The sequence below is a fragment of the Mycobacterium sp. UNC410CL29Cvi84 genome (assembly GCF_000686745.1).
GTDB lineage: Bacteria > Actinomycetota > Actinomycetes > Mycobacteriales > Mycobacteriaceae > Mycobacterium > Mycobacterium mucogenicum_B.
The window spans coordinates 111,666-169,336 of record NZ_JMLM01000009.1 but is presented as its reverse complement, the minus strand read 5'-3'; the positions used below and the strand labels follow the sequence as shown (position 1 = coordinate 169,336).

Genomic DNA, 57,671 nt, shown 5'->3' with positions numbered 1-57,671 from the left:
CACCAGTAGCGCCTGGTCACCATGTCGAAGACGCGTTTGGTCTCGGACTTCGGCAGGTTGCGGGCGATGGCCTCGACCGGTTCGCCTTTGACCTTCCCCAGCGCGCCGCACTTCTGGATGGTCACGCGCGGCGTGTTCTTGATCCGCTTGGTCTTCCACGAGCCGTCGTCGGTGCTGATCAGCAGCTTGCCCTCGTGCGGCACGCCCCAGACCGGTGTCGGCTTGGGCCGGCCGTCCTTCGTGAAGGTGGTCAGCAGCAAATACTTCTCGCGGTACACGTCTTCGAACTTCGGAGCCATGTCTCTAGAAGACCACGGTTTCGTTGCCGTGGCGCAGGATGCGGTCCTGGCAGTGCCACAGGACGGCGCGAGACAGCACCGCCCGCTCCACATCGGCGCCGAGCCGCACCAATTCCTCGACGCTGTGGGTGTGGTCGACACGCACGACGTCCTGCTCGATGATCGGGCCCTCGTCGAGGTCCTCGGTCACGTAGTGCGCGGTGGCGCCGACGAGCTTCACGCCACGCTCCTTGGCTCGCCGGTACGGCGTGGCGCCGACGAAGGCCGGCAGGAACGAGTGGTGGATGTTGATCAGCGGACACCCGATGGCCTCGAGGAACCCGGGAGTGATGATCTGCATGTACCGGGCCAGCACCACCAGGTCGACGTTGCCCTTGAGCAGCTCCAGCTGACGCTGTTCAGCCTGCTCCCGGATGTCGCGGCTGGCCGGGATGTGCACGAACGGCACCCCGAACGCCCGGACCTGCTCGGCTAGGTCGGCGTGATTGGAGATCACCATCACGACGGTCATGTCGAGTTCGCCACGGCGGTTGCGCCACAGCAGATCGAGCAGGCAGTGGTCGGCGGTCGACGCCATGATCGCCACGCGCTTGGGTTTGGACGCGTCGGTGAACCGGTAGTCCATGTCGAATTCGTCTGCCACTGCCTGGAATTCGCGCTCCAGATCGGGCTGGGCGGCGGCCAGCCCGGGCAGGTGGAAGACGGTGCGCTGCAGGAAGACGCCGTCCTCCGGAGCCGTCGAGTGCTGGTCCAGCGAGATGATGTTGGCGCCCGATTTGGTGAGGAACGTCGACACCGCGGCGATGACGCCGCGACGGTCCGGGCAGTTCAGCAGCAGCCGTCCGATGTCCTTGTGGCGCGGCAGCTTTGGCGCGCCGGCAGGGAATTGACTCACGCGGCCCGCAGCTCCAGCGCGACGTTGTTCTCCATGCCGCCGCGCAGCTTGGAGAACAAATTGAAGGCCTTGCCGATCAAGCCGTAGCGCTTGCCGATGCCGTCGTAGACGTTGCCCAGCTGCGACTTGTCCAGGATGGCTGCCGTGGCCTCGACGGCCTCGCTCTTCGGGTTGCCGCGCATGTCGCACTTGGCGACCGTCACGCGCGGGGTGTTCCGGATGCGCTTGACCTTCCAGGCCTTGGCCTCGGAGATGACCAGCAGCCGGTCACCGTCGGGGACGGCCCAGACCGCAGTGGGCTTGGGCCGGCCGTCCTTGGTGAAGGTGGTCAGCAGGATGTAGTTCGCGGTGGCGACATCGGCGAAGGTGAGGGCCATGGCCATCAGGTTAGTGCGTGGGCGACGAGCGTGAACGCTGTGCACGCCCACCGGAGCAGGTGCGCGCACAACGCCCACGAGCGCTACGTCTTGTCGTGCGGCAGGTGCGGCGCGGTGGGGATCGGCGGCTGTGGGATCACCGGGTACTCGCCGGTGTATCCGACACGCTTGGCCGCGATCGCCAGGACGTTGCCCCGCACCGCGTACCAGCCGCCGATCAGTAACGGGACCAGCAGGATGATGGCGATCAGGTTCCAGTAGTTCTCGTAACACATCAGCGCGGTGACCGCGACGAGGAACAGCAGCGTCGCGTAGCTGGTGTACGGCGTACCGGGCAACCGGAAGCTGGGCCGCTGCAGAATGCCCTTGGCCTCCCAGCGGTACAGCTGAATCTGGCAGGCGACGATCATGCCCCAGGTGAAGATGATGCCCAGCGCCGACAGGTCGAGGGCGATGTTGAACGCATCCTCGGGTACGAACAGGTTGAGGATGACGCCCAGCAGGGTGAGCGCGGCAGTCAGCGCGATCCCGCCGAACGGCACGCCGTTGCGGTTCATCTTCGCGGTGAACCCGGGGCCGCTGCCATTCATCGCCATCGAGCGCAGCACGCGGCCGGTCGAGTACAGGCCTGCGTTGAGGCTGGACATCGCGGCGGTGAGCACCACCATGTTCATGATGCCACCGGCCGCGGGAACGCCGATCTTGGAAAAGAATGTCACGAAAGGACTTTCGCCCTTGTGGTACGCCGTGTAGGGCAACAGCAGCGCCAACACCACCAACGAGCCGACATAGAAGATTCCGATACGGGCGACCACCGAGTTGATCGCCCGCGGCATCACCTTGGCGGGCTCTGCGGTCTCCCCGGCGGCGATGCCGACGAGTTCGACTGCGGCGTAAGCGAAGATGACGCCGGACGTGACGATCACCAACGAGAACAGGCCGGTCGGGAAGAGTCCGCCACTATCGGCAATCACGCCGAATCCGGTTGTCTGGCCGGATATTTCGAAGCGACCGCCGAGGAAAACGATACCGACCACCAGGAACGTGACCAGCGCGGCGACCTTGATGATCGAGGCCCAGAATTCCATTTCACCGAACAGCTTCACCGAGATCATGTTCAGGGTCACCACGATCCCCAGCGCGATGAGTGCGATCAACCACTGCGGTATCGCCTTGAACATGCCCCAGTAGTGCATATAGAGCGCGACCGCGGTGACATCGACAATCGCGGTGGCTGCCCAGTTGAAGAAGTAGAGCCAACCGGTGACGAAAGCTGTTTTCTCACCGAAGAATTCGCGCGCGTATGACACGAATGAACCAGAGGAGGGCCGGTGCAGCACCAGCTCGCCGAGGGCCCGCAGGATGAAGAAGACGAAAACACCGCAAAAGGCATACACCAGGAACAGGCCCGGGCCGGCCGAGTGCAGGCGGCTGCCCGCGCCCATGAACAAGCCGGTGCCGATGGCGCCGCCGATGGCGATCATCTGGATCTGACGCGGCTTGAGGGCCTTGTGGTATCCCTCGTCTTCGTGCGCAAGCGCCGAATTGTCGTAAGTCGTTGATTCAGTGGTCATTCGGTTCCCGTCGGCGTCGGATGGGCCCAGTTGTCATGGGGTCACATCGATGTCGTCCACACGGGAGATCGGTCCGATACCGCCTCAGACTCCTGTGTTCGGCCCCACACCAAAACACTAAGTCGGATGTCGCGCACGCGTCGGCTCAGACGGTAAACACTGCGTGAACCATAAATTTCAGCGGCGCGACCATGCCGGCCATCGTCGGCGGCGGCTCTGCGGCGCCGGGACATCCCGCATGATCTTCGCGACGATGGTGACGAACTCGGTGCATGAGTCATAGCGCGCAGACGGATCTTTCGCGAGCGCCTTCGCGAACACCGAATTCAGCGCAGTGGGCAGCCAGGAGCGGCGTGAGGTGAGCGTCGGCACCTCGTCGTGTAGATGGGCATAAGTGATGGCGAACGTGGTGGGGCGCGGATACGGCGGCAGGCCGGTCAGCCACTCGAACATGGTGCAGGCCAACGCGTAGCCATCCGTTTGCGGCAACAGCTGTTGCGCGGTAAGGAGTTCCGGCGCCGCGTAGGCAATCGACCCGCGGACCCGGCCATTGCGGGCCAGGGGTTTCGCATCGTCCAACAACTGCGCGATGCCGAAATCGGTCAGGAACGCCGAGCGCTGATCGGAGCTCAGTAAGATGTTGGCGGGCTTGACATCCCGATGTATCACGTCCATCTGATGCGCATAGTCCAGGGCCGAGCCGATCTGCGTCGACACCCGAACGACCGCATCGACATCGGGCTCCTGGTCCGGTCCGGGTATCAACACCGTCGACTCGGGGCCGTCGACGTACTGCATGGACAGCCACAGCCTGGTGGGTTGCGCACCAGCTTCGCCTGCCCCGCCGCCGTCGGCCCGCAGCTCTCCGTGCTCGTACATCGCCACAATGTGCGGGTGCCTCAGTCGGGAGGCGATGCTGAACTCCCGCTCCAGCCGCCAGGCCACCCGATCATCGGCATCCCGGTTGTGAAATACCTTCAGCGCGACCGGAATCGATTCCGCGGGCCGGCGAGCCCTGTACACGTCAGCGCTGCTGCCGCGGCCGAGGCGGCTTTCGATGACGTAACCGGCGACCACCGCACCGATCTCGAACACCGAGCCAGGATAACTGCGGCCTTCGGATTTCTCCCGGCCAAGGAGCGTGCCGCTACCCCTCCAACTCCCCCTCGGTCTCCAGCAGCACCTGCTTGAGCCCGTCGAGGGTCTGGGAATCCGGTTCGGCCCACATGCCGCGGCCCGCCGCCTCCAACAGCCGCTCGGCCATGCCGTGCAACGCCCACGGGTTGGACTCACTCATGAACTTACGGTTCTCGGGGTCCAGGACGTAGCTCTGCGTCAGCTGCTCGTACATCCAGTCGGCCATGACGCCCGCGGTGGCGTCGTACCCGAAGAGGTAGTCGACGGTGGCCGCCATCTCGAAGGCGCCCTTGTAGCCGTGCCGGCGCATGGCGGTCATCCAGCGCGGGTTGACCACGCGGGCCCGGAACACGCGCGTGGTCTCTTCCGAGAGCGTGCGGGTACGGACGGCGTCGGGCCGGGTGTTGTCGCCGATGTAGGCGGCGGGGTCCTTGCCGGTCAGCGCGCGCACGGTCGCGACCATGCCGCCGTGGTACTGGAAGTAGTCGTCGGAGTCGGCGATGTCGTGCTCACGGGTGTCGGTGTTCTTGGCCGCCACCGAGATTCGCCGGTAGGCCCGGTTCATGTCGTCGGTCGCCGGGGCGCCGTCGAGGCCACGGCCGTACGCGAAGCCGCCCCATGCGGTGTACACCTGGGCCAGGTCGGCGTCGTCGCGCCAGTTGCGGCTGTCGATGAGCTGCAGCAGGCCGGCACCGTAGGTACCCGGCTTCGAACCGAAAATCCTTGTGGTGGCGCGTCTCTGGTCGCCGTGGTCGGCGACGTCGACCTGTGAGTGGGCGCGGACGTAGTTGTCCTCGACCGGCTCGTCGAGCCCGGCGACCAGTTGGACGGCGTCGTCGAGCATGGTCACCACGTGCGGGAAGGCATCGCGGAAGAAGCCGGAGATGCGGACTGTGACGTCGATGCGCGGGCGGCCCAGCTCGGCCAGTGCGATCGGCTCCAGCCCGACCACGCGGCGGGACGCGTCGTCCCAGAGGGGCCGAACACCCAGCAGCGCAAGCACTTCGGCGATATCGTCGCCCGCGGTGCGCATGGCCGAGGTGCCCCACACCGAGAGCCCGACGGATTCGGGCCAGCGGCCGTAGTCCGTGCGGTAGCGCTCCAGCAGCGAATCCGCCATCGCCACACCGGTTTCCCACGCCAGCTTCGACGGGACCGCCTTGGGGTCGACGGAATAGAAGTTGCGTCCCGTGGGCAGCACGTTGACCAGCCCGCGCAACGGCGATCCCGACGGCCCGGCCGCGATGAAGCCGCCGCCGAGGGCGTGCAGGATCTGGTCGATCTCGCGGTTCGTCGCGCGCAGCCGCGGCACCACCTCGGTCGCCGCGAACCGCAGCACCTTGGCGACCTCCGCGTTGTCGGTGATGCCGTCGACGGCGGCGGCGTCCCAGCCCGACTTCTGCAGTGCTGCAACCAGTTCCCGGGCCTGGCCTTCGGCCGCGTCGACGGCCTCGCGCTCGGCAGAGCCGTCCTCGGCCAGCCCCAGCGCCTCACGCAGCCCCGGCACCGACTGCTCGCCGCCGAACAGCTGCCGTGCCCGCAGGATGGCCAGCACCAGGTCCAGTTCGGCCTCGCCGTCGGGCGCCTGGCCCAGGATGTGCAGGCCGTCGCGGATCTGGACGTCCTTGATCTCGCACAGCCAGCCGTCGACGTGCAGCAGCATGTCGTCGAACACGTCCTCGTCGGGCCGGTCCTCCAGCCCGAGGTCGTGGTCCATCTTGGCGGCGCGCATCAGCGTCCAGATCTGCTGGCGGATGGCCGGCAGCTTGCCGGGGTCCAGCGCCGAGATGGTCGAGTGCTCGTCAAGTAGTTGTTCCAGACGGGCGATGTCGCCGTAGGTCTCGGCGCGGGCCATCGGCGGGATCAGATGGTCGACCAACACGGCATGCGCGCGGCGCTTGGCCTGCGTGCCCTCGCCGGGATCGTTGACCAGGAACGGGTACACCAGCGGCAGGTCGCCGAGCGCGGCGTCGGTGCCGCACGCGGCGGACATGCCGAGGGTCTTGCCGGGCAGCCATTCCAGGTTGCCGTGCTTGCCCAGGTGGATCATCACGTCGGCGCCGAAGTGCTTGTTGATCCAGTGGTAGGCGGCCAGGTAGTGGTGGCTCGGCGGCAGGTCGGGGTCGTGGTAGATCGCGACGGGGTTCTCACCGAAGCCGCGGGGCGGCTGGACGATGAGCACGATGTTGCCGGAAACCATTGCCGCGATGACGATCTCGCCATCGGGATCCTGCGAGCGATCGACGAACAAGTCCCCTGGCGCCTCGCCCCAGTGTTCGGTGACGGCATCGGTGAGTTCGGCGGGCAGCGTCGCGAACCAGGCGCGGTAGTCCTTGGCGGAGACGCGCACCGGGTTGGCTTCCAGCGCTTCGGTGCTGAGCCAGTCGGGGTCCTGGCCGCCCTTCTCGATCATCGCGTGGATCAGGGCGTCACCGTCGCCGGAGGCGACGATCGTGGGGAGGTCTTCGGGCGCTTCGCCGTCGCCGATGCGGTAGCCGGCGTCGCGCATGGCGCGCAGCAGTGCGACGGCGCTGGCCGGGGTGTCGAGGCCGACGGCGTTGCCGATGCGGGCGTGCTTGGTCGGGTACGCCGAGAACACCAGCGCGACACGCTTGTCGGCGGGCTCGATGTGCTTGAGGCGGGCATGCCGGACGGCCAACCGCGCGACGCGCTCGCAGCGCTCCGGGTCGGCGACGTACGAGATCAGGCCTTCGCTGTCGATCTCCTTGAACGAGAACGGCACGGTGATGATGCGGCCGTCGAACTCCGGCACCGCGACCTGCGACGCGACGTCCAGCGGCGTCAGGCCGTCGTCGTTCTCGTCCCACTGGGCGCGCGAGCTGGTCAGGCACAGGCCCTGCAGGATCGGGATGTCGAGGGCCGCCAGATGCGCGACGTTCCAGTTGTCGTCGTCGCCGCCGGCGCTCGCGAGGGCGGGCGTCGCGCCGCCGGCCGCCAGCACCGTCGTGATCAGGGCGTCGGCCGTCCCCAGCAGCTCGATGAGCTCGGGCTCGGCGGTGCGCAGCGAGGCGCAGAAGATCGGCAGCGGCCGGCCCCCGGCCTGCTCGATGGCGCCGCACAGCGCGTCGATGTAGGCGGTGTTGCCGGCCAGCTGCTGGGCGCGGTAGTAGAGCACCGCGACGGTCGGTCCTTCGGCGTCGGACGAGCGGTCCAGCAGCCCCCAACTCGGAGCGGATTCGGGCTCGCCGAAGCCGAACCCGGTCATCAGCACCGTGTCCGACAGGAAAGAATGCAGATTCACCAGGTTGCTGACGCCACCCTGCGCCAGATAGATGTGCGCCTGGAGCGCGACACCGGCCGGGACGGTCGAGTGACTCATCAGGTCGGCGTCGGGCGTCTGCTCCCCTGACAGCACCACGGTCGGGATACCGGTGGCGACGACGGCATCGATGTCGTCCTGCCAGGTGCGATAGCCGCCCAGCACCCGCACGATCGCCAGGTCCGAACCCGCCAGGAGGTCCGCCAGTTCCCCGTCGATCAACCGGGACGGATTGGCCCACCGGTACTCGGCGCCGCTGGCGCGGGCGGTGATCAGATCGGTGTCGGACGTCGAGAGCAGCAGTACGGTCGGCACCGACTATTCGTACCGCACCGGCGATGCCGGCTGCTCCGCGGTGTCGGACGGCGCCTCGACCAGCTGGTTTCGGCCCCCGGCTTTGGCCTCGTAGACCGCGCGGTCCGCGCGGGCCAGAAGTTCACGGGCAAAACTGCCCGCCGCGGCCCAGTCCGATCGGGACATCTCGGCGAATCCGGCCGAGGCGGTCAGCGTCGTGGGCGTACCCGCGACCGGGCCCAGCCCGGCGATGCCGCTGCGCAGTTCTTCGGCCCGCCGCCTGCCGGTGCCGTCGCTGTTGTCGGGACCGCGCCACAGCGCCGCGAATTCCTCGCCCCCGACGCGGGCCACGACGACGTCCGCGTCCACGGTCGCCAGCCGCAGGTACGTGCCGATCGCGCGCAGCGCATCGTCGCCCGCCGGATGGCCGTACCGGTCGTTGAAGCCCTTGAAGTCGTCGACGTCGAGCACCATCAGCGCCGCATACCGGGTCTCCATCGCCGCGTCGAGTTCGTCGAGCGCCTCGTCGAAGGACCGCCGGTTGGCCAATCCGGTCAGCGGGTCGGTTCTGGTGAGCTCGTCGAGCTTGCGCTCGTCGAGCCACGCCAGCCGCACCGATCGCTCGAGCTTGTAGGAGAACCGCATGGTCACGGCAACCATGAAGATGGCGGTGCCCACGGTGAGCAATCTGTTGCTGGTCCACGGGAACACCCACAGCTCCAGCGCCGACACCCACAGCAGGATCGCCAGTACCGAAGGGGCCAGCAGGCGGAACCGGATCTTCACCACGCACAGGCTCAGCAGCACCGCGGTGGGCATGAGGTACGGGACGACGTCGTAGCCCTGCGGCAGCTGCACCACCCGCTCGTACATCTGGGCACTGGTGATGACGCCGACGGCCGCGATATACGTGGGAGCGGAGAACCGGTAGAGCCGCGGCACCAATGCGGTCAGCGCGGCCAGCGTCGCCATCGGCATGATCCCGTAGACCAGCGTGTACACGCCGAGTGCCTGCGATTCGGGCGGCATCTTCAGCACGGTCTTGTACGACGACAGCATCGCGAGGCAGACGGCGTCCAGGCCGAGCATGATCGCGGCCCGCGAGATGCGCCCCTGCCGGTCGTACACCTTCCGGAACTCTGCTTCCTGATCGCGCGTCGGCGCGGGCTGCGGCTCGCCGGCAGGGACCGTCGAGCGCCGGGGGCCGCGGGTCCTGTCGCGGCTCGCCATGGCGGGCAGCTGCGGGTCGGCGATGGCGAGCCGGTCGCGGCCGTCGCGCTTGGCCCGGTAGAGGGCCGAGTCCGCGCGGCGGAGCAGTTCGACGGCGTTGATGGTGGCCGCGTCGGGTTCCGGGTCGTGCGCCAGGCCGGCCGACGCGGTGACGACGCGCCCGTCGGCGTCGTGAGCGATCGCGAGTGCGGCGATTCCGGACCGGATCTCCTCGGCGCGGGTGGCCATCGTGGCCGGGTCGGCCGCACACCACACCGCGACGAACTCCTCACCACCTAGGCGGGCGCAGAACTCGTCCACACCGGTCAACGAGTCGCCCAGATGGGCGCCGACGCGGCGCAGGCAGTCATCGCCGGCCAGGTGACCGTTGCGGTCGTTGAAGCCCTTGAAGTCGTCGACGTCGAGCACCAGCACGGCCAGGCCCTGTCCGGTGCGCCGTGCGGCCCGCGCCACCTCCGTGAGCTGTTCGTCGAAGTAGCGCCGGTTCGGCACTCCGGTCAGCGCGTCGGTGCGGGTGAGGCGGGCCAACGTGCGGGCCCGCAACCACCCGGTTCGGGTCGACCGTTCGAGTTCGTAGGCAGCGCTGAGCGCCACGGTCACCATCCCGATCAAGGCGACGATGTCGAAGAGTTCGTTGCTCGTGGGCTCGAACGCCGAGAGCTCGGTCGCGACGATGCCGGCAAGCCCGGCCAGAATCGCCGGGGCCAGGAGCACGAAGCGGATCTGCACGACGATGAGGCTCATCAGGATCGCCACGGGCATGGCCAGCGGTACGACGTCCAGACCATGCCGGATGCACGCGATGCGCAGCACCATGAAGCAGGCGACGTCGATGTACACCGAGGCGATGTAGAGGAGCGACGACCACCGCTGCAGTGGGCTGTGGTCACCGCTGAGCCAGCGCAGCACCATGGGCACGATGACGGCCAGCAGCAGGGAGCGGCCCAGCGGCATCACCTCGGGCGGCACCCGCAGCAGGGTGTGGTGAAAGGCGATACCGGCCGTGATCACGATCAGCAGGACGGCCCACATCTCATGGCGGGCCTTGCGGCCCGACTGACCGAAGCTCAGCTGGAACTCGGACTCGAGGGGCTCGCTGAACCGAATCCCGTTGACCATCGCCGACCACACGGACTGCGCCTCCCCTGTCGCGACGGGCCACTTGGCCAGCAGCCTAACGTCGCGGCCTGCGCGATCAGACCGAACCGGGGAGCGGAAAAAGCAACGGCGGGCGGGTTGCTGTGCAACCCGCCCGCCGGCGGTCTCATCTACGTCGCTGTGGTCAGCGCTGGTTGGTCTCCCACCGCTGGTACCACGTCTTGCCCTGGTAGGGCAGGCCCGCGGCCACGATGAGAGCGAAGACGCCACCAACGTACAGAGCGAAATCGGACATTGCGTCCCTCCTTAGGTCATCCGAATGCGATGTAGCAAGCGGAAGTTCGCGTTCCACGGTACGGGTCGATGCCTTGAATACAAGGGACTTGTAAGGCACGGAACAGCCCGGAAACGGCAGTGACCTGTTTCACTATTTGCGGCACAACGTAACGTGGACAAGGTGATTCGCAGCCGTGACGACGACGCCTGCCCGGGCGCCCTGCAGGTGCACCAGGCGGCCGACGGTGGCCTGGCCCGCATCCGCCTGGCCGGCGGGATGATCACCGCTGCGCAACTGGAGGCACTGGCCCTCGCGGCCCCCGAATTCGGTTCGCCGGCAATGGAACTGACCTCGCGCGGCAACATTCAGGTGCGTGGAATCCGCGACGCCGCAGGGCTGGCCGCGGCGGTCCAGACGGCGGGCCTGCTGCCCTCGGCCACCCACGAGCGCGTCCGCAACATCGTGGCATCCCCGCTGTCGGGCCGCAGCGGCGGGCTGGGCGACGTCCGGGCCGTCGTGCACGACCTCGATTCCGGCCTGCAAAACCGTCCTGACCTGGCCGAACTTCCCGGCAGGTTCTGGTTCGGGGTCGACGACGGCCGCGGTGACATCTCGGGCCTGGCGCCCGATGTGAGCACCCACCTGATCTCTTCCGACAGCGCCGCCGTGCTGGTCGCGGGCCGCGACACCGGCGTGCGGATCGCCGCTGCACAGGCCTCGGAGACCCTGCTGAACCTGGCCCACGGCTTCCAGCATATTCGCAGAAACCGTTGGCGGACAAGCGAACTGGATGACACCGACGCCCTCCTGGATGCGGCCGGGCTGAAGCCGACCGAACCGTCCGGTGCGACCTGGGCGCCCGTCGACGTCCCGCCGGTCGGCTGGATCACCCAGGACGACGGCCGGATCACGTTGGGCGCCGCTGTCCCGCTGGGTGTGCTGCAGGCCCGTACCGCCGAGTTTGTGGCAGCCATCACCGCTCCCGTGGTGGTCACACCATGGCGCTCGTTACTCATCTGTGACCTCGAAGAGGGCATCGCCGACACCTCGCTGCGGGTGCTGGCGCCCATGGGGCTGATATTCGACGAGCACTCCCCCTGGCTGTCGATCAGCTCCTGCACCGGCAGGCCGGGGTGCGCCAAGTCACTGACCGACGTGCGCAGTGACGCGGCCGCGGCGGCGGAGTCGGGCGAGCCCGGCGGCCGCAGGCATTTCGTCGGCTGCGAGCGCGCGTGCGGCAGTCCGTCGGTCGGTGAGGTGCTGGTGGCGACCAACTCGGGGTACGAACCGCGCCACCCGTAGGGTTATCGCGTGCTCGACTACGTCCGCGACGCTGCGGAGATCTACCGGCAGTCGTTCGCGACGATCCGTGACGAAGCGGATCTGGCGCGATTTCCCGACGACGTCTCACGCGTCGTCGTCCGTCTGATCCACACCTGCGGCCAGGTCGACGTCACCGAGCACGTCGCCTACACCGACGACGTGGTGACCCGCACGCATGCCGCGCTGGCTGCCGGGGCTCCGATCCTGTGCGACTCGTCGATGGTGGCGGCGGGCATCACGCGCTCGCGCCTGCCCGCGAACAACGACGTGGTGTCGCTGGTCGCCGACCCGGGTGCGCCCGCCATGGCCGAGAAGCTCGGCAGCACCCGGTCCGCGGCGGCCGTCGATCTGTGGGCCGACCGGCTCGGCGGTGCCGTGCTGGCCATCGGCAACGCACCGACCGCGCTGTTCCGGCTGCTGGAGCTGCTGGACGAGGGCGCCCCGGTGCCCGCCGCGGTGCTGGGCGGCCCGGTGGGCTTCGTCGGCTCGGCGCAGTCGAAGGACGAATTGATCGCGCGGCCGCGCGGCATGGACTATCTGGTGGTGACGGGGCGGCGTGGCGGCAGTGCCATGGCCGCCGCCGCGGTGAACGCGATTGCGAGTGAACGAGAATGAGCGCCCTGGGCACCTTGTACGGCGTCGGCCTGGGTCCCGGTGACCCGGAATTGGTGACGGTCAAGGCCGCGCGCGTGATCGGCGAGGCCGACGTGGTGGCGTACCACAGTGCGCGCCACGGCCACAGCATCGCGCGCCGCATCGCCGAACCGTATCTGCGCGCCGGCCAGATCGAGGAGCACCTCGTCTACCCGGTGACGACCGAGACCACATCGCATCCGGGCGGTTACGACGGCGCCATCGAGGACTTCTACACCGAGGCCGCCGAGCGCATCGCCACCCACCTCGCCGCGGGCCGCAACGTCGCGCTGCTGGCCGAGGGCGACCCGCTGTTCTACAGCTCCTACATGCACATGCACACGCGGCTCACCGAGCGGTTCCACGCCGTCATCGTGCCGGGCGTGACATCCGTCAGCGCCGCCTCGGCCGCGATCTCGACACCGCTCGTGCAGGGCGAACAGGTGCTCACCATCCTGCCCGGCACACTGCCTGCCGGCGAGCTGCAGCGCCGCCTCGCCGACACCGACGCCGCCGTCGTGATGAAGTTGGGCCGCTCGTACCCGGCTGTGCGGCAGGCGCTTTCGTCGGCCGGACGGCTGGACGAGGCGTTCTACGTGGAGCGCGCGAGCACCGAGGCGCAGCGGGTGCTGCCGGCCGCCGACGTCGACGAGACGACGGTGCCGTACTTCTCCATCGCGATCCTGCCGGGCGGACGGCGTGAGGCCCGCACCGGCGGCAGTGTTGTCGTGGTCGGGCTGGGCCCCGGCGACCCGGAGTGGACGACGACGCAGACCCGCCGCGAGCTGGCGGCTGCCACCGACCTGATCGGCTACGGGCCGTACCTGGACCGCGTGCCGGATCGCCCCGGCCAGCAGCGGCACCCGAGCGACAACACCGATGAACGCGCCCGCGCCGAGTTGGCCTGCAGGCTGGCCCAGCAGGGCCGGACGGTAGCCGTGGTGTCGTCCGGTGACCCCGGCGTTTTCGCGATGGCGACCGCGGTGCTCGAGGAGGCCCAGCAGTGGCCGGGCGTCGAGGTCCGGGTGGTCCCGGCGATGACCGCCGCGCAGGCCGTGGCCAGCCGGGTCGGTGCGCCGCTCGGCCATGACTATGTGGTGATCTCACTGTCCGACCGGCTCAAGCCGTGGGACATCATCGCCCAGCGCATCACCGCGGCCGCCCGCGCCGACTTCGTGCTCGCGATCTACAACCCGGCGTCGAAGACCCGTACCTGGCAGGTGGCCGCGATGCAGGACCTGCTGCTGGAGTACCGGGACCCGAACACCCCCGTCATCATCGGTCGTGACGTGGCCGGGCCGAACGAAACGGTGCGCGTGGTGCGGCTGGCCGACCTCAAGCCGGCCGAGATCGACATGCGCTGCCTGCTGATCATCGGGTCGTCGCAGACGGTGTGGCACAGCACCCCCGAGGGCGACCGGGTGTTCACCCCACGGTATTACCCCCACTGATTCGATTGGGCCACTAGGGTTTCCGGACATGAGCGAAAGCCCTCGAGTCACGCGCCTGGTCATGTACAAGCACGGCATGGCGCTGGTCGAACGCAGTGGCCCGGTCGACGGTGATTTCGCCCTGACGTTCCGCCACGCCCAGATGAAGGACGTGCTGAAGTCGCTGTCGGTGACTGGGACGGGCACCGACCTGGCCGTCGGGGCGGTCTCGTTCGACACCCCGACCGACCCGCACACCCAACTGGGCGGCCGCGGGGTGCAGATCGAGTCCGGCAACGCGCTGCGCGGGCTGTTCGACGGCCTGCGGGGCCGCACCGTCGAAGTCGACTGCGGCGCCGCGCGCCATCGGGGCGAGGTGATCGGCGTCGACGAATCCGCAAAGTATCGACAGGTGCTGGTCCTGCGCACCGACGCCGGGTCGGTCAGCCTGATCGAACTGGCCGACGTCGCTGCCGTGACGCTGGCGGAGGGACCGTCACGCGACAACCTCGAGTACCTGCTGGACCGGTCCCGCGCGCTGACCGCGGGCCAGAATTGCCAACTGGGCGTACAGGTTCGGGGCAGCGGGACCGTCCAGGTGTCCTATGTGGTGCCGGCCCCGCTGTGGCGGCTGTCGTACCGCCTGGTCCGCGACGGTGACGCACTGGTCTTGACCGCGATGGGCATCGTGCACAACCCGGTCGACGAAGACCTCACGGACGTCGCGCTGACCCTGACCACCGGCGAACCGGTCTCCTTCGACATCGACCTGTACGAGAGCAAGCACGCGTATCGGGAGGTCGTCGAGGAAAGCCGCCGTGGCGCGGTGCCCGTGTCCGCCGCGGCGAAGAAGACCCGGTCGCCGGCCGAGGTCCCGGTGGCGATGGCGATGCCCGCTCCTGCCGGCGCCGGGTTTTTCGATGCGTATGCCGATGCCGTCGACGATGTCGAAACCGCCGACCGCGGTGAGTATTTCGAGTACCGGCTCAGTACCCCGGTGTCGCTCAAGCGCGGCGGCGCGTCGATGATTCCGCTGGCGGTACAGGCGGTGGACGGGGTCCGGCGCGAGCTGGTGTGGAACGGCCGCGACCGCTCCCCCGAGATCGTCCTCGTCTTCACCAACACCGCGGGCATCGTGCTCGAGGAAGGCCCAGCCGTCATCTACGAGCAGGACGCCTATGCCGGTGAAGCGATGGTGCCCTTCACCGCCCGTGACGCGAAAGTGCGGCTGCCGTTCGCGAAAGATCTTGCAGTGCGCTGCCGGCACACCTCGACCGTCAGCGACGTCACCGCCCGCGTCCGTCTGGCCCGCGCCGCGCTGGTACACGAGCAGCGCCGCGAGATGGTGCACACCCTGCGGGTCGAGAACGACCATGCCGAGCCGGTCGACGTGATCTTCGAGATCACCCGTTTTCAGGGGCGCCGCGTCGAACCGCGGGACAACGTGACCGCGATCGCCGACGACGGGACCAACCACCGGATCACGGTCACCGCGGCCGGTCACGGGGCCGTCGAGGCCACGGTGCTGGAAAGCTGGCCGCTGTCCAGTGAGATCGACTACGAGCACCTCGCGCCGGGTCAGCTCGAGGAGTGGCTGGCCGACCGGTCCCTCGACGCGGCCACCATCACCACGCTCGGCGATGTCCTGGACAAGTGGGCGGCCGCCGAGCGGCTGGAATCGGACGCCGAGCAGGTCGAGGCTGCGCGCTCGGGTGACTACGAGGCGCAGAGCCGAATCTCGGAGCAGCTCAACGTCCTCGGCACCGACGGACCCGAAGGCGAGCTACGGCGCCGGCTCATCGTGGACCTGGAGGCGCTGCGGGACCGCAGCACCGAGCAGGGCGAGAAGGTCCGTCAGCTCCGCGACGATGCGGAAGCGCACCGGCGGGCCGCGTGGGACGAACTCCAGCGGCTCATCGACGCGCCCTGACCCAGGCTTCGGCTTCGTCGACGGTGGCGGCTGTCGCCACGCCGTCGGGCAGCACCGGCCGGTCCACCATGATCACCGGAACATTCAGCGCGGCAGCGGCATCCAACTTCGCGCGCGTCATGCCGCCACCGCTGTTCTTCGTGACCAGGGCGTCGATCCGGTGGTCTCGCAGCAGCGCCAGCTCGTTGTCGTAGTCGTACGGACCGCGCGACAGCAGGATGTGGTGCTGCGGCGGCAACGTCCCGGCGTCCGGCGGCGTGACGGCACGGATGAGGAACCAGGCGTCCGACGCGCGGAAGGCCGTCGTGCCCGAACGTCCCGTGGTGAGGAAGACCCGTTGGTAGCCAAGGTCTTTGACGGTCTGCGCGGCCTGCCGGTCATCGGCGACGACGATGGCGTCACCGTACGGCCACGCCGGCCGCGCCAGGACCAGGTGCGGCAGCCGCAGGCTTGCGCAGGCCTGGGCGGCGTTGGCGGTGATGGTGGCGGCGAACGGGTGCGTGGCGTCGACGACGGCGGTGATCTCGTTGTCCTGCAAGTAGGTCCGCAGGCCGTCGACGCCACCGAAGCCGCCGATCCGCACCGGGCCCACGGGTAGCGCCGGGTCGGGGACGCGGCCGGCCAGGGAACTGATCAGCTCGACATCGAGGTGCAGCCGTTTGGCCAGTGCCCGCGCCTCGGACGTCCCACCCAGGAGCAAGACTTTCACCGGTTACCTCTCGTCTCTCTCGCGAGCAGACGTAAACCTGTCGATTTCGGCCCCGAAATGACAGTTTTGCGACTGCTCGCGGCAATACATCAGTGGGTGGCCCCGCGGCGCCGGCCGCTGGAATACAGGTAACTCTCGTCAAATCCCCGGGCGCCCAGCGCATCTCCCACGAAGATGACCGCGGTCTTGGTGATGCCCGCCGCTTTGGTCTGCTCGGCCAGTTCGGACAGGGTACAGGTGATGACCTGCTCGGTCGGCCAGCTGACGAAAGCCACCACCGCGCAGGGGGTTTCCGGGCGGTATCCGCCCTCGAGCAGCTGCGGGACGATGTTGTCGATCTGCGCGGCCGCCAGGTGCAGCACCAGGGTGGCGCCGGGCTTGGACAGCGATACCAAATCCTCGCCGTGGGGCATCGCGGTCGACAGTGTCGCCACCCGGGACAGGGTGACGGTCTGGGCCACGCCGGGCACCGTCAGCTCCCGCCCGAGCGCCGCGGCGGCAGCAGCGAAAGCCGGTACGCCGGGCACGATTTCGTAGTCGATACCGAGCTCGTCGAGCCGGCGGCACTGCTCGGCCACCGCGCTGTAGATCGACGGGTCCCCCGAATGCAGGCGCGCCACGTCGAGCCCTGCTTCGTGCGCGGCGACCGACTCGCCGATGATCTGCTCGAGGTTGAGCGGACCGGTGTCGACGATCCGCGCGCCGGGCGGGCATTCCGCCAGCAGGTCGTCGGGCATGATCGAGCCGGCGTACAGACAGACCTGGCATGACCGCAACAGCCGCTGCCCCCGCACGGTGATGAGATCGGCGGCACCGGGTCCCGCGCCGATGAAGTACACCGTCATTCTTTGACCACCGTCCACTGGGTTATCGGCAATGCCGGGCGCCAACCGGTGAAGCCACCGATCGGTTCGCCGTGATAATGCTGGAACCGGCGCAGTTCGCCACCCAGCTTCGAAAAGAGCTGCACCACAAAGGCTTCCGACTCTGCCGTCACCGCATTGGCGACCAGCCGGCCACCGGATTCGAGCGCGTCGAAGCAGGCGTCGAACAGCCCCGGTTGGGTCAGGCCACCGCCGATGAAGATGGTGTCCGGGCCGGCCAGATCCTGGAATCCCTCCGGCGCTGCGCCGCGGACATCGACACGGACGCCGAATGTGTTGATGTTGCGGGTGATCCGCTCGCGGCGCCCGTCATCGCTTTCGAACGCGACGGCCCGGCCAGCTGACGCCCGGCACCATTCGATCGCCACACTGCCCGAACCCGAGCCGACGTCCCACAGGATTTGATTCGGGCGCGGCTGCAGCGTGGCAAGGGTCACCGCGCGGATGTGCTGTTTGGTGATCTGCCCGTCGTGGTCAAAGGCCGTGTCCGCCAGTGCCGCCCCGATGCGCAGGTCAGGGACATATTGCACGGCAATGACATTGAGCGCGTCGACGTGCGGATCCTGGGTCTGCCACTCCTGGGCCGTCATCGTCGTGATGCGTTCGGCCGGCCCGCCGAGTTGTTCCAGGACGGTGAAGTCGGACTGGCCGCGCCCGGCTTCAGTGAGCAGCCGGGCCAGCGCCCGCGGGGTGTCGGCGCCCTTGGACAACACGACTGCCTGCCCGCCCAGTCGCATCGCGGTGTGCGGTGCGGCGTTGACGAGGCTGATCACCTCGGTGTCCTGCACGCTCCAGCCCAGTCGCGCGCACGCCAGGGTCACCGAGGACACGTGTGGCAGCACCGTCACGCGATCCCGGCCGAACAACCGGATCAGGGTGGCGCCGATGCCGTGCAGCATCGGGTCGCCGGAGGCCACCACGTGCACGTCCCCCAGCCCGTCGAACAACGTGGGCAGGGCCGCCAGCATCGGCGACGGCCAGGCCTTCCGCTCGGCGGTGACGTCCGCGTCCAGCAGATCCAGCTGCCGCGGACCGCCGAAAATCACGGTGGCGCTTTGCAGTTCAGTGCGCGCCGCGCCACCGAGCCCGGCCATGCCGTCGGCGCCGATGCCGACGACGGTGATCTTGCCTTCGTTACCGGTCACCTCGGCATCTTCCGCCAGATGGCCTTCGGCACAAAACGAGTCGCAAAGATCAGCGGGCGAATGCCCCACGGCACCCAGACCGCCGACTTGCCCTTCCGCAGCGCCGTCGCGGCAGCCTCGGCGACCTGCGCGGGCGTGCTCGACATCGGTGCCGGGTCCATGCCCTCGGTCATCCGGCCGATCACAAAGCCGGGCCGCACGATGAGCAATTGGATGCCCGTGCCGTGCAGCGCGTCGGCCAACCCGCACGCGAAGCCGTCCAGGCCCGCCTTGGCCGATCCGTAGACGTAGTTGGCCCGGCGGACCCGCGCCCCGGCGATCGACGAGAACACCACCAACCGTCCCCGACCCGCGGCGCGCATGCGCTGCGTCAACAGGGTCAGCAGGTTCACCTGCGCCACGTAGTCGGTGTGGACGACGGCCACCGCGTGCGCGGCGTCGTCTTCGGCCCGGGCCTGTTCGCCGAGGACGCCGAAGGCCAGCACCGCGGTGCCGATGGGCCCGTGCTCGGCTTCGATCGTGCTGAGCAACGCGGCATGCGAGGCCAGATCGTCGGCGTCGAACTCGCAGGTCTGTACCTCGGCGGCGCCGGCCGCTCGGACCGCCTGCACCTCGTCGATCAGCTGGTCGGCCCGGCGGGCAGCGAGCACCACCGTGTTGCCCGGCGCCAGCCGGATGGCCAGTTCCAGGCCGATCTCACTGCGGCCGCCGAAGATGACGACCACCTCGCCGCCGGTATCCGCCGTGTCGTTCACGGCTGCGATTATCACCTGCGCTACTTTTGATCACGATGGCGAAGGCAACGACACGGCTCACCAGTGACGCGCTGGCATTCCTCACCGAGCGTCATCTGGCGATGCTGACCACCCTGCGGTCGGACAATTCCCCGCACGTCGTGGCTGTCGGTTTCACCTTCGACCCCAAGACCCACATCGCGCGCGTCATCACTACGGGCGGCTCCCAGAAGGCCCTCAACGCAGCCCAACGCGGCGTTGCCGTGCTGAGTCAGGTCGACGGTGCCCGGTGGCTGTCGCTCGAAGGCAAGTCGACCGTCAGCAACGACGCCGACGACGTCCGCGACGCCGAACTGCGCTACGCCCAGCGCTACCGCACCCCGCGGGTGAACCCACGGCGCGTGGTGATCGAGGTCCGCATCGAACGCGTCCTCGGCTCCAGCGAGCTGTTGGACCGCGGCGAGGCCTAGTCAGTCCGGCAATGTCGTCGAAAAGGACCAAATGGTCGCTGTGACGACCTCGAGAACAACCACTTGGTCCTTCTCGACGCCAAGACGTTCACCACTACACACCACCGACAACTATTCGTCATAAGATGCTCAGCGTCCCCAGACCGGCAGGAGCATCGATGGCACGCGGCACTCCGCTGGAAGACAGCGCACGGGCAGGCTCACCGCCCACCGACCGCGTCGTCAGCATCATCGAACTCCTGGCGCAGCAGTCCGAACCGAGTTCGGTGGCCTCCATCGCATCCCGACTGGACCTCAACCGCGCGACCGTCACCTCGATCCTGCTGGCCCTGGAGCGCGCGGGTTGGGTTGTGCGCCTTGCTGATCGGAGTTACACCCTCGGTCCGGGCATGCTCGGCGTCGCCGAGGCCGTGCGCAATGCCCTGCCCCTGCCGGAAAACCACACCGAGGTCCTGCACGACCTGGCACATGCCACCAAATGCGGTGTTTCGCTGGCCATGGTCGGCACCACCGAGATGACGTTCGTCAGCGTGGTGCGCGGCGTCGGCCACATCCCGGGCGGCGTCGGTGTCGGCGTGCGCCTGCCGTTGACGCCGCCGGCCGGCGCGACGGTGATCGCCCGCCGCGACGCGGCAAGCCAACAACAGTGGCTGGCCGGGGCGCCGCAGGAGCTGCGCCCCGACTTCAGCAACCTGCTCGACCAGCTGCGCAAGGACGGCGTCGCCATATTCGATTTCGGCGACGCCAACCCCGAAGTGCTGGGCGTACTGGGCGACGTCGCCGAACTGCTCTCCGAGCACCCCCGGCGCAGTGCGCTACGGCAGCGGGTTTTCGAGACGCTGGTCAGCCTCGGCGGAAAGCCTTACAGCACGGCACAGCTCGAATCCCCCGAGCCGCTCGCCGTGAGCTATCTGAGCACCGCCGTGGACAACGCCGCCGGCCACCCCGCCTACGAGCTTCAGCTCGGGCCGCTGGATCCGTCGGTCAGCGCCGCCGACCGCGCGCGGTACATCCACGAATTGCGCTCGGCCGCAGCAAAGCTCGGCCAGCACTAGCCACCGTCACAACCCAACCCGCCGACCGTCCGGCGGGCACTTTCGCGACCCACTCAGCGGAAAACAATGCTTGCGCGTCCGTCGCGGGGATGCTTACCATCTGCCCGTCGCCAATTATTTGGCAATTGAACGACAATTATTCGTCACTATTTCGGGAGCGTGGATGGACACAGCGACGACGCTGCATCGCATTGGTAGCTCGGCGGGATCGGGCCACGCCCGGTTCATCGGCCGCGTAGGCGCACTGGCCGTTGCCCTTGGCATCGGCATCGCCGTCGCGAACGGTCCCGCCATCTGCCTGGCCGACACCGGCACCGGCGCCACCTCCGGCGCGTCCACGTCCGCGTCGTCCGCCGACACCCCGTCGCCGGCCACCAAACCGAAGCCCGAGAAGCCCGCGAAGAAGGCGAAAAAGCCCAAGCGACAGAACGACTCGTCGGCCACGACACCCGACAAGCCCGGGGACACCGACAGCCCGAAGTCCGACACCCCCGACCAGACGCCGGCGACGACGAATCCCGGATCGGGCAACCCGGCCGAGACCACGAATTCGACGCCCAAGAAGTCCCGGCAGAAGCAGCAACGCAACCGGACGACCAAACCCATCGCGTCAGTCGCCCAACCTGCCGCCGCGACGACTCAGACCGCCCCGAAGGCCGCCACCCCGACCGCGGCCGCCACCGCACCGAAACCGGCTGCAGCCCAGGCACCTTCAGTGGAGTCCGCTGCCACCACGGTCTCGTCGGCCCTGTCCGCCGCCGCGACCAAGATCAACACCCTCACGGCGACAACGCATCCCGTCTCCACGGCCGCCACCGGCGGCAACTTCGTCACGCATGTGGTGTCGAGCCTGCTCGGCGCCATCGGGCTCGTCCCGCACGCCGGAACCAGTCCCACCGCTCCGCCGCAGGCGCCGGTGCTGTGGACCCTCTTCAGCTGGATTCGCCGCGAGATCGGCCACACGTTCTTCAACTCCGCGCCGATCGTCAACTACAAGCAGACCGAGACCAGCCAGACCTTCGGCGGCGTCATCAAGGGTGACTTGAAGGCCACCGACGCCAACGGCGACAAGCTCACCTACACCGTCGACAAGGGCCCGACGAAGGGCGCCGTGGCGGTCCGCCCGGACGGCACGTTCACGTACACCCCAAGCGACGCACTGGCATTCACCGGTGGCACCGACTCGTTCACGGTCACCGTCGACGACCGGCCGGGCAATCCGTTCCACATCAACCTGCTGAAACTGTTCCAGCCGAACGCCGGTGCCACCACCACCGAGACGGTCACTGTCACGGTGAAGCCGACCAGTCCGCTCGGCACGGCCGACCAGATCGCGCTGGAACAGAAGGCCCAGGAGATCGTCAACACGCCGCAGGTGCAGGCTGCCATCGAGGCGCTCAAGCAGGCCTGGCTGGCGCATGCGCAGCAGCGGTTCGGCCTCGTCGGCGGCGTCGACGCCAAGAACCTGGCCCTGCTCGACGCAGCCGCCCGGGAGCAGGCACTCAATGCCGCGATGACAGTGGTCAACAACGATCCGGACAACCCGCTGGTGATGGCCGTCGATATGCGCGCGCACAGCTGGTACGGCATCGACACCCCCGGCGGGAGGTTCATCTACGACAACCCCGACACCATCTACCGCACCATCCCGGTGCGCAGCGACTCGACGTACGTCATCAGCGGCAAGTACCTGGGCGGCGTCCCCGCCGACGGGAACTTCGGCGTCTACGCCGACATCAGCGATGCCAAACCGATCGGCAATCTGTTGGCGAAGGACCTCGTGGTCAACGCCGACGGTACGTTCACCATCACGGTGGACGGCAATCCCACCCAGCCGGGGCAGACCAACCACATCTATCTGCCGCCGGAGGCCCAGCAGATCTTCGTCCGGTACACGATGGCGGATTGGAACACCGAATCGGCGCCCGGCCTCACCGTGACGCGCACGAGCGGTCCGGCGGGCTCGCGTGCGGAGAGCTTCGACGAGATGGTCGCCCACACCGCCGACATCCTCGCGAATTTCGGCACCAGCGCACACAATACGGCGCTCGACATCGTCACCCTCAACCTGCAGACCGGGCAGCTCAAGCCGCCCAACACGCTGACGCAGCCGTTCAACTTCCCCGGCACCCTGGTGTCGCAGAAGCAGAGCCTCGGCTACTTCCAGCTGGCCGACAACCAGGCTCTGGTCATCACGATCAACCCCGGCAACGCCGGATACTTCGTGGTGCCGGTGACCAACGACTGGGAACTGTCGCCCGGTGACGGCACCGCGCAGACGAGCCTCAACAACGCACAGTCCATCGCCAATGCGGATGGCACCTACACGCTCGTCATCTCCCCCGACGACCCCGGCGTGGCCAACTGGGTCTCCACCGGCGGCCTCAACCAGGGCACCCTGTACATCCGGTTCCAGGCGCTTGATGCCACCTCGTCGGCGGTGCCGATGATCGTCTCGCAGCAGGTCGTCACCCTCGATCAACTCGGCGCAGTGCTGCCGGCCGGCACCAAGTACGTGACCGACGCCGAACGACAGGCCCAGCTCGCCGCCCGCCAGGACGGCTACAACGACCGCTTCGGCCCCTTCCCGCAGATCACCACAGGAGCACAGTCCGTATGACCGCCACCGCCGTCACCTTCACTCCCGGGTCCGCCGCCACCTGGCGCAGCCCGTGGGCCATGTATGCCGCACTGCGCGAACACGATCCGGTTCACCGCGTGGTTCCCGGGCACGCGCCGGACAAGGACTATTGGGTGCTGTCGCGCTACGCCAACATCTCCGCAGCGGCCAAGGACCACGAGACCTTCTCGTCTGCCGAGGGCCTCACCTTCAACTACGACGACATGGAAGCCGTTGGCATCAAAGATAATCCGCCGATGGTGATGCAGGACCCGCCGGTCCACACCACCTTCCGGCGGCTGGTGGCCAAGGGATTCACCCCGCGGCAGGTCAGCGCGATCGAACCCAAGGTGCGCGAATTCGTGGTGGACCGCATCGAGAAGTTGCGCGCCAAGGGCACCGGCGACATCATCACCGAGTTCCTCAAACCCATGCCCACCATGGTGGTCGCGCATTATCTCGGTGTCCCGGAAAAGGATTGGGATCGCTTCGATGCGTGGACCGATGCCATCGTCGCCGCCAACTCCACCGGGCACCAGCCCGCGGCCGCCCCCGCCATCGCCGAATTGTTCACCTACTTCAACGAATTGATCGCCTACCGCCAGAAACGTCCCGAGGACGACACCGTCTCGCACCTGGTGGAAGCCGGCTTCGGCGCCGACGGCGACATGTCCGGAATCCTGTCCATCCTGGGCTTCGCCTTCACGATGATCACCGGCGGCAATGACACCACGACCGGAATGCTCGGTGGCGCAGTGCAATTGCTCACCGCCCGCCGCGACCAGCGACAGCTCCTGATCGACGACCCGGCGCTGATCCCGGATGCCGTGGAGGAACTGCTGCGGCTCACCTCGCCGGTGCAGGGCCTGGCGCGTATGACGACCCGCGACGTCGAGATCGAGGGCACCACGATTCCGGCCGGCCGCAAGACCTTCCTGCTGTACGGCTCGGGCAACCGCGACCACCGGCAGTTCGGCTCGGACGCCGAGGAGTTGAACGTGTTGCGGCGCCCCGCGCAGATCCTCACGTTCAGCCACGGCAACCACCACTGTCTCGGCGCCGCGGCGGCCCGCATGCAGGCCCGCGTCGCGCTCGAGGAACTCCTGACCCGGTGTCCGGATTTCGACGTCGACGCCGACGCGGTCGAGTACGCCGAAGGCAGCTATGTGCGCCGCCCCACGCACCTGCCGTTCACGGCGCAGCCATGAGCCGGGTGGAGGTCGACCCCGAGATCTGCATCGGCATGGGTATGTGCGAGGGAATCAGCGCGGCATTCCGGGTCGGGGACAACGGCACGGTCGACATCGGTGACACCACCGACGTCGACCCGCTGGTGTTGCGCCGGGCCGTGGCGGCCTGTCCGACGGGTGCGTTGCGCATGGCCGACGACCTGTAACGCGGCGCCACAACCGGCCCGCCGACGGCAACCAACCGGCATGACGCACGTCACCCGGGCATGGTTCGATCTAAGACGCCATGACTATCGCGAGCCCCTTCCCCGAGGTCCAGATCCCGACGACGGCCGTCTCCGAGTACATCTTCGGTGATCTGGCCGAGTCGGACGCCGATCGCATCGCCATCACCGAGGTCGCGACCGGTGCCGAGTACACCTACCGCGAACTGACGACCCGGATCGAGGCGTTCGCCGGAGCGCTGGCCGCCCGCGGTCTGGGCGTCGGCGACGTGGTCGGCCTACTGGCGCCCAACAGTGCCGCGTTCGCCGTCGCCTTCCACGGCATTCTGCGGTCCGGCGCCACCGCCACGACCATCAACGCGCTGTTCACGGCCAAGGACATCGCGAAGCAACTGACCGACTCCGGTGCCGCCATGCTGATCACCGTCACGCCGCTGGCGCCGCAGGCGTTGCACGCCGCCGCCGAGGTCGGGCTGACAGCCGATCGCGTGGTCGTGCTCGACGGCCCCGGAACCGCGGCCGACGGCCATCCCAACGCGGCCGAACTGCTCGACGGCGCGCTACCCGCACCCGAGGTCAGCTTCGACCCCGCCACTCATCTGGCAGCCCTGCCCTACAGCTCGGGCACCACGGGAAACCCCAAGGGCGTCATGCTCACCCATACGAACCTCGCGGCGAATGTGGCTCAGATTCGACCCATCCAGGGCCTGGTCCCCGAGGACCGCGTGCTCGCGGTGCTGCCGTTCTTCCACATCTACGGCATGACGGTGCTGCTGAACTCCGTCCTGCACGCCCGGGCCCGACTGGTGATCATGCCCAGCTTCGATCTCGCGCTCTTCCTCAAGACCATCCAGGACCACAAGTGCACGTTCGCGTTCATCGCGCCGCCGGTCGCGGTGGCGCTGGCGAAGCACCCGATGGTCGACTCGTACCGGCTCGACTCCCTGAAAGGCCTGATGTCGGGCGCCGCGCCGCTCGACGACGACCTCGGCATGGCGGTCGCCGACCGGCTCGGCTGCCCCATCGTGCAGGGCTACGGCATGAGTGAGCTGAGCCCGGTGAGCCACTGCATGCCGTTCGACGGCGGCCGCGAACTCGTCGGCGCCGTCGCACCGTTGAGCTCGTGCGGCTGGACGGTGCCGAACGCCGTCAGCAAGATCGTCGACCCCGATACGGGAGCCGAGATCGGCCGGCCCGAGCACGGCCTCAGCGAGGTCGGCGAACTGTGTTTCCGCGGTCCCAACGTCATGGCCGGCTACCTCAACAACGACGCCGCCACCCGCGAGACCATCGACGACGACGGCTTCCTGCACACCGGCGACCTGGCCCGGGTCGATGCCAGCGGCTGCATCTACATCGTCGACCGGCTCAAGGAACTCATCAAATACAAGGGCTACCAGGTGCCCCCGGCCGAACTCGAGGCCGTGCTGCTGACGCACCCCGGTATCGCCGATACGGCAGTGGTCGGGGTCCGCGATCCGGAATCGGGCGAGGAAGTACCCAAGGCGTTCGTCGTGCTGCAACCGGAGTCGGGTTTGACTGGCGACGAGATCATGGATTTCGTCGCAGGCCAGGTCGCGCCGTACAAAAAGGTCCGGCAGGTCGCGTTCATCGACGCGATCCCGAAGTCTGCCGCCGGCAAGATTCTGCGCCGCGAACTGCGCGACATCCGCGAGGTCTAGCGCGGGATCGTCTCGCCGATATCGCGCGCGGCCTTGGCCTGGCGGTACCCGACCACGAGCCCGACGAGCGGCATCAACACCAGGCCGGCCAGTCCGAACAGGTCGCCGCGCACCCCGAGCGGCTCGGCGGCGGCCCACACCGGAATGCCGCTGTGATCGGCGGACAGCAGATCGGCGTCGCCTTCCTCGCTCGGCGCCGACGGTTCGTGTACTTCGATGGTCGGCTGCGGCGCACCTGGCGCCCGCCACCAGGTCCCGCCTGGCGACGTACCGGTGTGCTGTTCGGCGACGACGACGGGCACCAGCGGGTTCGGGGGCGTGAACACCGGCATCGCAGCGGGGTTGTCGGAACCACTGCCCGGCCGCGCGCCGGGCGCGGTGTTGTTGCTCTTGCCGTTCGCCTTCGATGATTTCCCGGTGTTGGTCTGGCCCGAGACCGACGAATTGGCACCCGAGTTGCCGCGCGAGCCACCGTTGCCGGAGTTGCCGTTGCCGGCGTTGCCACGTGGGGAGCTGCTCTTGCCGGAACCCGCCTTGCCGGAGCTGCTGTTGCCACCGTTGCCATTGGACCCGCCGGGATCAGCGGCGGCGATCGCCATCGAGGGCCCGGCCATCGTCAGAAATACCGATACCGAGAGACCGGCAACCGTCAGCAGCGCATCGTCACGGCGCATGTCTGCCCCCGATCGGTTCCGCTGAGTGGCAACCCCCTGCGCACTCCGGTCCCCCATCATGGCATGCCACCGCGCCCGGGTTGACGATTTCCGCAGTCGTCGCGGGTCAGGGCTCAGGCCGCGTCCGGGTCCTGTGCGATGCCGTCCGCGGCCTTGCGCAGCAACGTCAACGCGGTGCGCGCCCACGTCTGCGTCGCGCCGGCAAGCCCGCACGAGGGCGTGAGGCCGACGCGCTCGCGCAGCACCGTCCGCGGGAACCCGAGCCGGTCGGTGATACTCGCGGCGGCCGCGGCCACCGTCTCGACCGGCACGGAACGCTCCGGAGCGACGCCCGGCAGCACGCCGAGCATGATGGTCCGGCCCGCCTCGATCCACTCGCCGATGCCGTCGAGGTCGGCCGCGGTCAGCTTGGTCACGTCGACGGAGATGGCGCTGAAAGCGGTGCGCGCCAGGGTTTTCCACGGCACGTCCGCGGCGCACACGTGAATGCTCGCCTGTCCCCCGACGGTCGCGATGCACTCGTCGAGCAGGCTGGCGGCGAGCAGTGCGTCGACCGGCGCCACCGGCGACATCCGGGTTACCCCGGCAAGCCGCCCGGCCAGCGCGGCGGGCAGTGACGGTTCATCGAACTGCACGACGACGTCGGCGTCGCAGCGCCGCGCGACCTCGGCGCGATGGTGCGCGACGCCCTCGGCGAGGGAGCCGGCCAGGTCCCGCAGTGCGCCCGGATCGGTGATGGCCCGGTGACCGCCGGGCAGTTCGAGTTCGGCGGCCAGCGTCAGTGGACCGGGCGCCTGCACCTTGATGGTCCGTCCGGTCCCGCGCAGCCCGGCTTTCTCCCATGCCTCTTCGAGCGCGTCGACGTCCTCGTCGAGCAGGCCGGTGGCACGGCGCACGACGGCGCTGCGGCCGGATGCGATGCGGTAGCCGCGGGGCACGGTGTCGAGGCCGATGTCGACGAGCAGCGCGCCCGCCCGTCCGATGATGTCGGCGCCGATGCCACGCGCCGGCAGCTCCACGAGATGCGGCAGGGCAGGCAGCTCACCGACGACGACTGCCGCCGCTTCCCGGGCGACCGTGCCCGGCCACGAGCCGATACCGGTTGCCTGGGCGAAAACAGTCACCCGGCCAACACTATTCGATGGGGTCCGCGGCCGGATCTTCCACGTAGCTCCGCAACCGGTCCAGGGCCCGGTCCCAGCGCTTCGACAGCGCGGTCAGGTACTCACTGGCCTCGGCGAGCGGGTCCGGCTGAATCCGCCAGATGCGCTCGCGCCCGTGCCGGCTGCTGGTCACCAGCCCCACCGCCTCCAACCGCAGCAGATGTTTGGTGGCCGCCTGCCGGGTCACCGGAATCACCTGTGTCACTTGCAAAGTCGAGCACGGCCCGGCCTCGCAGAGCCGTACGACAATACGCAGCCGATTCGGGTCGCCGAGCGCGTCGAACAGTGGCGCCCGGTCTTCGACCGCCGTACTCACATCGACTCGCCCAGGTACTTGCGTACCAGTTTCGTCTGGGCTTCCCAGCCGCCGCTGTTGGCTTCGAACGCCGCGGCCCGGCGATGGGCCGGGATGTTGTCGAACCCGGATTCGACGATCTGCAGCAGCACGCCGTCGCTGGTCTCGGTGAGCGTGAACTCGACCAGCGTGGTCGGCTCGTTGTCATAGTCGGCACCGGGTTCGACGGCGTACGGATGCCAGCGGAACGCCAGACGCCGCGGCGGTTCCACGGCCACGATCTGCCACACCGAGGCTGTCCCGGCGTGCGGTTCCTGTGCGGCGGCGACCTCGTCGTCGACCTCGGTCGGTGTGATCACCCCGGTCACCGATTCACCCGCGACGAACGGGCCGTCGAATCGGACGCCGAACCAGCGCCCGAACTCGTCGGCGTTGGAAATGGCGCGCCACACGCGGTCGAGCGGCGCACGCAAGGTGACTTCTTTTTCGATGCGATCGGTATTCATAAGCAACCTCCTGGTTGCCTATCACGTTACGACTGCATCCCCGGAAACGCAACCATATGGTTGCTTTTGGATGGGATCAGCGCGCGATCGTGGCGCTGGCGATGACCTCGTCGCCGTCCGGGTCGCGGCGGTACAGCACCATGGTCTGACCTGGGGCGACGCCGCGCAGCGGAGTGCGCAGCTGCACGTCGAGCACGCCGTCCGCGAACTCTGCGACCGCATCGGCCAGTCCGCCGTGCGCCCGTACCTGGATCAGGCATTCCACCGGACCATCAAACGGCACACCCGAGGTGAACACCGGACGCTCGCCCGTCAGTTCGTGGATCTCGAGGTCTGCCACACCACCGACGTGGACGGTCCCGGTCTCGGCATCGATGCCCGTGACGTAGCGCGGCAGGCCGTCCGGCCCCGGACCCGCGATGCCCAGGCCCTTGCGCTGACCGATGGTGAACCCGTGCACTCCGTCATGCTCGGCGAGCTTCGTGCCCCCGGCGTCGACGACCGCGCCCGGCCGGATGCCGATGCGGGCGCCGAGGAAGGCCCGGGTGTCACCGGACGGGATGAAGCAGATGTCGTGACTGTCCGGCTTGTCGGCGACCGCCAGCCCGCGCTCGGCGGCCTCCTGCCGGATCTGAGGCTTGGGGGTGTCACCGATCGGGAACAGGGCATGGCTGAGTTGTTCGGCCGTCAGCACGCCGAGCACGTAGGACTGGTCCTTGTCCGCGTCGACGGCACGGCGCAACCGGCCGTCCTCCAGCCGCGCGTAGTGCCCGGTCGCCACGGCGTCGAATCCCAGGGCCAGGGCACGGGCCGACAGCGCCGAGAACTTGATCTTCTCGTTGCAGCGCACGCAGGGGTTCGGCGTCTCACCACGGGCGTACGACTCGACGAAGTCGTCGATGACGTCTTCCTTGAAGCGTTCCGCGAAATCCCAGACGTAGAACGGGATTTCCAGGATGTCGGCGACGCGGCGGGCATCTCCCGCGTCCTCCTTCGAGCAGCAGCCGCGCGACCCGGTGCGCAGGGTCCCGGGCGCGGTGGACAGCGCCAGGTGCACGCCCACCACGTCATGGCCGGCGTCGACCATGCGCGCCGCGGCCACCGAGGAGTCCACTCCCCCGCTCATCGCTACCAGAACCCGCATGACTACCTTCCCAACCCGGCACTGGCCAGTGCGGCCTGACGCGCCCGCTCGACCGCCGCCGGCAACACGGCCAGCGCGGCATCGATGTCGGCGTCAGAACTGGTGTGCCCCAACGAAAATCGGAGTGATCCGCGGGCACTCGCCGGATCGGCGCCCATCGCGATCAAAACATGTGACGGCTGCGCGACGCCCGCCGTGCAGGCCGAACCCGTCGAGCACTCGACACCTTTGGCGTCCAGCAGCATCAGCAGGGCATCACCCTCGCAGCCACGAAAAGTGAAGTGCGCGTTGCCCGGAAGCCGGTCCTCGCCGGTGCCGCCGTTCAGCACGACGTCGTCGATGCCCGACAGCACGCCGTCGACCAGTCGGTCCCGCAGGGCGCCGATCCGGGTGCGGTAGGCGTCCAGGCCCTCCACCGCAACGCGTGCGGCGGCAGCCATGGCGACCACGCCCGCGACATCCGGTGTGCCCGAACGCACGTCACGCTCCTGACCGCCGCCGTGCAGCAGCGGCACGCACGCGACGTCGCGGCGCAGCAGCAGCGCACCGACGCCGGTGGGACCACCGAACTTGTGTGCTGCCACGCTCATGGCGGACAGCCCGCTCGCGGCGAAATCGACCGGCACCGCACCGATCGCCTGGATGGCGTCGCTGTGGATCGGCACGCCGAATTCGGCGGCGACAGTGGCCAATTCGGCGATCGGCTGAATGGTGCCGACCTCGTTGTTGGCCCACATCACGCTGACGAGCGCGACATCGTCGTGGGTCTCGAGAATCTGGCGCAGGGCTTCGGCGGACGTGGCGCCGGTGGCGTCCACGGGCAGCCAGGTCACTTCCGCGCCCTCGTGTTCGACGAGCCACTCGACGGCGTCGAGCACCGCATGGTGCTCGATCGGCGACGTCACGATCCGGCGGCGTCCCGGACAGGTGTCCCGGCGGGCCCAGAAGATGCCCTTGACCGCCAGGTTGTCACTCTCGGTACCGCCGGCGGTGAAGATCACCTCGGAGGGCCGGGCGCCCAGCTGCTGGGCCAGGGACTCACGGGCCTCCTCCATCCGGCGCCGCGCAGCCCGGCCCGACGTGTGCAGCGAGGACGCGTTACCGCCGGCCGCCAGGACCGCCGTCATCGCCTCGATGGCAGCGGGCTGCATCGGGGTAGTGGCGGCGTGGTCCAGATATGCGGGGCTCATGGCCTGTCCAGGATACCGGCCAGGCCAAACCGGTCAGGCTGCCAGCGCGCGCCCGTGAACAGGAGCGACGGGCAGCGGACCGACCTCGTGCACCGCGGCCTGGCAGCGGCCGGCCAGATCGCGCCGATCGGTGCCGGGCAGTTGCAGCGACTGCACCTGCATGTGGCACACCGTCAGCTTGGCGGTGATGACGCGTTTGATCGACGTCAGCAGCGAATCGTCGCCGATGAACGCCGGGATGGTCGACTGCGCGCCGTTGCGGTGCCGGTAGGTCAGCTGCAGCGGCTGGACGGGGCGTCCGGTGTCGATCGCGGCCTGGAACATCGCCGGCGCGAAGGTGCCGTGCCCCAGGCCGCACCACGTGGTGCCCTCCGGGAACGCGACGACCGTCTGACCTGCGGAGAGCCGGTCCCCGACGGTGCGGACGACGTCGGGCAGGCCGCGCAGGCTGTGGCGGTCGATCGGGATGACCTTGAGCAGCCGGGCCACGAACCCGAGCGCGGGCCACTCGATGAGGTCGGCACGAGCCACGAACGAGCCGGGCATGACGGCACCGATCGCGAAGATGTCGACCCAGGACACGTGCCCGGCGACCACCAGCACGCCGCTCAGGTTGCGGATGGGGCCGCCGGAGACGGTGATCCGCACGCCGAGGCAGCGCAGCATCAGGCGGCAGTACAGCCGCTGGATGCGGGACTTGCCGGGCAGCGGCACCGCCAGCAGCGGCAGTGCCGGCAGCAGCAGCATCGTCATGATGAGCCGGACGGTCGTGCGCAGCACAACCACGAAGGGGCGGCTGATGTGCGCGGAGTCCACCCGGATGCAGCTGGCGTCGCACGACGCCTTGGGCAGCCAGGCGTGCTCCGCCGCCGTGACCGGCGTGGTCACTGCGCGGCCTTGTCGGTCGCGGCAGCCGCCGAGCGCAGCCGGGTCAGGTACCGGACGTCGGCTTCGCGCTTGTCCAGCAGGGCCGGGAAGTCACCGACACCGAAGTCGGGGTCGTAGGCCGGGTCGCCGCACACCTTCGCGCCGAGGCGCAGGTAGCCGCGCATCAGTGGCGGCACCGTCACGCGGGCCGGCGGCTCGATGTCGTCGAGCAGCTTGCCGTCGATGATGACCGGGCGGTACGGGCGCACCTTGTATTCCGAGGCGTGCCGCTTGTTGACGAAGTCGCGGACACCGCGAATCTGGCTGGCCGGGGCCTCGTCCGGGCCGCCCTGGATGGGTACCGACACGCAGCCGGTGACGTAGTCGTAGCCGCTGTGGTCCAGGTAGGCCAGGATGCCGCCCCACATGAGCAGCACGACGGCGCCGTTGCGGTGGTCGGCGCGCACAACGGCGCGGCCCATCTCGACCAGTGACGGGCGCAGGGTATCGAGCGCGCTGACGTCGAATTCCGTTGCGGTGTACAGCCCACCCGCGGCGATGGCGCCGGGCGGCGGCAGCATGCGGTAGCAGCCGACGTATTCGCCGGTGTTGTCGTCGCGGACCAGCAGGTGGTCGCAGAACTCGTCGAATCGGTCAGCGTCCCGGCCACTTTCGAAACCGGGGCTGTCATCGGTGAGGGTGTAACCCGGCTCCGAGGTGAACACGTGGTGACGAAGCCGTTGCGCGGCTTCGATATGTTCCCGATCGGCCGACAGCAGCAGCGTGTAGCGCGGGGTGCCGGTCGATGAACTGGTGTCTTCAGGGGCGATGAGTACAGAACTAGTGCTCATGTTCAGCACGGTGACGGAGCCGTTCGGCGCGGCGGCATCAATCACGTAACGCGTTGATGACCGGTTGCGAAACATCACGGTCCGTTACATTCGGCGCATGATGCCGCGATGAGAAGCCGTGCCGCGATCATCCGTGAGGTCGGCGGGGACTGGTCGGTCGAGGAATTCGAGCTCGACCCGCCGCGCGCCGGTGAGGTGCTGTTGCAGATGGCAGCCGCCGGGCTGTGCCACTCCGACGATCACATCCGGTCGGGCCAGCTGGCCGCGCCGAAAGGTGCTGTGGTGCCGGGCATGCCGCCCACCATCGGGGGTCACGAGGGATCGGCGGTAGTCCTGGAGGTCGGGCCGGGAGTGACGCGCTTCTCCCCCCGGCGACCACGTGGTGACGTCGTTCCTGGCGGTGTGCGGGAAATGTCGTTGGTGCACAGCCGGTATGGAGTACCTGTGCGATGTCGGCGCCGGCACGCTCATCCCGGGCATGCCCACTGACGGCACCTTCCGTCATCACAGCCTCGCGGGTGAGGAACTGCGGCACACCTCGAAGATCGGCGCGTTCGCCGAACATACTGTGGTGGCAGCGGATTCGCTCGTGAAGATCGACCCGTCGTTGCCGCTCGTGCCCAGCGCACTGCTGTCGTGCGCAGTGCCCACCGGCTACGGATCGGCGGTGCGCCGCGCCGGAGTACGTGCCGGCGACACCGTGGTGGTGATCGGGGTCGGCGGTATCGGTACCGCCGCCATCCAGGGTGCTGCGTTGGGTCGGGCGGCTCATGTTGTGGCCGTCGATCCGGTGGCGTTCAAGCGGGATTCGGCGGTCGGGTTCGGCGCGACCCACACCGCGGTGACCATCGCTGAAGCTGCTGCGCTGGTACGGGATCTGACGCGCGGCGTGATGGCCGATGCCGTGATCGTGTCACCGTCGCTGATCGGTGACGGCGACGTTGCCGATGCCTTGTCCCTGACCCGCAAGGGCGGCACCTGCGTGCTGACGGGGATGGCGGCGCCGTCGGCCGGGGCCGTGCAACTCGACCTGCAGGACCTGATCCTGATGAACAAGAACCTGTGCGGCACGCTGTTCGGCTCCTGCAATCCGACCACCGAAGTGCCGGCCCTGGCGCGGCTCTACCAGGAGGGCCGGCTCAAGCTCGACGAGATGATCACGCGGCGCTACCGTCTCGACGACATCAACGAGGCCTTCGATGATCTGTTGGGCGGCCGGGTTGTTCGCGCGGTGATCGATTACGGCGTGTAGGCGCACTCGCACGAATGCGCCATAGGTACAGCCTCAACGCGCTCGCGCTCCCACCTCACGTTGACCCTGTAACCAGGGCGGTGGTTACTCGCACAAATGCTGCGTAGGTACAGGGTCAACGCGTGCCGGAGATACCGCGGGCGACCAGCTTCGTCTCCAGATACTCCTCGAAACCGGCCACGCCCATCTCCCGGCCGATCCCCGACTGCTTGTAGCCGCCGAAGGGCGCGTCGGGTGAGTACCAGACGCCGCCGTTGACGTTGATGGTCCCGGTCCGCAGCCGCGACGCCACCCAGTCGACGCGAGCCTGATCGGTGCCGACGACCGCGCCGGACAATCCGTACGGCGAGTCGTTGGCGATGCGGACGGCGTCGGCGTCACCGTCGTGGGCGATGACGGTGAGCACCGGCCCGAAGATCTCCTCGCGCGCCACCCGGGCATCGTTGGTGAGCCCGGCGATGACGGTCGGCTCGATGAAGAAGCCACTGGCTCGGTCTGCCGGCCGGCCGCCGCCGCAGGCAAACCGGCCACCCTCCTCCAGCGCCAGCCGAAGGTAGCGCTCGACGCGGTCGCGCTGGCGCGCGGAGATCAATGGGCCGCACAGGGTCTGCGGGTCGGTGGGGTCGCCAAAACCGATGCTGGACATGGCCGTTGCGGCCGCGGTGACGGCCTCGTCGTACCGCGCGCGGGGCACCAGCAGCCGCGTGGTGAAGGCACAGCCCTGCCCAGCGTGCATCGCGACACCGGCGGCCGCGGCGGCGCAGGCCGCGGGTAGGTCGGCGTCGTCGAGCACGATGTACGCGGATTTGCCGCCCAGTTCCAGGAACACCTTCTTGATGGTGTGCGAGGCGGCCACCATGACGGCGCGGCCGGTGGCCGTCGAGCCGGTGAACGACACCAGGTCCACCCGGGGGTCCTCGGTCAACTGCGCGCCGAGCGCATGATCGGCCGAAGTGACGACGTTGACCACGCCCGCGGGAAAGTCGGTGCGCTCGTTGATGATCCGGCCAACCTCGGCAGCACACCACGGGGTGTCCGGCGCGGCCTTGAGCACGACGGTGTTGCCGGCCGCCAGCGCCGGGCCCAGCTTGGCGAAGTTGATCTGGTGCGGGAAGTTCCACGGAGTGACGGCGCCGACGACGCCGCAAGGCTCGCGGACGACGGTGCGCCGAGTCGGTTTACCGAACGGCGCAGCCTCTCCGAGATCGGTTGTCCACGTGTAGTTTTCAGCGAGATCGGCGACGTAGCCCAGGCCATCGACCGGTGCCTGCAGGTGCCCGCCGTAGGTCAGTGAGACCGGCGCGCCCACCTCGGCCACGGTGATGGCGCGCAGGTGCTCGATCTCGTCGCCCAGCGCGTCGCGCAACTGCCGCAGGCAGTGCACCCGTAGCGCGGTGTCGCGCGACCAGTCGGTGTCGTCGAAGGCGGTGCGGGCCGCCGCGATGGCCCGATCCATGTCGTCGGCGTCAGCGTCGGCGGCGTACCCTAACGTCTCCTCGGTGGCCGGGTTGATTGTCGCGAACTCGCCGCCGCGCCCGGGCACCAGCTGCCCGTCGATCAGCAGGGCGGTGCTCACGTGATGACCAGCCCCTCAAGGGTTTCCGCATCCCGCCAGGCTGCGAGGATGTCGGCGTATTCGGTGGGGCTGCCGAAGAAGAAGCTGTCCTGGTTCAGCCGGTCGCTGGGCTGCCCTTCGCGGTTGTAGTAGCCGGGTGTGCAGGCTTCGCGCCGGCCGGAGATCACCACGGAACGCGCCACCACATCGCGGACCCAGCCGTCCTCGGCGGCCGCGCTCGCCTCCAATTTGGTGATGTCATTCTTGAGCGCCCACGCGATCACCCACGCGGTGTGTCGCGACTGCGTGTCGATCAGGTACGGGAAGTTCACCGTGAATCCGGACTGCGCGATGCTCGCGATGAAGCAGTTCGGAAAACCGTTGACATGCAAACCATGTAGCGTGCGCACCCCATCGGACCACTTCTCGGTCAACGTCTTTCCGTCACGGCCGATCACCTCGAACCCGGTGCGCCGCGTGTAGTCGGTGCCGACCTCAAATCCGGTGGCGAAAATCAGGCAGTCGAGCGGGTATTCGGTGCCGTCCACGACAACCCCGCGTGCGCTGATTTTCTCGACACCCCGGCCCCGGGTGTCGACCAGGGTGACGTTATCGCGGTTGAACGTCTGCAGATACTCGTCATGGAAACAGGGCCGCTTGCAGTAGTAGCCGTACCAGGGCTTGAGCCCTTCGGCGGTGGCCGGGTCGGTCACCAGCGCGTCGATGCGCGCCCGGATCTGCTCCATCTTGGCGAAGTCCGCCAACTCCGCCGTCGACGCCTGCGGATCGGTGCCCTCTTTGGCAATCGGCATGGCCTTGGCCAGGCTGGTCCAGGCGTCGGCCACCAAATCCTCGTCGGCCTGGCCGCCGGCGGTGAGGATCTGGAAATTCTCGATGCGGCGCTGCTGCCAACCGGGTTCCAGCGCCGCGGCCCAGTCCGGGTCGGTGGGCGCGTTGGCCCGCACGTCGACCGTCGACGGCGTCCGCTGGAATACGAACAGCTCCCCGACGGCCGGCGCCAGGCGCGGCACGCACTGGATCGACGTCGCGCCCGTGCCGATGATGCCGACGCGCTTGTCGGCCAGGTTTTCCAGGCCCGCGCCGGTATAGGCGTAGTCCCAGCGGCTGGTGTGGAAGGCGTGGCCTGCGAACTCGGTGATGCCCTCGATCCCGGGCAGTTTGGGCTTCTGCAGGTAGCCGTTGGCCATCGAGACGAACCGGGCACGAATGGCGTCGCCGTGGTTGGTGGCGATCACCCACCGCGAATCGGCTGCGTCCCAACGGATTTCCCGCACCTCGGTCTGCAGGCACGCGTTGCGGTACAGGTCGTAGTGCTCGGCGATGGCCTGGCAGTGCGCGAAAATCTCGGCGCCCTTGGCGTACTTCTCGGTCGGCACATAACCCAGTTCTTCCAGCAGCGGCATGTACACGTACGACTCGACGTCACAGGCGATGCCGGGATAGCGGTTCCAGTACCAGGTGCCGCCCACGTCGGCGGCCTTGTCGATCAGCCGGATGTCCGCCACGCCCAGTTCCCGCAGCCGGGCACCGGTGAGCAACCCGCCGAAACCGGCGCCGATGATCGCGACGTCGACCTCGTCGGTCAGCGGCGCACGGGTGAAACCCGGCTCGGCCCAAGGGTCTTCACCGAAGGTCGCGAACCGGCCGGCGATCTCCACGTACTGGCCGATGCCGTCGGAACGCAGCCGACGGGCGCGCTCCTCGGCGTACCGCTGCCGCAGCGCGTCAGGGTCGAACGTCGTGCCGTCGCTGCCCGAGCTCCCGCCATGCGTCATCGATGCATATTGGAACACGTTTCAGTTTCTGGCAAGGGCCTTTCGCGCTGCGACAGCGGCCTGCGGTCAGTGCGCGGCCAGCCAGTCCTGCAGACGGGTGGTGGCGATGGTGGCGTCGGCACCGGTGACCAGACCCGTGTCGCCGACCTTCGTGCCGAAGTAGACGGCCGCCGGGTCGGTCACGATCGGCAGCGTGCTGCCGCTGTGGGCCTGGGCCAGCTCGGCCAGCCGCGCGAAGGTCATCTTCTCCGGCCCGCCGATATTGGTGATCCCGTCGATCGGCGCGGCCTGCGCCGCGCGGGCAACTTCGGCTGCGACATCCTTGCCGGCCATCGGCTGGATGAGGCCTTCCGGCGCGCGCACGACGCCGTCGACGGTCAGTGAGGCCGTGATCGCCTCGGCGAATTCGTGGAACTGCGTGGCCCGAACGATGGTGTAGTGCAACCCCGATCCGGTGATGATGCGCTCCTGAGCGACCTTGGCCCGCATGTACCCACTGTCCGGCAGACCGTCGCAGCCCACGATGGACAACGCAACGTAGTGGCCGACGCCCGCGTCCTTGGCTGCGGTCGTCAGGTTCGTCGCCGATTTGGTGAAGAAGTCGAGCACCGGCCCGTCGGAGAAGTCGGGCGAGTTGACGACGTCGACGAGTACATCGGCGCCGGCCAGTGCGTCGGCAAGGCCCGCGCCGGTGAGGACATCAGCGCCGGACTCACGGGAGGCGGCAACGGTGTCGTGGCCCGCGGCACCCAAGAGCGCGACGACCTTGGAACCGATCTGGCCGCTGGCCCCTATCACAGTGATCTTCATGAGTCATGCCTTTCATCGTTGATTTCTGTTGTGCTACAGCAGCTCTGGCCGCTGAGCGGCGGTTCGTCGGCCGTCAGCGGACCCGGCGATCCTTGCGGGCTTCGAGTTCGTCGTCGTCGACGACCACGAGCATCGGCACGTCCGGGTTGCAGACCATCGTGACGAGGTACCGCACCGGGATGTCCGAGCGGTTGTTGCCGTCGGAATAGTGGATGACGTCGCCCCCGGGCTCCCAGAACGCCTCCCCCGCCCTGACCACGCGCGGGGCCTCGCCTTCGAGCTCGAAGAGCATCTCCCCGTCCAGCACATAGCCGAACGCCGGTCCGCCCGGGTGACGGTGCGGTGGCGCTCCGGCCCCTCCGGGCGGCCACTCGATGATCACCGTCATCACGTGCGCACCGGCCGGAATGAACGGCGGCGTGACGGTCTGGATGGTCGTGATGGCGTTGGCTATGTCGTCCGATGTGGCGAACATGCTTGCTCCTCAACTGAATTCGGCGGGATCGGTGGATTCAGACTCTCAGCTGTGCAGGGCGATGGGACCCTTGGAAGCCCGTAGTCGGTGGGTCAGGGCCGGGCGCCCTGGTCCCCGATGAATGTGACGGTTTCGCCCAGTGGGGCCCGGCCGGTCCGGACGTATTCGACGGCGGCGTCTTCGTAACCGATCGACATGCCGCAGAACAGCATCAGCTCGCTCGGCGGCGACAGGACCTCGGCGACGGTGTTGTGTACCTGCGACCAGGCCATCTGCGGGCAGCTGTGCAGCCCCTCGGCGCGCAACAGCAGCATGACGCTCTGCAGATACATCCCGAGGTCGGCCCACTGGGCCACTCCCAGATCCCGGTCGATGTAGCAGAACAGGGCGGCCGGTGCGCCGAAACAGTCCCAGTTGGCGATCGCGGCCCGCTGACGCGCCTCCCAGTCCTCCCGTGCGATGCCGAGTGCGCTGTAACGCTCGTTGCCGAACGCCTCGCGGCGGTCGCGGTACGGCGACTTCATCGCCGGCGGGTACATCACGTATTCCCGGTCGTCCCAAAGGACTCCGTCGGCCACCCGCCCCACCGCGCGCTTCTTCAGCTCGGCCAGTGGCGAGCCCGTCACGACGTAGATGTTCCATGGCTGGATGTTCGAGCCAGACGGTGCCCACGCAGCCGCGGTCAGCACGCGCTCGATCACGTCTCTGGGTACTTCTTTGTCGATGAAACCACGCACCGAGCGCCTGGTGGTCACTGCCTCGTAGACGTCCACGGTGAACCTGCTTTCCGGTCCGCTTCAACTGTCCACTTCAGCCTGCAGGCTGTGGCCCGCCTGCGGACCCTTGGAAATTCGTGGTCCCCGGCCGGCACGCCGAATCCTGTTGACGGTCCAGGTGCGACAGCGCGGTACGCAGTTGCCGCCGCCCTCGCGAAACCCGCGACATCACCGTGCCCATCGGGACACCCATGAGCGCGGCCGTCTCGGCGTAGGTATAACCCTGAATCCCGACGTAGAAGACCGCCGTCCGGGCGCCGTCGGTCAGCTCCGACAGCGCGGCCACGACGTCGTCGTCGGGCATCACGTCCAGCACCTCGACCTCGGCCGAACGATGGACAGCCGACCGCTCATGGCCACTCGCGGTGAACATCTCGAGTGCCACCTCGGCGGGACGGCACTGCCGGTACCGGTGTCTGCTGACCCAGCGGTTGTGCAGAATCCGGAAGAGCCACGCGTTGAGGTTCGTGCCCGGCCGAAACGACCCGAAGCCCTCGAAGGCGTGTAACAGCGTGTCCTGCAAGAGATCTTCGGCGTCGGCGTCGGAGTCCGTCAGCCGTCGGGCGCCGCGTCCGAGCGCATCGAACAACGGGACGGCCTCGACGACGAACCGGGCGGCGAGTTCGGAATCCGGTGCCGGCGCTGCCGTCACGTTCGAGGCCTCCCTGTTTTCAACCAGTGACGGTGAAATCCGCCGAACTCAGACTCGTCGAGCGGCGGCCGCGGCGAACCTTTGAAAGTACGTAGTCCGTTGCCCCAATCCGTGGTGCGTGCCGGCACGGATGACTTCGCGGGGTGGCTCGCGTTCAACCCCGCGCAGGGTGAATTCCCTGCCGAACGATGCAGCCAAAGGAGACAACGTGAGCTTGGACAACATTTCCCACCTCGGGCAGACGGGGCTCGACGAGTTGGTTCCGTCGCGCTACGCCGTGCAGGTGGGCGACATCGAAGTACTGGTCATCAGCGACGGTGTACTGCCGATCACCGCATCGACATTGGCCACCACCACCCCGCCGGCCGACCTGGCGGAGTGGCTGAACGACAACTTCCTGCCGCCGGAGATCGTCGACTGGCCGCTGAACGTCGTCGTGGTGCGCAGCGGTGATCAGACGATCCTGGTCGACGCCGGGCTGGGGCTCGAGTTCCCGGACTTCCCGCGCGCCGGCCAGACGATCCAGCGTCTGGAGGCCGCGGGCGTCGATCTCGATTCGGTGACCGACGTCGTGCTGACCCACATGCACATGGACCACGTCGGCGGGCTGATCACCGAAGGGCTCAAGGACCGGCTGCGTGCCGATCTGCGCGTCCACGCGTCGACCGCCGAGGCCGAGTTCTGGGAGGCGCCCGATTTCTCCCGCACGGTCATGCCGCAGCCCATTCCGGACGTGCTGAAGCGGGTCGCCACCCAGTTCCTGAACGAATACCGCGGCCAATTGCGGACTTTCGAGACGGACTACGAGGTGGCGCCGGGCGTGCTCATCTCCCGCACCGGCGGGCACACTCCCGGCCACAGCGTGGTGCGGCTGGAGTCCCGCGGCGAGAAGCTGATGTTCGCGGGCGATGCGGTGTTCGCTCCCGGTTTCGACAACCCCGAGTGGCAGAACGGTTTCGAGCACGATCCCGCGGAGGCGGCCCGCGTCCGCGTCGGCCTGCTGCGGGAGGTAGCGGCGACTGGATCGGCTCTGGTGGCGACGCACCTGCCGTTCCCCTCGGTGTGCCACGTGGCGGCTGCGGGCGACACCTTCCGGTGCGTTCCCGCAACCTGGGATTACTGACCGCTGACCACGAAAACGGCCCCCGGACATGTTGTCCGGGGGCCGTTTTCGGCGATCACGCCGCCGCGCCGCCGCCGTCGGCGTGCAGGGTCGATCCGGTGATGAAACTCGACCGTGGCGACGCCAGGAACAGCACGGCCTGCGCGATCTCGGCCGGCTGCGCAGTCCGGCCCAGTGGCAGTGCGCGACCCAGCTCGTCGTTGGTGTCACCCCACTCGGCAACGACGCCCGGCGTCGCCGTCGGTCCCGGCGCGACGCTGTTGACGCGCACTCCTTGCGGCCCGAATTCCGTTGCCCACGTGCGGGTCAACGATTCCAATGCCGCCTTGGAGGCGCTGTAGCTGGACGCCCCCGGTACGCCTTTGAACGCAACCATGGACGTGACGTTGACGATGCTCCCGCGTCCGCGGCGGAGCATGCCCGGTACCAGCGCTGCCACCAGGAAGTAGGCGCCGCGCACGTTGGTGTCGAACGTCGACTCGAACGACGCGACGTCCTGCTCCACGGTGAGCGCACCCGGGAAGCTGGCGGCGTTGTTGACCACGATGTCGACATCACCACATTGGCGGGCAAGGCTTTTCACCGATTCCAGGTCCGCCAGGTCTGCGGCGATGAATCGCACCCCGAGTTCGGCGGCCGCCGCGGCGCCGCGATCTGCGGAGCGTCCGGTGATGATCACCGCGGCGCCTTCGGCAGCCAGCAGACGCGCGGTCTCGTATCCGATTCCGGCGGTCCCGCCCGTCACCAGCGCGGTCAGCCCGGTCAGCTCCGTCACTGGGTGGCCAGCCAGTCGGCCAGGTGCAGGTCCGAGATGATCGCGTCGCCGCTGGTGACCAAGCCGGTGTCACCGACCTTGGTGCCGAAGTACACGGCGGCCGGGTCGACCACGATCGGCAGGCTTTCACCGCGGTGGGCCAGCGCCAGTTTGGCCAGGCCCGCGAAGGTCAGCTTGTCCGGGCCCCCGATGTTCACGATGCCGTCGACCGGCGCGGCCTGAGCGACACGAGCCACTTCGGCGGCGACGTCGGCGCCGGCGATCGGCTGGATGAGGCCCTCGGGCACCCGCACTTCGCCGTCGACGGTCAACGATGCGGTGATCGCGTCGGCGAACTCATGGAACTGGGTGGCCCGCACGATGGTGTAGGGCAGTCCCGACTCGGTGATGATGCGCTCCTGAGCGACCTTGGCGCGCATGTAGCCGCTGTCGGGCAGACCGTCGCAGCCCACGATCGACAGTGCCACGTAGTGGCCGACGCCGGTCTCCTTCGCCGCGGCCACCAGGTTGGTCGCCGACCGGGTGAAGAAGTCCAGTACCGGCCCGTCGGCGAAGTCCGGCGAGTTGACGACGTCAACCAACACGTCGGAGCCCGCGAGGGCCTCGGTCAGGCCCGCGCCGGTGAGGACATCGGCGCCCGTGTCCCGCGACGCCGCCACGGTCTGGTGACCGGCTTCGTTCAGCAGCGCGACGACCTTCGAACCGATCTGGCCGCTGGCGCCCATCACAGTGATCTTCATCAGACACACCCTTTCGATTTGCTGGTTCAGGATTCCCACACGGCCGGCACGCACCGGAATGCGTTGCCCGCGGTTGCGACATGGCAGACCGATGGGAACGGCAGGTGCGTCGCGACGAGCGCCTCGCGGGTCGACGACAGCTCCTGCAGCAGCCCGACACGCACGCGCGCCGCTTCCTCGGGGTCGTGTTCGAAACCGTTGAACCAGTCCGGGTGGTCGAATCCCGCCTGCAGCACGGCGTCACCCGCGAACGTCAGTCGGTCGCCGCCGGAGGCCAGCCGGACCACACTGTGCCCCGGGGTGTGTCCGCCGGTGCGACGGACCAGCACCCCCGGCGCGACTTCGTACTCGCTCTCGAATGGCCGCAACACGTTGCGGTACTCGGTCAGAAACCTTGTGGCGGAAGACCGCATTGCATCCTGCATGGCGTCGTTCACCGTGGTGCGGGAAAAGTCCGGTGACTCCCAGAACTCTGCCTCGGCGGCAGCAGCGTGGATTCGCACGTCCGGGCGCAGCCGGTCCTTCACCCCTTCGACGAGCAGGCCGCCGACGTGATCGAAGTGCATGTGCGTGAGAACCACGTCGGTCACGGTCGCGAGGTCGATGCCGGCGGCCTCGAGGCGTTCGCCCCAATGTCCGGCCCGTGGCGTGAAGTCCTGGTAGTCGACGCCGACTCCGGCGTCGATGAGGATGGTCTGTTCTCCGCGACGGACGACAACCTGATTCAGCGGCAACGCGAGACTGTCGGATGGCAGGAACATGTCATCCAGCCAGGCCGCCCGGATATCTGGGTCGGCGTTGGTCGCCAAGCTCGGAGCCGACATCGGCAGCACGCCGTCGCTGATCACCACGACGTCGATGTCCCCGACCGGAAGCGCGTAGTACGACGGCACCGGTTGGTCGGGTCCCCGGCCATCGGCTGCTGCGGTGGATTCCACTGTCTCAAGCGTCATTTCGTATCCCTATCGGCGGTCCAGCACTGGAGCGGATGCCCTCAGCTGCGGTATTCAGCGTCGTCGCGATGCAGCCTGATCGGACCCTTGGAACCCCGTAGTCGAGACCGGGTGGAGCCACCCGGCGATATTGGCGACGTAGTCCTTGAAGACCGCCAGCCGCGACGGGTCGTTCTTGATCTGTGTGCCGGGAACATCGGACACGAACGACGGTGCTCCGGCGCCGAGATCCCAGTTGTAGTCGGCAAAATGGTGAAACGTGGACTCGGCGACCACGCGGCCCATCGGCCGGCCGTCGGGACATCGCTCACCATCGACCACCACGGCGAGATTGAAGTACCGGCCGGTCGCGGTACTACGGCCCCTCGCGATTGCCTGGGCGAGCGGACCTTTCGCGGTCACCATGCCCTCATGCGGATGCGCGGGGAACCATTCGATGTGCCCGCTCGCGGTGCGGTTGGTACGTAGCAGCTCGTGCGGCTCGCCGTCGACCAGCACCGGCTGATAGTCGCCATTGGCGCCCGAGTGGTAGTTGGGCCACGAGATGTTCGGGTTGTCCTGATCGTCACGCAGATCGGGGGCATCGCGGGTGTCGTCGTGGAATTCGTTGACCACGCCGAGAATTCCGAGACGGTTCAGGCAGCAGCCCAGGTCTTGGTGATCGCGCGCGGTGAGCACACCGCCGCCGCGCTCGCGGAACCGCCGGATACCGTCGGCGTCGGCCGCCGTCAGACCGTCGCCGACGTCGACCGCGAGCAGCCACAACTGGTCGAAATCGAACTCGTCCAGACGGCTCAGCACCGGGTCGTCGGTCAGGCATGCCCGATTGCGTTCGGTCACGTCATGACCGCGCGCTCTCAACTCGTCTGCCACCATCGAAAACCGGCCGACGTCCCAATCGTCGGCGCACTCGGTGATCGTCGTCTGTAACAGGATGCGGGACACGGAACTCTTTCACTTCAAGGATTTACGCGGAATGTGATCAGCATGGCCGCTCCCCGACCGCGGCGGACCCTTGGAAGTACGTGGTTCAGTGGCCCAGTTCAGCGCGCGGGGAACAGCGTGCGCAGCTGCCGCCGCGAGGTGATCCCGAGCTTGACGAAGACTTTTCGTAGATGCCATTCAACGGTGTGGGTGCTGATGAACAGCTGGGCACCGATCTCCTGGTTGGTCAGACCGCCGGCGGCCAGTTCGGCGATCTGGGCCTCTTGCGTCGTCAGCTCGTCACCGGAACTGACCGGCTCCTTGCGGACCTTCTTGCCGGCGGCGATCAGCTCGCGGCGCGTGCGCTCTGCGAACGCCTCTGCCCCCATCCGATTGAGCATCTCGAACGCCGCCGCGAGATGCTCCCGCGCCGCCACGCGGCGGTTCATGCGGCGCAGCCATTCCCCGTAACACAACCGGGCCCGGGCCTGCAGGAAGACAACGCCGGTGCGCCCGAGCCGTTCGATGGCCTCGGTGTACAGGGCGTCGGCGTCCTCGTCGTCGGCCACCAGGGCGCGCGCGTGGGCGAGCGCTCCCAGTCCCCAATCGGTGCCGCTGGCGCCCGCGCGCGCGGCCAGCCGCTGCACTGCCCACTCCGCGGTTTGCTTGTCGCCGATGCGCGTTGCGGCTTCGGCGAGCTCGATCAGACCCCAGCTGTAGAAGCCGAGATCGTCATAGTCGCAACAGTTCCTGGCCGCCGCGAACGCTTCGGCATAACGCCCGAGTCCGTTGTAGACGACCGCCGAAAGAAACCCAGTGACCCCGAGTACCCGGCCTTCGCCGCGGGCCGCCGCATCGGCCGCCGCGGACTCGATGAGGCCGACCGCATCGGCGGCAACCCCACGAAACGCCGCCAACGACAGCGAGTGGTACCGCAACGGGGCATAGTCGGTCGCCGCCGAGATGACGGCAGCCTCAGCGATAAGTGCTGCCGCCGTGTCGAATTCGCCTGCCAGGAGATGCACACCGGCCCCGAAGGCGAGTGCGGGCGGAAGCGCGGCCAAGGCACCGGCGTCACGCGCCTGACGAATCACGGCGGTGGCCAGCAGCCGGTGGATGCCGTCATCCCAAATCTCGCCGACGGCCGATTCCTGAACGATGGCGAGTCCCAACGGCATCCACCGCAGGAGCTGGCCGTCGGCGTCCCGCGCGTGCCGGCACATGAGCTCCAGCGCGGCGCGCATCTGTTCGGTACCGCCGCCGGTGACGATCCGGCTCGCCACCCCGCTCAGCAGCAAGTCCACCGGCCGTTGCAGCTCGGCCGCACTGCCGAGGGCAGCGCCCGCGGCCTCGGCCACCTGTACCAGCATGTCCGGCCCACCCAGCCGGCCCGCATACATCGCCGCGGCGAGCGCCTCGAGATATGTCTCGTGGGCAAGGTCGGCATCGAGCGTCTCGAGATCTCGTGCCGCGGCGAGCAACTTCTGCACGGCGTCGCTCAGCGGCGGCACGCCGGGCCCGCCGCCGCGGCTGCGGGCGAATTGCATCTCGGCCCGCAACCGATCCACTTGCGCCCGTTGCAGATTCGTCAGTGGCCCGAGTTCGGCGATCGCCAGGAGTTCATGCGCCGCAGCCGGTGCCGCCGCGTCGCGCTTGGCCTGTGCCGCCGCGAGCGCCCGTGCCGCGCGCAGGGCCGGGTCCGCGGTGAGAACCGTCGCGCGTTCCAGGAAGGCCGCTGCCGCGGCGACACCGCCCTTGCTCTTGGCCCGGCCGGCGGAGCGCTCGAGATCCGCGGCGACAGCGTCGTCGGGCCCCGCCGCCGCGTGGGCGAAATGCCATGCGCGGCGGTCGGGATCCTGCCGGGGATCGGTGGCCTCGGCCAGAGCCCGATGGACCGCTCGGCGCGCGTTCACGTCGGCCGCACGATAGACAGCCGAACGCATCAACGGATGGCCAAAACGCACCCGCGCGCCGAACTCGATGAGTCCGGCCGCCTCGGCCGGCGCCAGCGCACCGACGGACAGCCCCAAAGTCGTTGCGGCCCTCTGGAACAGCGCCGCGTCCCCAACCGAGTCGGCGGCGGCGAGGAACAACAGTTGCTGAGCAGCCGGTGGCAGCGCCTCGACGCGACGCCGGTAGCCGTCCTCCACCTGCCTCGTCACGCTGCGCCCGGTGCCCATGTTCCAGAAGCCACCGGCGAGCTCGGCGGCAGAAACACTGCGGGGGACCTCGAGGAGCGCCAGCGGGATCCCCCGCGTCTCGGCGACGACGCGGTCGCGCACCCGTTCGTCGACCCGCCCCAACAGCACCGAATCGAGCAGGTCGCGGGCGTCGGCATCGGACAGCCCCGTCACCGCCAGCTCCGGCAGCGTCCCCAGCGCCTCGGCTCCGGCGTCACGGGCCGCGAACAGCAGCACGACAGGCTCGGCGAGGAAGCGCCGAGCCACGAAAGCGAGGGTCTGCACCGACACCTGATCGAGCCACTGCGCGTCGTCGACCACACACAACAGCGGCTGATCCGCCGTTGCGGCGGCCAACAGGCTCAGCACCGCGAGCCCCACCAGGAAACGGTCCGGCGCCGCTCCGACGCCGCGGCCGAAGGCCACGTCCAATGCACCCCGCTGCGGCGTCGGCAACTCGTCGAGGTGATGCATCAGCGGCGCGCACAGCTGCTGCAGGCCCGCGTAGGCCAGCTCCATGTCGGACTCGACGCCCGTCACCTGGACACAGCGGAATCCGTCCGCGGCATTGACCGCATACCTCAGCAGCGCGGTCTTCCCGACCCCCGCCTCGCCCCGCAGGACCAGCACCTGACTGCTACCCGACCGCGCGGCCGACAACAGGCCGCGCAGCGTCGTGATCTCGCTGTCGCGGCCACGCAAGACCGGCCCGCGATCCTGGCTCGCCATCGGCACCACCGTTCTGGTTGCTGTCAGCAGTCATGCCCAGACACAAAGGTGCCCCAAAACCGAAGTTTTGGGGCACCTTCGCTTCTGCTCACGCAGAAAAAAATCAGCCCTTACGAGCCTTGATGGCGTCGGTCAGCTGCGGTGCGACCTGGAACAGGTCACCCACGATGCCGAGGTCGGCGATCTCGAAGATCGGGGCCTCTTCGTCCTTGTTGACCGCAACGATGGTCTTGGACGTCTGCATGCCGGCGCGGTGCTGAATGGCGCCCGAGATGCCGAGGGCGATGTACAGCTGCGGGGCAACGGTCTTACCGGTCTGGCCGACCTGGAACTGACCGCCGTAGTAGCCCGAGTCGACCGCGGCACGCGAAGCACCGACAGCACCGCCGAGCGAGTCGGCCAGGGCCTCGACGACCGCGAAGTTGTCGGCGCTGCCGACACCACGGCCACCGGCGACCACGACGCTGGCCTCGGTGAGCTCCGGACGGTCACCGGCGACGGCCGGCTCGCGCGAGGTGATCTTGGTGGCGTTCTCGGCCTGGGCCGGAACCTCGACGTTGACGACCTCACCGGCGCCGTCGGCCGGGGCAGCCTCGACGGCACCCGGACGGACAGCGATCACCGGGAGCACGTCGTTGGCCTGCGCCTCGACGGTGTAAGCGCCACCGAAGATGCTGTGCACACCGATGCCACCGGCCTTGACGTCGACGACGTCGACCAGCAGGCCGGCACCCAGGCGGGCCGCCAGACGACCGGCGACCTCTTTGCCCTCGGTGCTGGCGACCGTCAGAACGGCGGCCGGGGCCGCGGACTCGACGAGAGCCTCCAGCACGTCGACGGTCGGGGTGACCAGGAAGTTGGCCGCGTCGGCCGACTCCGCGACGTAGATCTTGGCCGCACCGGCGGCCTTGAGGGCGTCGGTCAGCGGCGCGGCGGTGCCGGGGGCACCCACCACAACTGCCGACGGCTCACCGAGCACACGGGCAGCGGTGATCAGTTCGGTGCTCACCTTCTTGAGGGCACCATCGGCGTGCTCGACGAGCACAAGTACTTCAGCCATGCGTATTTGCCTCTGTGTCTTTCTGGAAGTTTCGGTGTGGTGGGGGCTAGATCAGCTTCTGACCAACGAGGTACTCGGCGATCTTGTTGCCGCCCTCGCCCTCGTCGGCGATCTTCTCGCCCGCGGCCTTGGCCGGCTTCGGCGTCGACGACAGCACCTTGCTGCTGGCGTTGGCGACACCGACCTCGTCGGCCTCGACACCGATCTCAGCCAGCGTCAGCACGGTGACCGGCTTCTTCTTGGCGGCCATGATGCCCTTGAACGACGGGAAGCGGGCTTCGCCGATGCGCTCGTTGACGCTCACGACGGCGGGCAGGGTGGCCTCCAGGCCGAAGACGCCCTCGTCGGTCTCACGCTCGCCGGTGACCTTGCCACCCTCGACGGAGATGCTGCGCAGCGAGGTCAGCTGCGGCAGGCCCAGCAGCTCGGCGATGACGGCCGGAACCGCGCCACCCACGCCGTCGGTGGACTCGTTGCCACCGATGACCAGCTCGGCGCCCTCGATGGTGCCCAGCGCGCGGGCCAGGGTCCAACCGGTCTGGACGATGTCCGAGCCCTTGAGCTGGTCGTCCTTCACGTGCACCGCGTTGTCGGCGCCCATGGACAGAGCCTTGCGGATGGCCTCGGTGGCCCGCTCCGGTCCGACGGTCAGCACGGTGACGGTGCCGGCGCCGCCGGCGGCCTCTTCCTTCTCCTTGATCTGCAGCGCAGCCTCGACGGCGCGCTCGTTGATCTCGTCGAGCACCGCGTCCGCGGACTCGCGGTCGAGGGTGAAGTCGCCGTCGTTGAGCTTGCGCTCCGACTCATAGTCAGGGACCTGTTTGATCAGGACCACGATGTTCGTCATGGGTGTGGTTCGTCCTCCTCGATGAGGCCGGCGGTCGGCCTGGCATTCACGATTAACGCAACGACCAACATGTTACTACTCGGTAACTTATGTGGCATGGCGCAGGAACACCATAGCTGGTCGAACGCGGCCCGAGGATGCCGCCTTTTGTTTTCTTGACCACACTTGAGGGTGTTGGGCAACATGACAGAACCAGCAGGTGGGACGGCCCAACCGATCGGGCATGGGATCAGCGGTACCACTCTGGGCTAGCCTGCCTATCTAATGAGCACTTTTCCCGAAACCCAGCCGGACAGCCACGCGGCAACCTCAGTGCCAGTGATGCCACTGACCGGTGAGCGCACCGTCCCGGACCTGGCCGAGGAGAACTACTGGTTCCGGCGCCACGAGGTGGTCTACCGGCGCCTGGTCGAGCGCTGCCGCGACCGCGACGTCCTCGAGGCCGGTGCCGGCGAGGGCTACGGCGCCGACCTCATCTCAGACGTCGCGCGGCGGGTGATCGGGCTGGACTACGACGAGTCCTCCGTGGCGCACATCCGCGCCCGCTACCCGCGGGTCGAGATGCTGCACGGCAACCTGGCCGCATTGCCGCTCCCCGACGCCTCCGTCGACGTCGTCGTCAACTTCCAGGTGATCGAACACCTCTGGGACCAAGGGCAATTCGTCGCCGAATGCCTGCGGGTGCTGCGCCCGGGTGGCGTGCTACTGATGTCCACGCCCAACCGGATCACCTTCACCCCCGGCAGCGACACCCCGCTGAACCCGTTCCACACCCGGGAACTGAACGCCGCCGAGATGACCGAACTGCTGACCGAACAGGGCTTCGTCATGGAGGCCATGCTGGGCGTGTATCACGGCGCCGGACTGCGTGAGCTCGACGCCCGGCACGGCGGCTCCATCATCCAGGCCCAGATCGACCGCGCCGTGGCCGACGCACCCTGGCCCGCGGACCTGCTGGCCGACGTGGCCGCGGTGACGATCGACGACTTCGATCTGCTGGACGCCGACGCCGCAAACATCGATGACAGCCTCGACCTGGTGGCAATCGCGGTGCGGCCGTGAGTGATTCGTCGAGCGCACCAGTACCGGGGATGTTCACCCTGGTGCTGCATACGCACCTGCCGTGGCTGGCCCACCATGGCCGCTGGCCGGTCGGCGAGGAGTGGCTGTACCAGTCGTGGGCGACGGCCTATCTGCCCCTGACGCGCGTGCTGCGCGAGCTGGCCGAGGAAGGCCGCGGCCACCTGTTGACCCTCGGCATGACACCCGTCGTCACCGCCCAGCTCGACGATCCATACTGCCTGGCCGGTATGCAGCAGTGGCTGTCCAACTGGCAGCTGCGCGCGCTGGAGGCGACCACCGTGCGGGGCGGCCGGGGCGAGCGGAGCGACGGGACAGACTCCAGCGGCGCCCCTGAGACGTTCAACTCACCGGAAGCGTTGCGCGCCTTCGGTGTTCACGAGCACCAGCAGGCCGGTGCGGCGCTCGCCGAGTTCGCCGATCACTGGCAGCACGGCGGCAGCCCCGTGCTGCGGCAGCTCATCGGCGCGGGCACCATCGAACTGCTCGGCGGCCCGCTGTCACATCCGTTCCAGCCGCTGCTCAACCCCCGGCTGCGGGAGTTCGCGCTGCGCGAGGGCCTGGCCGACGCCGGCGCCCGCTTCGCGCACACCCCCGGCGGCATCTGGGCGCCCGAATGCGCCTACGCCCCCGGCATGGAGACCGGCTACGCCGCCGCCGGCGTCACCCACTTCATGGTCGACGGCCCGTCACTGCACGGCGACACCGCGCTCGGCCGTCCCGTGGGCGAGTCGGACGTCGTCGCCTTCGGCCGCGACCTGCAGGTCAGCTACCGCGTGTGGTCGCCCAAGTCCGGCTACCCGGGGCACCCGGCGTACCGCGACTTCCACACGTACGACCACCTCACCGGCCTCAAGCCGGCCCGGGTCACCGGCCGCACCGTCCCGTCGGAGTCCAAGGCCCCGTACGAGCCGGAGCGGGCCACCGCCGCGATCGACGCGCACGTCGCGGATTTCGTGAACACGGTTCGGCGCCGGCTGCTCTCGGAGTCCGAGCGCACCGGGCGCCCGGCCCACGTCGTCGCCGCTTTCGACACCGAACTGTTCGGGCACTGGTGGCATGAGGGACCGGAGTGGCTGGGACGCGTATTGCGCGCGCTGCCGGCCGCCGGTGTCCAGGTGGGCACCCTGTCGGACGCGATCAACAACGGGTTCGTCGGCTCCCCCGTCGAACTGCCGCCCAGTTCCTGGGGCTCGGGCAAGGACTGGCAGGTCTGGTCCGGCGAGCAGGTCGCCGACTTCGTGACGCTCAACGCCGAGGTCGTCGATACCGCGCTGACCACGGTGGACAAGGTCCTGGCGCAGGATTCGGCGTACCCGGCCCGTGACCGCGTGGCCGACCAGATCCTGCGCGAAGCCCTGCTGACCGTCTCGAGCGACTGGCCCTTCATGGTGAGCAAAGACACCGCGGCGGAATATGCTCGCTATCGCGCGCACCTGCACGCGCACGCCACCCGGGAGATCGCCGGTGCCCTCGCGTCTGGACGACGCGACCAGGCCCAGAAGCTCGCGGAGGGTTGGAACCGCGCCGACGGACTGTTCGGCGCCCTGGACGCGCGGAGGTTGCCGCGATGAGCCGCTTGCGCGAAGAGCCGAGGGCACCGATGAGCCGCTTGCGCGAAGAGCCGAGGGCACCGATGAGCGCTTGCGCGAAGAGCAGAAGGCAACGATGAAAATCCTCATGGTCTCGTGGGAGTACCCACCCGTGGTGATCGGTGGCCTCGGACGCCACGTCCACCATCTGGCCGTCGAGCTCGCCGCCCTCGGCCACGAGGTCGTGGTGCTGTGCCGTCGCCCCGCGGACACCGACCCCAGCACGCACCCCACCACCAACGAGGTGCACGAGGGCGTGTGGGTGATCTCCGCGGCCCTCGACCCGAACGAGTTCAAATTCGGCACCGATATGATGGCCTGGACACTGGCCATGGGGCACGCCATGATTCGCGCCGGATTGAGCCTGCGCGACTGGACGCCCGACGTCGTGCACGCGCACGACTGGCTGGTCGCCCACCCCGCAGTGACCCTGGCCGAGTTCTTCGACGTGCCACTGGTTTCCACCATCCACGCCACCGAGGCCGGCCGGCATTCCGGCTGGCTCTCCGGCCCCGTGAGCCGCCAGGTGCACTCGCTGGAATCGTGGCTCGTGCACGAGTCCGACTCATTGATCACCTGCTCGGTGTCCATGGGCGAGGAGATCACCGAGCTGTTCGGACCCGAGCTGCCCGACGTGAGCGTCATCTGCAACGGCATCGACACCGCCGGCTGGCCGTTCGCCATGCGGCGCAAGCACGACGGCCCGGCCGAGCTGCTGTTCGTCGGCCGGCTCGAGTACGAGAAGGGCGTGCACGACGTCATCGCCGCGATGCCGCGCATCCGGCGGACCCACCCGGGCACCACGCTGACCATCGCCGGTGACGGAACGCAGTACGACTGGCTGGTCGAAGAAGCCCGCAAGGCCAAGGTCACCAAAGCCGTGAATTTCGTTGGCCGCGTTGACCATTCCGGACTGCTCGAGCTGCTGCACCGGGCCGACGCCGCGGTCCTGCCGAGCCACTACGAGCCGTTCGGCATCGTCGCGCTGGAAGCTGCCGCGGCCGGTACCCCGCTGGTGACGTCGAACGTGGGCGGGCTCGGCGAAGCGGTGATCAACGGCAAGACGGGCGTCTCCTGTCCGCCGCGCAACGTCGGCGCGCTGGCGTCCGCCGTCCGCAAGGTGCTCGACGACCCCGCGGGCGCGCAGCAGCGCGCCCTGGCCGCGCGCGACCGGTTGAACCACGATTTCTCGTGGCAGACGGTCGCGGCCGAGACCTCGGACGTCTACCTGGCCGCCAAGCGCGGCGAGCGCCTGCCGCACGCGCGTCGTCCCATCGTGGAGCGCCCGCTGCCCGACCGCGGCTGAGTGCGGTCCACCGAAAATCCATAGAACTGTCCCTTTTCCCTGGAAGAGGGACAGTTTTGTGTTCCCCCGCGCGCTGACCACGCTTGACGGATATACCCCCCGGGGGTACAAACGGCAGAGTGTTCACTCGCCGTAGTTTCCTGATCGCCTCTGCCGTCACAGGCGCATCCGCGCTTGCCGGCGTCGCCGCGTGTAGCAAGACGCCGACCGCGGCAGGCGGCGTCGACCAGAAGGCCATCGCCGCCGCCGAGGCCGCCCGCCCGCACACCGGGCGCACCGTCGCGGTGGCGCTGCGCCCGCAGCCGGCCACCGTCGACCTGGGCGGCGTCACGGTGCAGACCCTCGCCTACGGCGACCAGGTGCCCGGCCCGCTGATCCGCGCGTCGGTGGGCGACGAGTTGTCGGTCCGCGTGTCCAACGGCCTCGACCATGACACGTCGGTGCACTGGCACGGCATCGCGCTGCGCAACGACATGGACGGCGCGGCACCCGCGACACCGAACATCAAGCCCGGCAACGACTTCACATACACGTTCTCGGCCCCGCACGCCGGTACCTACTGGGCGCATCCGCACACCGGTCTGGACGCGGACTACGGGCTGTACCTGCCGGTGGTCATCGACGATCCCGCGGATCGCGGCCGTTACGACGCGGAATGGATTGTGGTCCTTGATGATTGGACCTCGGGTGCCGGTAAGTCACCCCAGCAGATCTACGACGGTCTGCGCGCCATGGCCAACATGGGACACATGGGCAGTCACGATATGAGCGGCATGGGTGACATGCCCATGGCGACGAGCCCGCTGCTCGGCGGCGACGCCGGTGACGTCAAGTACCCCTACTTCCTCGCCAACGGCCGGATTCCCGCCGCACCAACGGTTTTCAATGCCAAACCGGGTCAGCGCATCCGGCTGCGCATCATCAACGCCGGCGCCGACACCGCGTTCCGGGTGGCGCTGGCCGGCCACCGCATGACCGTCACCCACACCGACGGCTTCCCCGTCGACCCGGTGGACGTCGACGCGCTGCTGCTGGGCATGGGCGAGCGCTACGACGTCATCGTCACGGCAGGCTCCGGCGTCTTCCCGTTGGTGGCAGTCGCCGAAGGCAAGGACAGCACCGCGCGCGCCATCCTCTCCACCGGCGCCGGCGCCGCGCCGGACCCCGCTTTCCGCCCGGCGGAGCTGAATCGGAAGGTGGGCACCGTCGCCGACTTCACGGCCACCTCGGCCGTCGACCTCGGACCCATCACGCCGGACGTCACGCTGGTCGCGGAACTCACCGGCTCGATGATGAAGTACGACTGGGGCATCAACGGGCGGGGCTTCGACAACCGCAAGGCCCTGACCATCCGGCAGGGACAGCGCGCCACCATGAGCTTCACCAACTCGACGACCATGTGGCACCCCATGCACCTGCACGGGCACACGTTCCAGGTACTGCAGCCCGACGGCCGGCGCGGGCCGCGCAAGGACACGCTGATCGTGCTGCCCAAGCAGAAGCTGACCGTCGCCCTCGTCGCCGACAACCCCGGTGAGTGGATGCTGCACTGCCACAACGCCTATCACCAGGAGGCGGGCATGATGACGACTCTCGACTACACGAGCTGAATTACCGGGAGCTCTTCTTGCGCTCGATGTCGGCCAGGGCCCGGGCGAGTTCCTCGCGCTCGGCGGCCGAGGTCTCCCAGTCCAGCTTGCGGTTCTTGACCACCTTGGCGGGGGCACCGACCGCGATGGAGAAGTCCGGAATCTCGCCCTTGACCACCGCGTGGGCACCGAGCACGCAGCCGCGGCCGATGCTGGTGTTGCGCAGGATGGTCACCTTGGCGGCGATCCAGGTGTCCGGCCCGATCCGCACCGGGCCCTTGATGATGCCCTGATCCTTGATCGGCAGCTCCATGCTGTCCATCTTGTGGTCGAAGTCGCAGACGTAGCACCAGTCGGCCATGAGCGCCGACTCGCCGATCTCGATGTCCAGGTAGGTGTTGATGACGTTGTCGCGCCCCAGCACCACCTTGTCGCCGAACCGCAGCGAGCCCTCGTGGCAGCGGATGGTGTTCTTGTCGCCGATGTGGACCCAGCGACCGATCTCCATCTGCGCCAGCTCGGGCGTGCACTGGATCTCCACGCCCTTGCCGAGGAACACCATGCCGCGCGTGATGATGTGCGGGTTGGCCAGCTTGAACTTCAGCAGCCGGAAGTACCGCACCAGGTACCACGGGGTGTAGGCCTTGTTGTCGAGCACCCACTTCAGCGACTCGCGGGTGAGGAACCGCGCCTGCCGCGGATCGCGCAGCCGCGAACCCCGCCATCGCTTGTGAATCGGTGCGCCCCACATCGTCGTCATGGCCGGAAAGCCTACGCGAGGCGAAATCGGACATTCGCGTGTCTCGGGCTAGTCTCGGGACTCGATGCCTGCACACCGAATCCGCCGCCTCGCCGCCGTTGCTGTTGCGGCGGTCACCCTGACCGTTGCCGGGTGCGGCAACACCGACTCCTGGGTCAAGGCGCACCCGTCGGACGGCTGGCCGGCGCAGTACGGCGACGCCGCCAACAGCAGCTACACCGCGTTGGCCGGGGCAGGCAGCCTCAAGCAGGACTGGGCCCGCTCGGCCAAGGGCAATCTCGGCGCGCAGGTGATCCTCGGCTCAGGCAGCTATCTGGCCATCAACGCGCAGTCGGCCAATGGTTGCTCCCTGATGGTGTGGGAAAGCGACCAGCACGGCCGCCAGCGCTGGTGCACCCGGCTGTGGCCGGGCCCGGGACCAGGCGGGCCACTGTCCTCGCCTCTTTTCGACGGCTTCGACAACATGTACGTTGGCCAGCCCGGCGCGATCATGTCGTTCCCGCCGACGCAGTGGATCCGCTGGCGTCAGCCCGTGATCGGGATGCCGACGACACCGCGCATCCTGTCGCCCGGCCAGCTCCTCGTGGTGACGCATCTGGGCCAGGTACTGGTGTTCGACGCCCACCGCGGCCAGACCATCGGCGCCCCGCTGGACCTCGTCAGCGGCGTCGACCCCGCCGACTCGGCGCGCGGCCTGGCCGACTGCCAGCCCGCCAAGGCGGCGTGCCCCATCTCGGCGGCGCCCGCCTACTCACCTGACACCGACATGGTGGTGCTGGGCCTGTGGCAACCGGGCACCGATGCCCCGGCCCTGGTCGGGCTCCGCTACCACGAGGGCCAGACGCCGCTGCTGACCCGCGAATGGAGCAGCACGGCGGTCGGAGGCGGCCCCATCGCCAGCCCGGTGCTGTCCGCCGACGGCAAGACCGTCTACGTCAACGGCCGCGATCAGCACCTCTGGGCGGTCAACTCCGCCGACGGCAAGGCCAAGTGGTCGGTGAACCTCGGGTTCCAGCCGCAGACGCCGCCATCGGTGACGCCGGACGGTCTGGTGGTCGCCGGCGGCGGGCCACAGACCAAGCTCACCGCGGTCAAAGACAAGGGCGACAAGGGCGAGGTGGCGTGGACGCGTGCCGACGTCGAGCCGCTGACCACGGCCACGCGCGCCGGCTCCGACGTCGGGTACGTCGTGGTCCGCGACGGTCAGGCCGGCCAGGCGTTGGTGGTCTTCTCCCCCGCCGACGGCCACACCGTGAACAGCTATCCGCTGCCGGGCGCCACGGGCTGGCCCGTCGGGGTGTCCGTCGGGCACGACAAGCGCGTCATCACCGCGACGAGCGACGGCCAGGTCTACGCGTTCGCCCCAGCCTGATCAGGGATTTGTGCACGATTTTCCGCGGCAACCGCGGAAAATCGTGCACAAATCACTAGGCGAGCATGGCCTCGATCGGGGCGCGCGGCACCGTCACCTGCACCGCGCCGGCGGATTCCGGTAGCACCTGTCCCTGGCTGAAGAA

At 68.5% G+C, this 57,671-nt stretch carries 50 protein-coding genes and 1 pseudogene (2 of these 51 cut by a window edge); 17 read left to right on the top strand and 34 right to left on the bottom strand.

What is annotated here, in order from left to right; all coding sequences use genetic code 11:
• The 7 genes from BR47_RS0114310 to BR47_RS32105 all read right to left on the bottom strand — a co-directional run.
• On the bottom strand, positions 1-299 hold the 5' portion of the coding sequence (locus tag BR47_RS0114310; RefSeq protein WP_020103186.1) for a PPOX class F420-dependent oxidoreductase. Its footprint begins 94 nt before the window's first position; the window shows 299 of its 393 coding nt (coding positions 1-299); its start codon is at positions 297-299; its stop codon lies off the left edge, out of view.
• A gap of 4 nt (positions 300-303) precedes the next feature.
• Positions 304-1,194, bottom strand: coding sequence for a formyltetrahydrofolate deformylase (purU, locus tag BR47_RS0114305; RefSeq protein WP_020103185.1), 891 nt, complete (start codon positions 1,192-1,194; stop codon positions 304-306).
• Entirely contained in the window at positions 1,191-1,571 is a 381-nt protein-coding gene (locus tag BR47_RS0114300) for a PPOX class F420-dependent oxidoreductase (protein ID WP_029119933.1), read from the bottom strand. Before BR47_RS0114300 ends, purU begins: the two co-directional genes overlap by 4 nt.
• 83 nt (positions 1,572-1,654) lie before the next feature.
• Positions 1,655-3,145: an amino acid permease gene (locus BR47_RS0114295; protein WP_020103183.1), complete on the bottom strand. Its 1,491-nt coding sequence runs from the start codon at positions 3,143-3,145 to the stop codon at positions 1,655-1,657.
• A 177-nt stretch (positions 3,146-3,322) separates the two neighbouring features.
• Positions 3,323-4,240 carry a serine/threonine-protein kinase gene (locus BR47_RS0114290; protein ID WP_020103182.1) on the bottom strand — a complete coding sequence of 306 codons (918 nt, stop codon included), beginning with the start codon at positions 4,238-4,240 and terminating at the stop codon, positions 3,323-3,325.
• Between the two features lie 52 nt (positions 4,241-4,292).
• On the bottom strand, positions 4,293-7,877 hold the full coding sequence (gene cobN, locus BR47_RS0114285; RefSeq protein WP_029119932.1) for a cobaltochelatase subunit CobN: 3,585 nt from the start codon (positions 7,875-7,877) through the stop codon (positions 4,293-4,295).
• Between the two features lie 3 nt (positions 7,878-7,880).
• Positions 7,881-10,205: a GGDEF domain-containing protein gene (locus BR47_RS32105; RefSeq protein WP_051634795.1), complete on the bottom strand. Its 2,325-nt coding sequence runs from the start codon at positions 10,203-10,205 to the stop codon at positions 7,881-7,883.
• Between the two features lie 436 nt (positions 10,206-10,641).
• On the opposite strand from BR47_RS32105, the gene cobG reads away from it, so the two are divergent.
• Genes cobG through BR47_RS0114255 form a run of 4 tightly spaced genes read left to right on the top strand, consistent with a single transcriptional unit; the run spans position 10,642 to position 15,777 of the window.
• A complete protein-coding gene (gene cobG, locus BR47_RS0114270; protein ID WP_029119931.1) occupies positions 10,642-11,763 on the top strand; it encodes a precorrin-3B synthase in 1,122 nt (373 codons plus the stop codon).
• 9 nt (positions 11,764-11,772) lie between these two features.
• Complete coding sequence (locus tag BR47_RS0114265; RefSeq protein WP_020103177.1) at positions 11,773-12,399, top strand: precorrin-8X methylmutase; 627 nt, start codon at positions 11,773-11,775, stop codon at positions 12,397-12,399.
• Positions 12,396-13,868, top strand: coding sequence for a precorrin-2 C(20)-methyltransferase (locus tag BR47_RS0114260; RefSeq protein ID WP_029119930.1), 1,473 nt, complete (start codon positions 12,396-12,398; stop codon positions 13,866-13,868). Before BR47_RS0114265 ends, BR47_RS0114260 begins: the two co-directional genes overlap by 4 nt.
• Positions 13,869-13,896: 28 nt before the next feature.
• A complete protein-coding gene (locus BR47_RS0114255; RefSeq protein WP_029119929.1) occupies positions 13,897-15,777 on the top strand; it encodes a hypothetical protein in 1,881 nt (626 codons plus the stop codon).
• Here the strand turns inward: BR47_RS0114255 and BR47_RS0114250 are convergent.
• The 4 genes from BR47_RS0114250 to dprE2 form a co-directional block, all read right to left on the bottom strand.
• Positions 15,761-16,486, bottom strand: coding sequence for a cobalt-precorrin-6A reductase (locus BR47_RS0114250; protein ID WP_029119928.1), 726 nt, complete (start codon positions 16,484-16,486; stop codon positions 15,761-15,763). The two genes, BR47_RS0114255 and BR47_RS0114250, sit on opposite strands and share 17 nt — an antisense overlap.
• Before the next feature lie 89 nt (positions 16,487-16,575).
• Positions 16,576-17,331, bottom strand: a complete 756-nt coding sequence (gene cobM / locus BR47_RS0114245; protein ID WP_029119927.1) for a precorrin-4 C(11)-methyltransferase — start codon at positions 17,329-17,331, stop codon at positions 16,576-16,578.
• The gene (locus tag BR47_RS0114240) at positions 17,328-18,515 is read right to left on the bottom strand and encodes a bifunctional cobalt-precorrin-7 (C(5))-methyltransferase/cobalt-precorrin-6B (C(15))-methyltransferase (protein WP_029119926.1); all 1,188 of its coding nucleotides are present in this window, start codon (positions 18,513-18,515) and stop codon (positions 17,328-17,330) included. Before BR47_RS0114240 ends, cobM begins: the two co-directional genes overlap by 4 nt.
• Positions 18,512-19,270, bottom strand: coding sequence for a decaprenylphospho-beta-D-erythro-pentofuranosid-2-ulose 2-reductase (dprE2, locus tag BR47_RS0114235; protein WP_029119925.1), 759 nt, complete (start codon positions 19,268-19,270; stop codon positions 18,512-18,514). Before dprE2 ends, BR47_RS0114240 begins: the two co-directional genes overlap by 4 nt.
• A gap of 35 nt (positions 19,271-19,305) precedes the next feature.
• Here dprE2 and BR47_RS0114230 point away from each other — a divergent pair, with 35 nt between their 5' ends.
• The 6 genes from BR47_RS0114230 (at position 19,306) to BR47_RS0114205 (ending at position 26,490) form a co-directional block, all read left to right on the top strand.
• Positions 19,306-19,719 carry a F420-dependent biliverdin reductase gene (locus tag BR47_RS0114230; protein WP_029119924.1) on the top strand — a complete coding sequence of 138 codons (414 nt, stop codon included), beginning with the start codon at positions 19,306-19,308 and terminating at the stop codon, positions 19,717-19,719.
• 158 nt (positions 19,720-19,877) lie between these two features.
• Positions 19,878-20,774, top strand: coding sequence for a helix-turn-helix domain-containing protein (locus tag BR47_RS0114225; RefSeq protein WP_029119923.1), 897 nt, complete (start codon positions 19,878-19,880; stop codon positions 20,772-20,774).
• A 163-nt stretch (positions 20,775-20,937) separates the two neighbouring features.
• Positions 20,938-23,394: an Ig-like domain-containing protein gene (locus tag BR47_RS32100; protein WP_051634794.1), complete on the top strand. Its 2,457-nt coding sequence runs from the start codon at positions 20,938-20,940 to the stop codon at positions 23,392-23,394.
• Positions 23,391-24,602, top strand: a complete 1,212-nt coding sequence (locus tag BR47_RS0114215; protein ID WP_029119922.1) for a cytochrome P450 — start codon at positions 23,391-23,393, stop codon at positions 24,600-24,602. The genes BR47_RS32100 and BR47_RS0114215 overlap by 4 nt, the downstream gene beginning before the upstream one ends.
• Positions 24,599-24,790, top strand: a complete 192-nt coding sequence (locus BR47_RS0114210; RefSeq protein WP_020103166.1) for a ferredoxin — start codon at positions 24,599-24,601, stop codon at positions 24,788-24,790. Before BR47_RS0114215 ends, BR47_RS0114210 begins: the two co-directional genes overlap by 4 nt.
• Before the next feature lie 80 nt (positions 24,791-24,870).
• A complete protein-coding gene (locus BR47_RS0114205; RefSeq protein WP_029119921.1) occupies positions 24,871-26,490 on the top strand; it encodes a 4-coumarate--CoA ligase family protein in 1,620 nt (539 codons plus the stop codon).
• Here the strand turns inward: BR47_RS0114205 and BR47_RS32095 are convergent.
• The 8 genes from BR47_RS32095 to BR47_RS0114165 form a co-directional block, all read right to left on the bottom strand.
• Positions 26,487-27,164 (bottom strand): hypothetical protein, encoded by a 678-nt coding sequence (locus tag BR47_RS32095; RefSeq protein WP_051634793.1) that lies wholly within the window; start codon positions 27,162-27,164, stop codon positions 26,487-26,489. The two genes, BR47_RS0114205 and BR47_RS32095, sit on opposite strands and share 4 nt — an antisense overlap.
• Before the next feature lie 113 nt (positions 27,165-27,277).
• Entirely contained in the window at positions 27,278-28,288 is a 1,011-nt protein-coding gene (locus BR47_RS0114195) for a methionine synthase (protein ID WP_029119920.1), read from the bottom strand.
• A gap of 10 nt (positions 28,289-28,298) precedes the next feature.
• Positions 28,299-28,643 (bottom strand): ArsR/SmtB family transcription factor, encoded by a 345-nt coding sequence (locus BR47_RS0114190; RefSeq protein WP_029119919.1) that lies wholly within the window; start codon positions 28,641-28,643, stop codon positions 28,299-28,301.
• Positions 28,640-29,128, bottom strand: a complete 489-nt coding sequence (locus BR47_RS0114185; protein WP_029119918.1) for an SRPBCC family protein — start codon at positions 29,126-29,128, stop codon at positions 28,640-28,642. The genes BR47_RS0114190 and BR47_RS0114185 overlap by 4 nt, the downstream gene beginning before the upstream one ends.
• A 76-nt stretch (positions 29,129-29,204) precedes the next feature.
• A complete protein-coding gene (mnmA, locus tag BR47_RS0114180; RefSeq protein ID WP_029119917.1) occupies positions 29,205-30,272 on the bottom strand; it encodes a tRNA 2-thiouridine(34) synthase MnmA in 1,068 nt (355 codons plus the stop codon).
• A 2-nt stretch (positions 30,273-30,274) separates the two neighbouring features.
• On the bottom strand, positions 30,275-31,462 hold the full coding sequence (locus BR47_RS0114175) for a cysteine desulfurase family protein (protein WP_029119916.1): 1,188 nt from the start codon (positions 31,460-31,462) through the stop codon (positions 30,275-30,277).
• A gap of 33 nt (positions 31,463-31,495) precedes the next feature.
• Positions 31,496-32,350, bottom strand: coding sequence for a lysophospholipid acyltransferase family protein (locus BR47_RS0114170; RefSeq protein WP_020103158.1), 855 nt, complete (start codon positions 32,348-32,350; stop codon positions 31,496-31,498).
• Entirely contained in the window at positions 32,347-33,180 is an 834-nt protein-coding gene (locus tag BR47_RS0114165; RefSeq protein ID WP_029119915.1) for a GNAT family N-acetyltransferase, read from the bottom strand. The genes BR47_RS0114170 and BR47_RS0114165 overlap by 4 nt, the downstream gene beginning before the upstream one ends.
• 108 nt (positions 33,181-33,288) lie before the next feature.
• Here BR47_RS0114165 and BR47_RS30515 point away from each other — a divergent pair.
• Positions 33,289-34,432, top strand: a pseudogene (locus tag BR47_RS30515) (NDMA-dependent alcohol dehydrogenase).
• A gap of 115 nt (positions 34,433-34,547) precedes the next feature.
• Here BR47_RS30515 and BR47_RS0114155 read toward each other — a convergent pair.
• From BR47_RS0114155 to BR47_RS0114130, 6 genes are all read right to left on the bottom strand, one after another.
• Positions 34,548-36,008: an aldehyde dehydrogenase gene (locus BR47_RS0114155; protein ID WP_029119914.1), complete on the bottom strand. Its 1,461-nt coding sequence runs from the start codon at positions 36,006-36,008 to the stop codon at positions 34,548-34,550.
• Entirely contained in the window at positions 36,005-37,783 is a 1,779-nt protein-coding gene (locus BR47_RS0114150; RefSeq protein WP_020103154.1) for a flavin-containing monooxygenase, read from the bottom strand. The genes BR47_RS0114155 and BR47_RS0114150 overlap by 4 nt, the downstream gene beginning before the upstream one ends.
• A gap of 66 nt (positions 37,784-37,849) precedes the next feature.
• On the bottom strand, positions 37,850-38,593 hold the full coding sequence (locus BR47_RS0114145) for an SDR family oxidoreductase (RefSeq protein WP_020103153.1): 744 nt from the start codon (positions 38,591-38,593) through the stop codon (positions 37,850-37,852).
• A 73-nt stretch (positions 38,594-38,666) separates the two neighbouring features.
• Positions 38,667-39,068, bottom strand: coding sequence for a cupin domain-containing protein (locus BR47_RS0114140; protein ID WP_020103152.1), 402 nt, complete (start codon positions 39,066-39,068; stop codon positions 38,667-38,669).
• Between the two features lie 92 nt (positions 39,069-39,160).
• The gene (locus tag BR47_RS0114135) at positions 39,161-39,841 is read right to left on the bottom strand and encodes a nitroreductase (RefSeq protein WP_029119913.1); all 681 of its coding nucleotides are present in this window, start codon (positions 39,839-39,841) and stop codon (positions 39,161-39,163) included.
• A 37-nt stretch (positions 39,842-39,878) separates the two neighbouring features.
• Positions 39,879-40,496: a sigma-70 family RNA polymerase sigma factor gene (locus BR47_RS0114130; protein WP_029119912.1), complete on the bottom strand. Its 618-nt coding sequence runs from the start codon at positions 40,494-40,496 to the stop codon at positions 39,879-39,881.
• A gap of 208 nt (positions 40,497-40,704) precedes the next feature.
• On the opposite strand from BR47_RS0114130, the gene BR47_RS0114125 reads away from it, so the two are divergent.
• A complete protein-coding gene (locus BR47_RS0114125) occupies positions 40,705-41,619 on the top strand; it encodes an MBL fold metallo-hydrolase (protein WP_051634807.1) in 915 nt (304 codons plus the stop codon).
• Between the two features lie 55 nt (positions 41,620-41,674).
• On the opposite strand, the gene BR47_RS0114120 is transcribed toward BR47_RS0114125, so the two are convergent.
• The 7 genes from BR47_RS0114120 to BR47_RS0114090 all read right to left on the bottom strand — a co-directional run bounded on the left by BR47_RS0114120 (position 41,675) and on the right by BR47_RS0114090 (position 49,827).
• A complete protein-coding gene (locus BR47_RS0114120) occupies positions 41,675-42,394 on the bottom strand; it encodes an SDR family NAD(P)-dependent oxidoreductase (RefSeq protein WP_020103148.1) in 720 nt (239 codons plus the stop codon).
• Positions 42,391-43,134 (bottom strand): SDR family oxidoreductase, encoded by a 744-nt coding sequence (locus tag BR47_RS0114115; protein WP_029119910.1) that lies wholly within the window; start codon positions 43,132-43,134, stop codon positions 42,391-42,393. Before BR47_RS0114115 ends, BR47_RS0114120 begins: the two co-directional genes overlap by 4 nt.
• 26 nt (positions 43,135-43,160) lie before the next feature.
• Entirely contained in the window at positions 43,161-44,087 is a 927-nt protein-coding gene (locus BR47_RS0114110) for an MBL fold metallo-hydrolase (protein WP_029119909.1), read from the bottom strand.
• 54 nt (positions 44,088-44,141) lie between these two features.
• Complete coding sequence (locus tag BR47_RS30510) at positions 44,142-45,032, bottom strand: hypothetical protein (protein ID WP_036427319.1); 891 nt, start codon at positions 45,030-45,032, stop codon at positions 44,142-44,144.
• A gap of 98 nt (positions 45,033-45,130) precedes the next feature.
• On the bottom strand, positions 45,131-47,920 hold the full coding sequence (locus BR47_RS0114100; protein WP_029119908.1) for a helix-turn-helix transcriptional regulator: 2,790 nt from the start codon (positions 47,918-47,920) through the stop codon (positions 45,131-45,133).
• Between the two features lie 103 nt (positions 47,921-48,023).
• A complete protein-coding gene (locus tag BR47_RS0114095) occupies positions 48,024-48,980 on the bottom strand; it encodes an electron transfer flavoprotein subunit alpha/FixB family protein (protein ID WP_020103143.1) in 957 nt (318 codons plus the stop codon).
• 46 nt (positions 48,981-49,026) lie between these two features.
• A complete protein-coding gene (locus BR47_RS0114090) occupies positions 49,027-49,827 on the bottom strand; it encodes an electron transfer flavoprotein subunit beta/FixA family protein (RefSeq protein WP_029119907.1) in 801 nt (266 codons plus the stop codon).
• A 264-nt stretch (positions 49,828-50,091) separates the two neighbouring features.
• Between BR47_RS0114090 and BR47_RS0114085 the strand changes: the two genes are divergently transcribed.
• From BR47_RS0114085 to BR47_RS0114070, 4 genes are all read left to right on the top strand, one after another.
• Positions 50,092-50,889 carry a class I SAM-dependent methyltransferase gene (locus tag BR47_RS0114085; RefSeq protein WP_029119906.1) on the top strand — a complete coding sequence of 266 codons (798 nt, stop codon included), beginning with the start codon at positions 50,092-50,094 and terminating at the stop codon, positions 50,887-50,889.
• Positions 50,890-50,918: 29 nt separating this feature from the next.
• The gene (locus BR47_RS0114080) at positions 50,919-52,481 is read left to right on the top strand and encodes a 1,4-alpha-glucan branching protein domain-containing protein (protein ID WP_020103140.1); all 1,563 of its coding nucleotides are present in this window, start codon (positions 50,919-50,921) and stop codon (positions 52,479-52,481) included.
• A gap of 94 nt (positions 52,482-52,575) precedes the next feature.
• Complete coding sequence (locus tag BR47_RS0114075; RefSeq protein WP_020103139.1) at positions 52,576-53,805, top strand: glycosyltransferase family 4 protein; 1,230 nt, start codon at positions 52,576-52,578, stop codon at positions 53,803-53,805.
• A gap of 119 nt (positions 53,806-53,924) precedes the next feature.
• Positions 53,925-55,415, top strand: a complete 1,491-nt coding sequence (locus BR47_RS0114070; RefSeq protein ID WP_029119905.1) for a multicopper oxidase family protein — start codon at positions 53,925-53,927, stop codon at positions 55,413-55,415.
• A 1-nt stretch (position 55,416) separates the two neighbouring features.
• Here BR47_RS0114070 and BR47_RS0114065 read toward each other — a convergent pair whose 3' ends face one another.
• Positions 55,417-56,154, bottom strand: coding sequence for an acyltransferase (locus tag BR47_RS0114065; RefSeq protein WP_020103137.1), 738 nt, complete (start codon positions 56,152-56,154; stop codon positions 55,417-55,419).
• A gap of 64 nt (positions 56,155-56,218) precedes the next feature.
• On the opposite strand from BR47_RS0114065, the gene BR47_RS0114060 reads away from it, so the two are divergent.
• A complete protein-coding gene (locus BR47_RS0114060; RefSeq protein WP_029119904.1) occupies positions 56,219-57,526 on the top strand; it encodes an outer membrane protein assembly factor BamB in 1,308 nt (435 codons plus the stop codon).
• Between the two features lie 55 nt (positions 57,527-57,581).
• Here the strand turns inward: BR47_RS0114060 and BR47_RS0114055 are convergent, their stop codons facing one another.
• Positions 57,582-57,671: the end of an esterase gene (locus tag BR47_RS0114055; RefSeq protein WP_020103135.1), read on the bottom strand. Its footprint extends 606 nt past the window's final position; 90 of the gene's 696 nt are visible here — the last part of the coding sequence; its start codon lies off the right edge, out of view; it ends in the stop codon at positions 57,582-57,584.

Excerpts from the sequence above, each read along its gene's own strand:
- BR47_RS0114300 (WP_029119933.1), bottom strand. The coding sequence starts at position 1,571 with ATGGCCCTCACCTTCGCCGATGTCGCCACCGCGAACTACATCCTGCTG.
- BR47_RS0114295 (WP_020103183.1), bottom strand. The coding sequence starts at position 3,145 with ATGACCACTGAATCAACGACTTACGACAATTCGGCGCTTGCGCACGAA.
- BR47_RS32105 (WP_051634795.1), bottom strand. The coding sequence starts at position 10,205 with ATGGTCAACGGGATTCGGTTCAGCGAGCCCCTCGAGTCCGAGTTCCAG.
- BR47_RS0114260 (WP_029119930.1), top strand. The coding sequence starts at position 12,396 with ATGAGCGCCCTGGGCACCTTGTACGGCGTCGGCCTGGGTCCCGGTGAC.
- BR47_RS0114255 (WP_029119929.1), top strand. The coding sequence starts at position 13,897 with ATGAGCGAAAGCCCTCGAGTCACGCGCCTGGTCATGTACAAGCACGGC.
- cobM (WP_029119927.1), bottom strand. The coding sequence starts at position 17,331 with ATGACGGTGTACTTCATCGGCGCGGGACCCGGTGCCGCCGATCTCATC.
- BR47_RS0114230 (WP_029119924.1), top strand. The coding sequence starts at position 19,306 with ATGGCGAAGGCAACGACACGGCTCACCAGTGACGCGCTGGCATTCCTC.
- BR47_RS0114225 (WP_029119923.1), top strand. The coding sequence starts at position 19,878 with ATGGCACGCGGCACTCCGCTGGAAGACAGCGCACGGGCAGGCTCACCG.
- BR47_RS32100 (WP_051634794.1), top strand. The coding sequence starts at position 20,938 with ATGGACACAGCGACGACGCTGCATCGCATTGGTAGCTCGGCGGGATCG.
- BR47_RS0114215 (WP_029119922.1), top strand. The coding sequence starts at position 23,391 with ATGACCGCCACCGCCGTCACCTTCACTCCCGGGTCCGCCGCCACCTGG.
- BR47_RS0114210 (WP_020103166.1), top strand. The coding sequence starts at position 24,599 with ATGAGCCGGGTGGAGGTCGACCCCGAGATCTGCATCGGCATGGGTATG.
- BR47_RS0114205 (WP_029119921.1), top strand. The coding sequence starts at position 24,871 with ATGACTATCGCGAGCCCCTTCCCCGAGGTCCAGATCCCGACGACGGCC.
- BR47_RS32095 (WP_051634793.1), bottom strand. The coding sequence starts at position 27,164 with ATGCGCCGTGACGATGCGCTGCTGACGGTTGCCGGTCTCTCGGTATCG.
- BR47_RS0114185 (WP_029119918.1), bottom strand. The coding sequence starts at position 29,128 with ATGAATACCGATCGCATCGAAAAAGAAGTCACCTTGCGTGCGCCGCTC.
- mnmA (WP_029119917.1), bottom strand. The coding sequence starts at position 30,272 with ATGCGGGTTCTGGTAGCGATGAGCGGGGGAGTGGACTCCTCGGTGGCC.
- BR47_RS0114175 (WP_029119916.1), bottom strand. The coding sequence starts at position 31,462 with ATGAGCCCCGCATATCTGGACCACGCCGCCACTACCCCGATGCAGCCC.
- BR47_RS0114165 (WP_029119915.1), bottom strand. The coding sequence starts at position 33,180 with ATGAGCACTAGTTCTGTACTCATCGCCCCTGAAGACACCAGTTCATCG.
- BR47_RS0114150 (WP_020103154.1), bottom strand. The coding sequence starts at position 37,783 with ATGACGCATGGCGGGAGCTCGGGCAGCGACGGCACGACGTTCGACCCT.
- BR47_RS0114145 (WP_020103153.1), bottom strand. The coding sequence starts at position 38,593 with ATGAAGATCACTGTGATAGGGGCCAGCGGCCAGATCGGTTCCAAGGTC.
- BR47_RS0114140 (WP_020103152.1), bottom strand. The coding sequence starts at position 39,068 with ATGTTCGCCACATCGGACGACATAGCCAACGCCATCACGACCATCCAG.
- BR47_RS0114115 (WP_029119910.1), bottom strand. The coding sequence starts at position 43,134 with ATGAAGATCACTGTGATGGGCGCCAGCGGCCAGATCGGTTCGAAGGTC.
- BR47_RS0114110 (WP_029119909.1), bottom strand. The coding sequence starts at position 44,087 with ATGACGCTTGAGACAGTGGAATCCACCGCAGCAGCCGATGGCCGGGGA.
- BR47_RS0114100 (WP_029119908.1), bottom strand. The coding sequence starts at position 47,920 with ATGGCGAGCCAGGATCGCGGGCCGGTCTTGCGTGGCCGCGACAGCGAG.
- BR47_RS0114095 (WP_020103143.1), bottom strand. The coding sequence starts at position 48,980 with ATGGCTGAAGTACTTGTGCTCGTCGAGCACGCCGATGGTGCCCTCAAG.
- BR47_RS0114090 (WP_029119907.1), bottom strand. The coding sequence starts at position 49,827 with ATGACGAACATCGTGGTCCTGATCAAACAGGTCCCTGACTATGAGTCG.
- BR47_RS0114085 (WP_029119906.1), top strand. The coding sequence starts at position 50,092 with ATGAGCACTTTTCCCGAAACCCAGCCGGACAGCCACGCGGCAACCTCA.
- BR47_RS0114080 (WP_020103140.1), top strand. The coding sequence starts at position 50,919 with ATGTTCACCCTGGTGCTGCATACGCACCTGCCGTGGCTGGCCCACCAT.
- BR47_RS0114075 (WP_020103139.1), top strand. The coding sequence starts at position 52,576 with ATGAAAATCCTCATGGTCTCGTGGGAGTACCCACCCGTGGTGATCGGT.
- BR47_RS0114065 (WP_020103137.1), bottom strand. The coding sequence starts at position 56,154 with ATGACGACGATGTGGGGCGCACCGATTCACAAGCGATGGCGGGGTTCG.
- BR47_RS0114060 (WP_029119904.1), top strand. The coding sequence starts at position 56,219 with ATGCCTGCACACCGAATCCGCCGCCTCGCCGCCGTTGCTGTTGCGGCG.